The sequence below is a fragment of the Micromonospora sp. NPDC005172 genome (assembly GCF_040608555.1).
In the GTDB taxonomy this organism is placed as follows: Bacteria; Actinomycetota; Actinomycetes; order Mycobacteriales; family Micromonosporaceae; genus Micromonospora.
The window spans coordinates 104399-162069 of sequence record NZ_JBEXIL010000006.1; the positions used below are offsets into that span (position 1 = coordinate 104399).

The 57671-nt window shown below is 70.3% G+C and carries 53 protein-coding genes (2 of these 53 running past the window's edge); 37 read left to right on the plus strand and 16 right to left on the minus strand.

Annotation, left to right across the window (positions count from 1 at the left end):
* From ABZV06_RS06160 to ABZV06_RS06180, 5 genes are all read right to left on the minus strand, one after another.
* On the minus strand, positions 1–719 hold the 5' portion of the coding sequence (locus ABZV06_RS06160; protein ID WP_355240505.1) for a histidine kinase dimerization/phospho-acceptor domain-containing protein. It extends 748 nt beyond the left edge of the window; 719 of the gene's 1467 nt are visible here — the first part of the coding sequence; its start codon is at positions 717–719; its stop codon lies beyond the left edge, outside the window.
* Positions 712–1404, minus strand: a complete 693-nt coding sequence (locus tag ABZV06_RS06165; RefSeq protein WP_355619076.1) for a response regulator transcription factor — start codon at positions 1402–1404, stop codon at positions 712–714. The genes ABZV06_RS06160 and ABZV06_RS06165 overlap by 8 nt, the downstream gene beginning before the upstream one ends.
* Positions 1405–1478: 74 nt before the next feature.
* The gene (locus ABZV06_RS06170; RefSeq protein WP_355240499.1) at positions 1479–1991 is read right to left on the minus strand and encodes a hypothetical protein; all 513 of its coding nucleotides are present in this window, start codon (positions 1989–1991) and stop codon (positions 1479–1481) included.
* 112 nt (positions 1992–2103) lie between these two features.
* On the minus strand, positions 2104–3117 hold the full coding sequence (locus ABZV06_RS06175; protein ID WP_355619078.1) for an aminoglycoside phosphotransferase family protein: 1014 nt from the start codon (positions 3115–3117) through the stop codon (positions 2104–2106).
* 63 nt (positions 3118–3180) lie between these two features.
* Positions 3181–4353 carry an acetyl-CoA C-acyltransferase gene (locus ABZV06_RS06180; RefSeq protein ID WP_355619081.1) on the minus strand — a complete coding sequence of 391 codons (1173 nt, stop codon included), beginning with the start codon at positions 4351–4353 and terminating at the stop codon, positions 3181–3183.
* 80 nt (positions 4354–4433) lie between these two features.
* Between ABZV06_RS06180 and ABZV06_RS06185 the strand changes: the two genes are divergently transcribed.
* The gene (locus tag ABZV06_RS06185; protein WP_355240490.1) at positions 4434–4862 is read left to right on the plus strand and encodes a PH domain-containing protein; all 429 of its coding nucleotides are present in this window, start codon (positions 4434–4436) and stop codon (positions 4860–4862) included.
* Here ABZV06_RS06185 and ABZV06_RS06190 read toward each other — a convergent pair.
* Together ABZV06_RS06190 and ABZV06_RS06195 are read right to left on the minus strand one after the other, a co-directional pair.
* Positions 4855–5763: a rhomboid family intramembrane serine protease gene (locus tag ABZV06_RS06190; RefSeq protein WP_355619084.1), complete on the minus strand. Its 909-nt coding sequence runs from the start codon at positions 5761–5763 to the stop codon at positions 4855–4857. The genes ABZV06_RS06185 and ABZV06_RS06190 overlap by 8 nt on opposite strands.
* Positions 5764–5863: 100 nt before the next feature.
* The gene (locus ABZV06_RS06195; protein WP_355240484.1) at positions 5864–6394 is read right to left on the minus strand and encodes a peptidylprolyl isomerase; all 531 of its coding nucleotides are present in this window, start codon (positions 6392–6394) and stop codon (positions 5864–5866) included.
* Between the two features lie 84 nt (positions 6395–6478).
* Here ABZV06_RS06195 and ABZV06_RS06200 point away from each other — a divergent pair, with 84 nt between their 5' ends.
* Entirely contained in the window at positions 6479–7255 is a 777-nt protein-coding gene (locus tag ABZV06_RS06200) for a hypothetical protein (RefSeq protein WP_355240478.1), read from the plus strand.
* A gap of 133 nt (positions 7256–7388) precedes the next feature.
* Here the strand turns inward: ABZV06_RS06200 and corA are convergent, their stop codons facing one another.
* The 4 genes from corA to ABZV06_RS06220 form a co-directional block, all read right to left on the minus strand.
* Positions 7389–8537: a magnesium/cobalt transporter CorA gene (gene corA, locus ABZV06_RS06205; RefSeq protein WP_355240475.1), complete on the minus strand. Its 1149-nt coding sequence runs from the start codon at positions 8535–8537 to the stop codon at positions 7389–7391.
* 308 nt (positions 8538–8845) lie between these two features.
* Positions 8846–9940: a PLP-dependent aminotransferase family protein gene (locus ABZV06_RS06210; protein WP_355619087.1), complete on the minus strand. Its 1095-nt coding sequence runs from the start codon at positions 9938–9940 to the stop codon at positions 8846–8848.
* Between the two features lie 106 nt (positions 9941–10046).
* Entirely contained in the window at positions 10047–10505 is a 459-nt protein-coding gene (locus ABZV06_RS06215) for an ester cyclase (protein ID WP_355619090.1), read from the minus strand.
* Between the two features lie 83 nt (positions 10506–10588).
* The gene (locus ABZV06_RS06220; protein WP_355240708.1) at positions 10589–10981 is read right to left on the minus strand and encodes a CBS domain-containing protein; all 393 of its coding nucleotides are present in this window, start codon (positions 10979–10981) and stop codon (positions 10589–10591) included.
* Positions 10982–11145: 164 nt separating this feature from the next.
* Between ABZV06_RS06220 and ABZV06_RS06225 the strand changes: the two genes are divergently transcribed.
* The 5 genes from ABZV06_RS06225 to ABZV06_RS06245 all read left to right on the plus strand — a co-directional run bounded on the left by ABZV06_RS06225 (position 11146) and on the right by ABZV06_RS06245 (position 15128).
* Positions 11146–11913: a hypothetical protein gene (locus tag ABZV06_RS06225; protein WP_355240466.1), complete on the plus strand. Its 768-nt coding sequence runs from the start codon at positions 11146–11148 to the stop codon at positions 11911–11913.
* A gap of 77 nt (positions 11914–11990) precedes the next feature.
* Positions 11991–12722, plus strand: a complete 732-nt coding sequence (locus ABZV06_RS06230; RefSeq protein ID WP_355240463.1) for a phosphocholine cytidylyltransferase family protein — start codon at positions 11991–11993, stop codon at positions 12720–12722.
* Positions 12710–13777 (plus strand): iron-containing alcohol dehydrogenase family protein, encoded by a 1068-nt coding sequence (locus ABZV06_RS06235; protein ID WP_355240460.1) that lies wholly within the window; start codon positions 12710–12712, stop codon positions 13775–13777. The genes ABZV06_RS06230 and ABZV06_RS06235 overlap by 13 nt, the downstream gene beginning before the upstream one ends.
* Positions 13752–14471 carry a CDP-alcohol phosphatidyltransferase family protein gene (locus ABZV06_RS06240; RefSeq protein WP_355240457.1) on the plus strand — a complete coding sequence of 240 codons (720 nt, stop codon included), beginning with the start codon at positions 13752–13754 and terminating at the stop codon, positions 14469–14471. The genes ABZV06_RS06235 and ABZV06_RS06240 overlap by 26 nt, the downstream gene beginning before the upstream one ends.
* Before the next feature lie 222 nt (positions 14472–14693).
* On the plus strand, positions 14694–15128 hold the full coding sequence (locus ABZV06_RS06245) for a peptidase inhibitor family I36 protein (RefSeq protein ID WP_355240454.1): 435 nt from the start codon (positions 14694–14696) through the stop codon (positions 15126–15128).
* 163 nt (positions 15129–15291) lie between these two features.
* Here ABZV06_RS06245 and ABZV06_RS06250 read toward each other — a convergent pair whose 3' ends face one another.
* Positions 15292–16551 (minus strand): glycosyltransferase, encoded by a 1260-nt coding sequence (locus ABZV06_RS06250; protein WP_355240451.1) that lies wholly within the window; start codon positions 16549–16551, stop codon positions 15292–15294.
* 24 nt (positions 16552–16575) lie between these two features.
* On the opposite strand from ABZV06_RS06250, the gene ABZV06_RS06255 reads away from it, so the two are divergent.
* From ABZV06_RS06255 to ABZV06_RS06310, 12 genes are all read left to right on the plus strand, one after another.
* The gene (locus tag ABZV06_RS06255; protein WP_355619093.1) at positions 16576–17436 is read left to right on the plus strand and encodes a DNA-formamidopyrimidine glycosylase family protein; all 861 of its coding nucleotides are present in this window, start codon (positions 16576–16578) and stop codon (positions 17434–17436) included.
* Positions 17437–17700: 264 nt separating this feature from the next.
* Entirely contained in the window at positions 17701–19272 is a 1572-nt protein-coding gene (locus ABZV06_RS06260) for a sugar transferase (RefSeq protein ID WP_355240705.1), read from the plus strand.
* Positions 19273–19304: 32 nt separating this feature from the next.
* The gene (locus tag ABZV06_RS06265; protein WP_355240445.1) at positions 19305–20531 is read left to right on the plus strand and encodes a histidine kinase; all 1227 of its coding nucleotides are present in this window, start codon (positions 19305–19307) and stop codon (positions 20529–20531) included.
* Positions 20528–21286, plus strand: coding sequence for a LytTR family DNA-binding domain-containing protein (locus tag ABZV06_RS06270; protein WP_053651534.1), 759 nt, complete (start codon positions 20528–20530; stop codon positions 21284–21286). Before ABZV06_RS06265 ends, ABZV06_RS06270 begins: the two co-directional genes overlap by 4 nt.
* Positions 21287–21353: 67 nt before the next feature.
* A complete protein-coding gene (locus tag ABZV06_RS06275; RefSeq protein ID WP_355619096.1) occupies positions 21354–22016 on the plus strand; it encodes a DUF5701 family protein in 663 nt (220 codons plus the stop codon).
* A 128-nt stretch (positions 22017–22144) separates the two neighbouring features.
* On the plus strand, positions 22145–22822 hold the full coding sequence (locus ABZV06_RS06280) for a response regulator transcription factor (RefSeq protein ID WP_355240438.1): 678 nt from the start codon (positions 22145–22147) through the stop codon (positions 22820–22822).
* A 68-nt stretch (positions 22823–22890) separates the two neighbouring features.
* A complete protein-coding gene (locus ABZV06_RS06285; RefSeq protein WP_355619164.1) occupies positions 22891–23892 on the plus strand; it encodes an ATP-binding protein in 1002 nt (333 codons plus the stop codon).
* Positions 23889–25613, plus strand: a complete 1725-nt coding sequence (locus tag ABZV06_RS06290; RefSeq protein ID WP_355619099.1) for a DUF4173 domain-containing protein — start codon at positions 23889–23891, stop codon at positions 25611–25613. The genes ABZV06_RS06285 and ABZV06_RS06290 overlap by 4 nt, the downstream gene beginning before the upstream one ends.
* A 44-nt stretch (positions 25614–25657) precedes the next feature.
* Positions 25658–26071, plus strand: coding sequence for a hypothetical protein (locus ABZV06_RS06295; protein WP_355240433.1), 414 nt, complete (start codon positions 25658–25660; stop codon positions 26069–26071).
* A 1-nt stretch (position 26072) separates the two neighbouring features.
* A complete protein-coding gene (locus ABZV06_RS06300; protein WP_355619101.1) occupies positions 26073–27713 on the plus strand; it encodes a cation acetate symporter in 1641 nt (546 codons plus the stop codon).
* 323 nt (positions 27714–28036) lie between these two features.
* Positions 28037–28801, plus strand: a complete 765-nt coding sequence (locus ABZV06_RS06305; RefSeq protein ID WP_355240427.1) for an ABC transporter ATP-binding protein — start codon at positions 28037–28039, stop codon at positions 28799–28801.
* The gene (locus ABZV06_RS06310) at positions 28786–30498 is read left to right on the plus strand and encodes an ABC transporter permease (protein WP_355619104.1); all 1713 of its coding nucleotides are present in this window, start codon (positions 28786–28788) and stop codon (positions 30496–30498) included. Before ABZV06_RS06305 ends, ABZV06_RS06310 begins: the two co-directional genes overlap by 16 nt.
* Here the strand turns inward: ABZV06_RS06310 and ABZV06_RS06315 are convergent.
* Both ABZV06_RS06315 and ABZV06_RS06320 read right to left on the minus strand, forming a co-directional pair.
* Positions 30495–30695: a DUF397 domain-containing protein gene (locus ABZV06_RS06315; RefSeq protein WP_355619107.1), complete on the minus strand. Its 201-nt coding sequence runs from the start codon at positions 30693–30695 to the stop codon at positions 30495–30497. The two genes, ABZV06_RS06310 and ABZV06_RS06315, sit on opposite strands and share 4 nt — an antisense overlap.
* Positions 30692–31264, minus strand: a complete 573-nt coding sequence (locus ABZV06_RS06320; protein WP_355619110.1) for a Scr1 family TA system antitoxin-like transcriptional regulator — start codon at positions 31262–31264, stop codon at positions 30692–30694. The genes ABZV06_RS06315 and ABZV06_RS06320 overlap by 4 nt, the downstream gene beginning before the upstream one ends.
* 86 nt (positions 31265–31350) lie before the next feature.
* On the opposite strand from ABZV06_RS06320, the gene ABZV06_RS06325 reads away from it, so the two are divergent.
* The 6 genes from ABZV06_RS06325 (at position 31351) to ABZV06_RS06350 (ending at position 38113) form a co-directional block, all read left to right on the plus strand.
* Positions 31351–32103, plus strand: a complete 753-nt coding sequence (locus tag ABZV06_RS06325) for a flavin reductase family protein (protein WP_355619167.1) — start codon at positions 31351–31353, stop codon at positions 32101–32103.
* A gap of 175 nt (positions 32104–32278) precedes the next feature.
* On the plus strand, positions 32279–32644 hold the full coding sequence (locus ABZV06_RS06330; RefSeq protein ID WP_355240415.1) for a DUF485 domain-containing protein: 366 nt from the start codon (positions 32279–32281) through the stop codon (positions 32642–32644).
* Entirely contained in the window at positions 32625–34313 is a 1689-nt protein-coding gene (locus ABZV06_RS06335; RefSeq protein ID WP_355240696.1) for a cation acetate symporter, read from the plus strand. Before ABZV06_RS06330 ends, ABZV06_RS06335 begins: the two co-directional genes overlap by 20 nt.
* 80 nt (positions 34314–34393) lie before the next feature.
* Positions 34394–35371 (plus strand): NAD-dependent epimerase/dehydratase family protein, encoded by a 978-nt coding sequence (locus ABZV06_RS06340; protein WP_355619112.1) that lies wholly within the window; start codon positions 34394–34396, stop codon positions 35369–35371.
* 76 nt (positions 35372–35447) lie between these two features.
* On the plus strand, positions 35448–36671 hold the full coding sequence (locus tag ABZV06_RS06345) for an LCP family protein (RefSeq protein WP_355619115.1): 1224 nt from the start codon (positions 35448–35450) through the stop codon (positions 36669–36671).
* A 182-nt stretch (positions 36672–36853) separates the two neighbouring features.
* Positions 36854–38113 (plus strand): LCP family protein, encoded by a 1260-nt coding sequence (locus tag ABZV06_RS06350; RefSeq protein ID WP_355240406.1) that lies wholly within the window; start codon positions 36854–36856, stop codon positions 38111–38113.
* 104 nt (positions 38114–38217) lie between these two features.
* Here ABZV06_RS06350 and ABZV06_RS06355 read toward each other — a convergent pair whose 3' ends face one another.
* Positions 38218–46314: a toxin glutamine deamidase domain-containing protein gene (locus tag ABZV06_RS06355; protein WP_355619118.1), complete on the minus strand. Its 8097-nt coding sequence runs from the start codon at positions 46312–46314 to the stop codon at positions 38218–38220.
* 438 nt (positions 46315–46752) lie between these two features.
* Here ABZV06_RS06355 and ABZV06_RS06360 point away from each other — a divergent pair, with 438 nt between their 5' ends.
* The 7 genes from ABZV06_RS06360 to ABZV06_RS06390 all read left to right on the plus strand — a co-directional run bounded on the left by ABZV06_RS06360 (position 46753) and on the right by ABZV06_RS06390 (position 53518).
* On the plus strand, positions 46753–47715 hold the full coding sequence (locus ABZV06_RS06360; RefSeq protein ID WP_355240693.1) for an LCP family protein: 963 nt from the start codon (positions 46753–46755) through the stop codon (positions 47713–47715).
* Positions 47716–47773: 58 nt separating this feature from the next.
* Entirely contained in the window at positions 47774–48109 is a 336-nt protein-coding gene (locus ABZV06_RS06365; protein WP_355240400.1) for a rhodanese-like domain-containing protein, read from the plus strand.
* 10 nt (positions 48110–48119) lie between these two features.
* Positions 48120–48908, plus strand: a complete 789-nt coding sequence (locus ABZV06_RS06370) for a glycerophosphodiester phosphodiesterase family protein (RefSeq protein ID WP_355619121.1) — start codon at positions 48120–48122, stop codon at positions 48906–48908.
* Between the two features lie 116 nt (positions 48909–49024).
* Entirely contained in the window at positions 49025–50479 is a 1455-nt protein-coding gene (locus ABZV06_RS06375; protein WP_355240394.1) for an ATP-binding protein, read from the plus strand.
* Positions 50480–50543: 64 nt separating this feature from the next.
* The gene (locus tag ABZV06_RS06380) at positions 50544–50960 is read left to right on the plus strand and encodes an ATP-binding protein (RefSeq protein WP_355619170.1); all 417 of its coding nucleotides are present in this window, start codon (positions 50544–50546) and stop codon (positions 50958–50960) included.
* Between the two features lie 382 nt (positions 50961–51342).
* Positions 51343–52533, plus strand: coding sequence for an MFS transporter (locus ABZV06_RS06385; RefSeq protein WP_355240391.1), 1191 nt, complete (start codon positions 51343–51345; stop codon positions 52531–52533).
* A 97-nt stretch (positions 52534–52630) separates the two neighbouring features.
* Complete coding sequence (locus ABZV06_RS06390) at positions 52631–53518, plus strand: DUF5926 family protein (RefSeq protein WP_355240388.1); 888 nt, start codon at positions 52631–52633, stop codon at positions 53516–53518.
* On the opposite strand, the gene ABZV06_RS06395 is transcribed toward ABZV06_RS06390, so the two are convergent.
* Positions 53505–54734, minus strand: a complete 1230-nt coding sequence (locus tag ABZV06_RS06395) for an arginine deiminase (RefSeq protein WP_355619124.1) — start codon at positions 54732–54734, stop codon at positions 53505–53507. The genes ABZV06_RS06390 and ABZV06_RS06395 overlap by 14 nt on opposite strands.
* Positions 54735–54898: 164 nt before the next feature.
* Here ABZV06_RS06395 and ABZV06_RS06400 point away from each other — a divergent pair, with 164 nt between their 5' ends.
* From ABZV06_RS06400 to pheA, 5 genes are all read left to right on the plus strand, one after another.
* Positions 54899–55639 carry a hypothetical protein gene (locus ABZV06_RS06400; RefSeq protein WP_355240382.1) on the plus strand — a complete coding sequence of 247 codons (741 nt, stop codon included), beginning with the start codon at positions 54899–54901 and terminating at the stop codon, positions 55637–55639.
* Between the two features lie 166 nt (positions 55640–55805).
* Positions 55806–56264, plus strand: a complete 459-nt coding sequence (locus ABZV06_RS06405) for a hypothetical protein (protein ID WP_355619127.1) — start codon at positions 55806–55808, stop codon at positions 56262–56264.
* Between the two features lie 75 nt (positions 56265–56339).
* Positions 56340–56729, plus strand: a complete 390-nt coding sequence (locus tag ABZV06_RS06410) for an ACT domain-containing protein (RefSeq protein ID WP_355240376.1) — start codon at positions 56340–56342, stop codon at positions 56727–56729.
* Positions 56730–56877: 148 nt separating this feature from the next.
* Positions 56878–57384: a hypothetical protein gene (locus ABZV06_RS06415; RefSeq protein WP_355619173.1), complete on the plus strand. Its 507-nt coding sequence runs from the start codon at positions 56878–56880 to the stop codon at positions 57382–57384.
* Positions 57385–57394: 10 nt separating this feature from the next.
* Positions 57395–57671, plus strand: the 5' portion of a protein-coding gene (gene pheA, locus ABZV06_RS06420) for a prephenate dehydratase (protein WP_355240373.1). Its footprint extends 677 nt past the window's final position; 277 of the gene's 954 nt are visible here — the first part of the coding sequence; it begins with the start codon at positions 57395–57397; the stop codon falls past the right edge of the window.

Consider the following 57671-nt stretch of genomic DNA (forward strand, 5'->3'; position numbering starts at 1 on the left):
AGTGCCTCGGCCAGATCGGCGACCTCGTCCGGCGGCTCGACCGGCACCCGTACGGCACGGTCCCCGGCGCGCAGCCGGGCGGCGGCGGTGGCCGCGACGCGGATGGGTCGGGCCAGTCGGCGGGCCAGCAGGAGGCCGGCCACCACCCCGGCGGCCAGCCCGGCCAGCAGCGGCAGCCACAGGCTGAGCAGCACCTGCGCCCACAGACCGTTCGACGTGGCGCGGGACAACACCACCCCGTTGCCGCCGGGCAGCGCGCGGCCCTCCACCAGGGCCCGGTGGCCGTTGACCGCCCGGCGGGCCGACACGTTGCGCCCCTGCCCGATCCGCTGCACCACGCGCGGCGGCAGACCCTGCCGGTCGACGGCCCCGCGGCGGATCAGGTACGCGTCGATGTCCTGGTCACGGAGTTGCTGGATGAGCCGCTCCTCGTCGGCGGTGCGCCCCCGGTCCAGCCTGGTGCGCAGCACCTCGGCGGCGAGTCGCGCCTGGGCGGCGAGGGCCTCCTGATCACGTCGCTCCGCGCCACGGATCGCCAACGGCACGGCGACGATCGCCGTGACGAGCACCGACACCAGTGCCACCGCGCACGTGACCAGCACCGCACGGGCGGTCAGTGTCCGGCCGAACCGGCGGCGTCGGGGTGTGGCCGGAGGTCGGGCGCCGATCACCGGCAGTGCCATCGTCGGCGACTCGACGCGTACCGGCTGCTCAGGCATCGACCGCGTACCCGACGCCACGGTGGGTGCGGATGACACTGGCCGGGCCGAGCTTCGCGCGGACCTGTGCGACGTGCACGTCGACGGTCCGGGTGCCAGCGTGCGCGGCGTACCCCCAGACTCCCGCCAGCAGCTCCTCCCGGGTGAAGACCCGCCCCGGCCGGGCCATGAGATGCGCCAGCAGGTCGAACTCGGTCGAGGTGAGCTGCACCGGTACGCCCCCGGCGGTGACCGTCCGGCGGCCCGGGTCGAGGGTCACCAGGCCGACGACGCGCGGGCGTTCCGCGCCCTCCGGGCCACCGGCGGAGCGGCGCAGGACGGCGCGTACCCGGGCGACCAACTCACGCGGGCTGAACGGCTTCGTCACGTAGTCGTCAGCGCCCAACTCCAGCCCGACGATCCGGTCGACCTCGTCGTCACGGGCGGTGAGGAAGATGACAGGCGTCCAGTCGCCGGCCTCGCGCAGCCGTCGGCAGATCTCCGTGCCGGGCAGGCCGGGCAGGGCGATGTCCAGGACGCAGGCCACCGGGCGCAGTCGGCGGGCGGCGCTCAGGCCGGCCTCACCGTCGCGTTCGAGGTGGACGCCGAACCCGTCGCGGCCCAGGTAGAGCCGTACCAGGTCGGCGATGGCCGGCTCGTCCTCGACAACGAGGACGAGCCCACGGTGCGGCGGTTCCACGGTCACCGGCCCATGATTGCCGACCCGCTGGCTCGGCGCGATCGGTGCGTGTTCGAGTTCGGTAAAGGCCGGTTCCGGCGTCAGCGTGCGACGGCTGGGCGGAACACGTTGGGCCGTACGGCGGCGGGCGCGTCGCCGATGGTGGCCAGGACCCGTTCGCGGGGCGCCCGCAGGCGGGTCCGGAAGGCGTGGTTGAGCAGCGCGTCGAGTTGCCACACCTGCTTCGGGTGGGTGGTGTGGATGAGGAACCGCTCGCGGATGCCGTCGATCGCGGTCGCGGCCAGTTCGACCGAGTGCAGCCGGGGGTCGGGACTCCAGGTGACGTTGCTCAGCTCGCGCAGCTCGGTGTTGAGGTGCAGGCGAAGCCGGTGCAGCAGCCGGGTCTGCTGGGTCACCACCAGCCGGCGGTGGGTGAGCAGCAGCAGGTAGTCGCCGGTGACCGGACGGTCGGGACGGCTGCAACGGGTGACCAGGATGGTGGCGTCGCCGGAGCCGACGCAGCGGCGGAACACCGGCATGTGCCGGCTGACGGTCTGCACGGCCAGGCCGGCCTCGGTGGCGGCCGGGAGGAACGTTCGGGAGAAGACGTCCATGACCTGCCCAACGACGTCCCCGGCGGGGTGACGTGGGTCACGGAGGATTTTTGGAAGTTCCACGCCATCCCGTCGCACTGCCTGTCCGATTTCCGACCGGGACGGATGCCGGTCAGCTTTCGGGCTGAAGCGGGGTGGCGGCGAACAGCTCGGCCAGCCACCCGGGCACCGCCTCGGCGTACTCCGCGCGGGCCGGATCGGTCGTATCCAGGGCGCGCCGCCAGGAGAGCGACCGACTCACCGCGCCCAGGTTCATCGCCAGGTCGGCGGCCTCGACGAGGGTTCGACGGTCGTAGCGGTCGGTCCACGCCTCCAGGTAGGCGTCCCGCAGCCGGACCAGGCTGGCGTCGTCGGCCGACAGCGCGGTGGCGTACCGGATGGAGCGCAGGGTCACCAGCAGCGTGCCGAACGGGTGCGCCACCGAGGCGTCTCCCCAGTCGAAGTAGCGGTAACCGGCGTCGCTGGCGAAGACGTTGCCGTCGTGCAGGTCGTCGTGCTGCACGGTGGCCCCGATACCGAAGTCCGCGAGCCGGCGACACCGCCGCGCGTACGCCGGAACCTCCGCCCGCAGCCGCTCGTACGTCTCGACGGCGAGCCCGCCCTCCGCCCCGACGCGCAGCGACCCGGAATCGTCGAGCAGGTCGGCGAGCAGCCCGGCCAGCACCTCCGGACGGTGGTCCGGCACGCCGAGGGCGACCAGCTCGTCGACGTGCGGCGCGGTGGCGAGTTGCAGCGCCGCGTACCCGGGCAGGGCCCGCTCCCAGTGCCGCAGGTCGGGGTCGCGGCCCAGCACGTCACGCAGCGAGTCCCCGCCGTCGGGAAGCAACGACCAACCCCGCTGCCGGTCCACCCCGATCGGGGTCAGCACCCGCTCGGGCGTGAGCGAGGCCAGCGTCGCGATCAGGACCGCCTCGTGCGTGGTGCCGGAGTTGTTGGCCTTGAACCAGACCGGCCCGTCGTCGGTCGGCACCCGCCAGACCAGCGACCACGGTCGGACCCGCGGCTCGACCGGCCCACCGGCCCGTCGGCCGGCGCTGGCGAGTTGCTCGTCGACCCAGGACCGGGCCTGCTCCTGCCACTCGTCGGTGGACCAGTCGGGGGCGCGCTCGTCGGCGGTCGTCGTCACGATGGCACCCTAGGCGGCGGGCCCGACGCGGGGCGAGACCATTTTCGGCCCGCGTCGGATCGGTCAGACCAGCTCGACGATTGTGGCGTTGGCCATGCCGCCGCCCTCGCACATGGTCTGCAGGCCGTAGCGGAGCCCGTTGTCCCGCATGTGCGCGAGCATCGTCGTCATGATCCGGGCGCCGGAGCCGCCGAGCGGGTGCCCGAGGGCGATAGCCCCACCACGCGGGTTCAGCCGCTCCGGGTCCGCCTCGGTCTCCGCCAGCCAGGCCAGCGGTACGGGTGCGAACGCCTCGTTCACCTCGTACACCCCGATTTCCTCGATGCCCAGCCCCGCGCGGCGCAGCGCCTTCGCGGTGGCCGGGATGGGCGCGGTGAGCATGGTGACCGGGTCGTCGGCGGCGACCACGGCGGTGTGGATGCGGGCCAACGGGCGCAGGCCGTGCCGGCTCGCCCAGTCGGACGTGGTCACCGCGAGCGCGGCGGCGCCGTCGGAGATCTGCGACGCGGACCCGGCGGTGACCACACCGTCGGTACGGAACGGGGTGGGCAGCTCGGCGAGCCGGTCCAGCGAGGTGTCCCGGCGGATGCCCTCGTCGGCCGCGAACGTGCCACCGCCGTCGAGGGGCACCGCCGTCAGCTCCGCTTCGAACGCCCCGGCGTCCTGCGCGGCGGCGGCCTTCTCGTGGCTGGCGAGGGCGAACTCGTCGAGCTGCGTACGCGACAAGCGCCAGCGCCGCGCGATCAGCTCGGCCCCGACGCCCTGGTTGAACGGCAGCGGCGCGTCGCCCGCGAAGCCCTCCACCCCCCGGTAGCGGGCCCGGAGCTGGTCGCTGAACGGCATGCCCTCCGCCACGCTGGAACCCATCGGCACCCGGGTCATCGACTCCACCCCGCCGGCGACCACCAGATCGGCCTGGCCGGAGAGCACGGTCGCGGCGGCGAAGTGCAGGGCCTGCTGGCTGGAACCGCACTGCCGGTCCACCGTGGTGCCGGGAACCGTCTCCGGCCAGCCTGCGGCGAGCACGGCGTTGCGGGCGATGTTCCACGACTGCTCGCCGACCTGCGACACACAGCCCCACAAGACGTCGTCGACCTGCGCCGGGTCCAGGCCGGTGCGCTCGGCGAGGGCGCGCAGCACGTGCGCCGAGAGGTCGACCGGGTGGACGTCGGCGAGACCACCCTTGCGCCGCCCGACCGGGGTGCGTACCGCGCCGACGATGACCGCGTCACTCATGTTTACTCCCCGGTAACTTGGGCTGCCCCGATCCTACGTCGTCGGTGGACCGGCCGTCCGCCCCCGGGCATGCTGGGCGGATGGATGAGATCACCCCCAACCGGACGTGGCGGGTGCCGGCGAGCCTGCCGGCGGCGAAGCTGGCCGGCGCGGTCCTGCTGGTAGCCCTCGGCCTGCTCTTCGCCGACGGCGATCCGGTGCGGCTGGTCGTGGCCGGCGTCGCCGCCGCCGCACTGGCCGCCTGGGCGGTACGGGACCTGGTGGCACCGGTCCGGTTGGCGGTGGACCCGGTGGGACTCACCGTCATCCACGGCTTCGCCGGCCGGCGGCTGCTGCCCTGGTCGACGGTCGAGGCGATCAACGTGGACCGCCGGCAACGGCTGGGGTTGACCGGCGAGGTCCTGGAAATCGACGCGGGCGAGTCGCTGCACCTGTTCGGCAGGTACGACCTGACGGCCACCCCGGAAGAGGTGGCCGGGGCGCTGCGGGCCGCGCGCCCGGTCAGTTGAGCAGTTGCGCGGTGCGGAAGACGACCAGGGCGAGCAGGATCAGCAGGATGATCACGCCACCGGCGACCTGCACCGGCGTGCGCCGCTCCCGTGGCGCGTACGCCAGCACCGCCGCCATCGCCCCGCCGGCCACCAGGCCGCCGAGGTGCCCGGGGATCGAGATGCCCGGCACGGTCAGCGTGAACACCAGGTTGATCACCAGGATGGGGATGACCTGGGAGATGTCCCGACCGAGCCTGCGATGGATGATGATCAGCGCGGCGAACAGGCCGAAGATGGCCGTGGACGCACCTGCCGTGGCCTGGTCCGGTCGGCTGAACAAATAGGCCGCCACGTTTCCACCCAGACCACCGATCAGGTAGAGCGCGCCGAAGCGCAGCGGCCCGAGGTTGGCCTCCAGCCCCCGGCCGAGGATCCACAGCGCCCACATGTTGAGCAGCAGGTGGATCACGCCGTAGTGCAGGAACATCGCGGTGAACAGCCGGTAGTAGTCACCGTCGGCAATGCCGTCCGGGAGGTAACCGGGTGGCGTGAGCCCGTACACCGAACCCCAGGCGGTGAGCGGCGTGCCGTCACCCAGCAGCCCGCCGAGGCCCGACCCGCCCATTAGCGCCGTCCCGGACCGGGCGGAGGCGATCGAGAGCAGGAAGAGCAGCACGTTCAGGGTGATGAGGCCCTTGGTGACGTAGCCGTGCCGGCCGGCGGCACCGCCACCGAAGGCGGTACGCGCCGGCCGGACACTACGACGTCCCTCGTTGACGCACTCCGGGCACTGGTGCCCGACGGACGCCTCCCGCATGCACTCCGGACAGATCGGCCGGTCGCAGCGGGTGCACCGGATGTAGGTCTCCCGACCGGGGTGCCGGTAACAGACCGGGGTGGTCGGCGGGGACTCGCTCACCGGGTCGACCCTCCGTCCGCCACCGCGCCACGCACCGACGCCGGCCGGCGCAGTGCTCCGGAGCGCTCAATCATGCGAGCAAAGGTACCTCGCGCTGCCGTCAGGCAGCAGACCGCTCGATCTCGACCCGCTCGATGACGACGTCCTGCAGCGGACGGTCGCTCGGGCCGGTCGGGGTGTTCGCGATCGAGTCGACGACCTTCACCGACTCCTCGTCGGCGACCTGGCCGAAGATGGTGTGCCGGTTGTTGAGGTGCGGCGTCGGGGACACCGTGATGAAGAACTGCGAACCGTTGGTGCCCGGTCCGGCGTTCGCCATCGCCAGCAGGTACGGACGGTCGAACCGCAGGTCCGGGTGGAACTCGTCGGCGAACTTGTAGCCCGGCCCGCCCCGGCCGGTGCCGGTCGGGTCGCCCATCTGGACCATGAAACCGCTGATCACGCGGTGCGAGATGGTGCCGTCGTAGTACGGCCCACTGCCCGGCTGACCGGTGCGCGGGTCGGTGTACTCCTGGTTGCCCTCGGCCAGGTCGACGAAGTTGCGGACGGTCTTCGGCGCGTGGTTCGGGAAGAGCTCCAGCCGGATCGGGCCAGCGTTGGTGTGCAGGGTGGCGTAGACAGCCTCGGCCACGGGTACTCCTCACTTGTTGGTCAATTCCATGCGGATCCTCCCATGTGCCCGATCTGGCATCGCGGAGGCATCCGAAGGTGGAGGATGACGAAGGAACAACTCCCAGGAGGTAGGACCGTGTTTGGAATCGGGCGGCGTAAGTCCCAGGGCCAGCTCGCCAAGGCAGAGCTGAACCAGAGCATCAGCCACCTGATGCAGGCAGCCAACCACGCCGCCAAGGGCGCGGGCGCGACCGTCGGCCCGCGGGTCCAGGTGGCTCGGGGCTACGTCGGGCCGGCCGCGGTGAAGGTGCGCGACCGTGCGTCGACCGGTTGGGGGACGACACTCACCACGCTGGCACCGCTGGCCGCGGCGGCCCGTGACGGCGCCGCGCAGGCAGGGCCGCTGACCAGGAAGGCCAAGTCGAAGACCATGCGGATCACCGGTAAGAAGAAGCAGCCTCGCCGTCGCGGCTCGATGATGACCGGCCTGCTGGCCGCAGGCGCCATCGCCGGCCTGGCCGGGGCCGTCGCCCTGCGCCGCCGCCGCGAGCAGCAGGAGTGGGCCGAGTACGACCCGACCCGCACCCTGGAGCCGATGCGCAACGAGGTCGACTCGATCGAGGTGCGCACCCCGGCGGCGACCAAGGGATCGGACGGGTCCGCCATCTCCGGCATGACCGGCGCGGGCAGCTCGGCGGTGGCCGGCGGCGACAGCGCCAGCACCACCGGCCCGGCCACCGCGACCAAGCAGACCAGCGTTCGCCCGACCGACAAGATCCCGTCGGTCGCCGAAGGCGCCAAGGACGTTTCGGGACGCCCGGCCGACGACCTCACCAAGGCCCTGGGCAAGGACACCGCCCGCACCAACGGCCGCCGCTGACCCCGACAGCGACGCACCGAGCGCCGGCAGCGCGGGCCTTCCCCGCGCGCCGGCGCTCTTCGCGCTGCCCTGCGTGTGTCGCCAGCACTCTTTCCGTGCGCTGCCCGTGTCGGCACCCCGCCGTGCGGGCCGGTCAGAGCCAGCCGTTACGGCGGAACCAGCGGTAGAGGGCCAGCGAGACGCCGAGCATGAGGGCCAGTGCCACCGGATAGCCGTACATCATCTTCAGCTCGGGCATGTTCTCGAAGTTCATGCCCTCGACGCCGGCGATCGAGGTCCAGACGGCGGCGATGGCCGCCCACGCGGCGATCTTGCGCATGTCGTTGTTCTGGTCGACGGACACCTGGGCCAGCCGCGCCTGGAGGATCGAGTTCAGCAGGTCGTCGTAGGAGTTCACCTGCTCGACCGTGCGGCTCAGGTGGTCCTGCACGTCCCGGAAGTACTTGCGGATCTCCTTGGGTACGTCCCGGTTGACCTGCGAGGTCAGGTTCATCAGCGGCCGCTGCAAGGGGATCACCGCCCGCTTGAACTCCACCAGCTCACGCTTCATCTGGTAGATCCGCTGGATGCGCCCGTGACTGTTGCGGTCGAAGACCTCGGCCTCAAGCTGGTCCAGGTCGTCCTCGAGCTGTTCGGCCACCTCGAGGTAGAGGTCGACCACCCGGTCGGTCACCCCGTACGCCACCGCCCACGGGCCCTGGAGCAGCAGCTCCTGCTTGGTCTCCAGGTCCGCCCGGACCGGGGAGAGCCGGCAGGCGTCACCGTGCCGGACACTGATCAGGAAGTTCGGGCCGATGAAGAGCATCACCTGACCGGTCTCGACCACCTCGGAGGTCTCGGTCAGCTCGGTGTGCTCGCAGTAGCGGGCAGTGCGCAGCACCAGGAAACTGACGTCGCCGAAGCGCTCCAGCTTGGGCCGCTGCTCGGCCTTGACGGCATCCTCGACGGCCAGCTCGTGCAGGCCGTACGTCTCCGCGATGGCGGTCATCTCGGCCAGCTCGGGCTGGTGCAGCCCGATCCAGACGAAGCCGTGTTCCTCGCGGCGTGCGGCCTCCAGTGCCTCGGCGTACGTCCAGTCGCCGGGCTGCCGCTTGCCGTCGATGTAGAGCGCACAGTCGACCACCCCGCTGCGCCCGGTGCCGGTGGACGACGGGGTGGGTGGGGAACCGTCGGCGTTGAGCATCCGGGTCACCGCCCGGACCGGGGACGGCCACGCTCGGGGTCGCAGCACCCGAGATGTGTTCAACGGCGCCGTCCGGCCCCGCTCTGCCCGATCCGTCATCGCGACACCTCCCCGCGCTCGCCTGCGGCTTGCAGGCTACGCCGATGGTGGCCACCGGCAGGTGTGACGGCGGTCGCGGGTGCGGCGCCGGGCGGGCCGGGCCGCATCAGGGGGGTGAAGGGACGACACGGCCCACCCGGCGCCCGTGGGGGCGGGGGTTGTGCTGCACGCGTGACCCGGAGGTGGTCGGGGTGACCCCCGCTACACCTTGACGGATGACGCTCGCAGCATTGTGGGGCCGCCGGCCGCCCGCTGGGGAGCCCTGGGACGGCCGGCATCGCCTTTCTGTCGGAAACCCGACAGAAAGATCAGCTTCGGCTGGCCTCGACGGCCTCGGCGAGCCGGCGTACACCCTCGTCGATCCGGTCGGCCGTCACCGCCGAGAAGGCCAGCCGCAGGGCGTGCCGCCCGCCGTCGACGACGAAGTCGCTGCCCTTGACGACGGCTACGCCGCGCTCGGCCGCCGCCGGGGCGAGCCGATCCACCAGCACGTCCTCGGGGAACTCCACCCACAGGAAGTAGCCGCCGTCGGGCTCGACGAACCGGGCCTGCGGCAGGTGCCGGCGCAACGACTCGGCGAGCACCTGAGCCCGCTCGCCGAGCGCCGCCCGGACGGTCTCGATCGAGCGGTCGATGTCGCCGGAGACACAGAACTGGTGCACGATCGCCTGCGACACCATGCCGGGCGAGATGTAGAGGCTCGTGGCGTTCTTGGCGATATCGGCGATCAGATCCGCCGGACCGACCAGGTAACCGACACGTACACCCGGACAGACCGTCTTCGTGAAGCTCGACGCGTGCACGACGACGTTGCGGGTGTCCATCGAGAGCATCGACGGCAGCGCGTCGCCCCGGAAGCGGATGTCCGCGTACGGGTCGTCCTCGAAGATCGTGAAGTTGTACTCGGCGGCCAGGTCGAGCAGCTCGCGGCGCTTGTCCAGCGACAGCGTCACGCCGGCCGGGTTCTGGTAGTTCGGGATGACGTGGGCGAGCCGTGGGCGCACGCCCGACTCCAGCAGCTTGCGCAGCTCGGCGGTGTCCAGGCCGTCCGGCTGGACGGTGACACCGTGCAGTTCGCTGCCCATCCGCTGGAGGTTGAGCAGCGTGCGGTCGTACGTCGGACGCTCGACGACCACCGCGTCGCCGGGGCGGATCAGGTGGTCGAAGAGGAAGGCGTCGGCCTGGAGCGACCCGTTCGTGACCAGCACCTGGTCGGCCGCGACCCCGTGCTTCTCGGCGATCCACTTGCGCAGCGGAACGTAGCCGACGGAGGTGCCATACGCCGTGACCCCCGCGGGATCGGCGTCGAAGGCACGTACGGCGGCGGCCTTGAGCCCTTCGACATCGACGATGTCCAGCGAGGGGGCCCCACGGGCAAAGGAGATCAACTGCTCGGCGGTCATGGATATTGAGCGTACGGGCGGCGGCGGGGGACGCGCCGACGGCACGGCGATGTCCGCATCCTGAGCCACCGGGACGGGTGACGTTCCCCCTCCGGTCGTCGGCAGATCAGACCGGAAGTGCGAGCGAGTCGTGCTGCGCCGCCCGGGACAAACCGTCAAACTGCACGCCGAGCGAGTCGAGGAGCGCACTCCAGTCGAAGTAGGAGCGCCAGGCGACGATCCTGCCCCGGCGCGCCCGGACCACGTCGGCCACCTCCCAGCTCACCGACCGGCCGGTCGGAGAGACGGTGCCGTACGGCGAGTGCAACGTGCCGGTGTGGGTGCCGCTGAGGCGCAGCTCCACGGCCGCGCCACCGGACGTACGCACCACGCCCAGCGGGTCGATGCGCAGATCCGGAAAGGCCCCCGTCCAGGTCCGCAGCAGCGCGGGCAGCTCGATCGGTCGGACGGTGACACCCGGCATGGAGTAGAACGCCTCCGGGGCGTACAGGTCCGGCAGTCGGGCCACGTCCCGCCGCAGGAGCATCGCGTACTGCTGCTCGATCAGGCGCTCCGCGTCACGCATCGGGCCCTCCCTCACGGGCCACGGCACCTCCGCGCCCGTGAGGGATCCTTACCCTTCGATCCGGCCCGGCACACCTGCGCGGGTCAGGTCGCGGCGGCCACCTGGCTCTCCGCCCAGACGCGCATGATGTCCCGCACCGAGATCACTCCGGCCACCTCGCCGCCGTCGAGCACCACCAGGTGCCGGAAACCACCCCGGGCCATCGCGGCGGCCGCCTCGGCGACCGTCCACTCCGGCGCCGCGTACACGACGTCCCAGGTGAGGTGGGCGCCGGTGCGTTCGGTGTCGCAGTCGAGACCCGCGCCGATGGCCTTCAACACGTCGCGTTCGGTCATGATGCCGACCCCCTCGGACTCGGGATCGATCACGACCGCCGACCCGACACCGCGGGCCGACATCATCCGGGCCGCCTGACGGAGCGTGTGCTCCGGACCGACGACGAGGACCTGGCTGGACATTGCTTCCCGTACCTGCATCACGCATCACCCCTTTGGGACCGTGGCATTCGGTACGGACATGGTCGTCCGTGGATGTTTCCAGGACAAGACCGGACATCGTCGGGATGCGGCGGCGCTCGCTACTGTCGAGGCGTGATCACCGAGCCCCTGCGCTGCGCCGGCGCGTTGCGGTCGATCGGTCGGTGAACACCGTCGAGCTTGCGCCGCACCGGATCGCCGGGCTGCTCGCCCCGGCCGTGGACCGGGTCTTCCGGGCCGGCATGCTCGCCGGCCACGACTGGGGTGGCGCCGAGCTGAGCCAGCGGTACGGCGGACCGGCCGCCACGGGTCTCCTGGTCGAGCTGCGGACCCGCCTGGCAGCGCCGGGCGGTGCCGTCGACGAGCCCGGATTCGCCGCCATCACGCGCTACCGCGACCCCGTCGTCACTCGTCGCACGGTGGACAAGCAGGTCGCGTATGGCACGATCCACCGCCGCCCGGACGGACGACTGTCCGCCACCGAGCGCGGCACCACCTTCCTCGGCGAGCTGTACCAGGTGCACGCCGAGGTCACCGAGGAGCTGTGGGCGGGGCACGACGAACGGGTCGCGCGGCTCGTCGCGGCCCTCGGCCGGCTGCTGACGTACGCCCTGGTGCTCGTCGACGCCGACGACGACCGGGACTGGCCGGCGTTCACCGCGATGGCGCCCCCGCACGAGCCCGACGGCATCCCGCCCGGTGTGTTGCTGCTCAACCGGCTCGGCACGCTGCGCTACCACCGTGCCGACGCGCACGCCGCCGCCTGGACGGCCGCCGGACACACCGGGTCGAGCGTCACCGCCCTGCCCGCCGGCCCCGAGCGGCTCGCCATCGAGCTGGAGACCGACCGTCGGGCCGCCGGCCCGTACGCCGTGCTCTCCGCCGAGGAGCGGTTGACCATGCTGGCCGACCTGGCGGCCCTACCGGGCTGACCGGTTGGCCGGAGTCGCCGGCCCGCCCGGGGCTATCCTCCACCGGTGACAGGAGCAGGACGAGGGAGGATCTCGCGATGATCGGAATGGTGCTCGCGGCCGGAGCAGGACGCCGGCTGCGCCCGTACACCGACACCCTGCCCAAGGCGTTGGTGCCGGTGGACGGCGAGACCACGATCCTGGACATCGCGCTGGGCAACCTCGCCGAGGTCGGGCTCACCGACATCGTGATCGTGGTCGGCTACGCGGCGGACGCGGTCGTCTCCCGCCAGGCCGACCTGGAGAAGAAGTACGGGGTCACGCTCACCCTGGTGCACAACGACAAGGCCGAGGAGTGGAACAACGCCTACTCGCTCTGGCTGGCCCGGGAGTACTTCGCCCGGGGGGTGCTGCTGGTCAACGGCGACACCGTGCACCCGGTGAGCATCGAGAAGACCCTGCTCGCCGAGCGCGGCCCGGGCATCCTGCTCGCGGTTGACACCCTCAAGGCGCTGGCCGAGGAGGAGATGAAGACCACCTTCGACGCCGCCGGCCAGCTCACCCGCATCACCAAGATCATGGACCCGGGCGAGGCGTACGGGGAGTACATCGGCGCGACGCTCATCGAGCCGCAGGTCGCCGGCGCCCTCGCCGACGCGCTGGAGGCGACCTGGCGGCGGGACCCGAACCTCTACTACGAGGACGGTTACCAGGAGTTCGCCGACCGGGGCGGGGAGGTGCGGGCCGCGCCGATCGGCGACGTCCCGTGGGTCGAGGTCGACAACCACGCCGACCTGGCCCGCGCGCGGGAGATCGCGTGCCGCTACTAGCGCGGAGCGTCCTCACCCCACTGCACATCGACGTGCGACGCGGGGCGGTCGCCGACCTGGCCGCGATCCTGGCCGACGGGCGGATCTCCGCCGGGGGCGACGTGGCGGTGGTGGTCGGCCCCGGTCAGGGTGCCCAGATCGCGGACCTGATCCGGCCCTCCCTGCGGTCCGCCGACGTGTTCACCGTCGCCGGGGCGACCCTGGACGCCGCCGACGATCTCGGCGGCAAGCTCCGGGCCCGCTCGTACGATGCCGTCGTCGGCATCGGCGGCGGCAAGACCATCGACGTCGCGAAGTACGCGGCCACCCGACGAGGGCTGCCGATGGTGTCGGTGGCGACAAGCCTCGCCAACGACGGGATCGGCTCCCCGGTCGCCAGCCTCATCACCGACGGGATCAAGGGCTCCTACGGGGTGCACATCCCGATCGCGGTGATCGTCGACCTCGACTTCGTCGAGAGCGGTCCGGATCGCCACAACCGGGCCGGCATCGGCGACGTGATCAGCAACATCAGCGCGCTCGCCGACTGGGAGCTGTCTCGGCAGGTACGCGGCGAGCCGGTCGACGGGCTGGCCGCCTCGCTCTCCCGAGCGGGCGCCGAGGCGGTGCTCCACCACCCCGGCGACATGAGCGACGACGCGTTCGTCACCGTCCTCGCCGAGGCGTTGATCTCCAGCGGCCTGGCGATGGCCGTCGACGGCACCAGCCGGCCGTGCAGCGGCGGCTGCCACGAGATCATGCACGCGGTCGACTCGCTCTTCCCGGGCACCGCCTCGCACGGCGAACTGGCCGGGTTGGGTGCGCTGTTCTGTACCTGGCTGCGCGGTGACCTGCGCCGCTTCGCCGAGATGTCCGCCTGTCTGGCCCGGCACGGCCTGCCTCGGCTTCCCGCCGAGGTGGCGCTCACCGACGACCAGTTCGTCGAGGCGGTGCAGTTCGCGCCGCGTACCCGCCCGGACCGCTACACGATCCTCGAGCACCTCGCCCTGTCGCCTACCGAGACGCGGGAGCGGCTGGCAGACTACGCCGGTGCAATCCGCGACCAGCTTGGCTGACCCCCGTCCCACCATCGCCGACTTCCACCGCGTCAACCGGGGCGGCGGCCTGTTCAGCGAGTCGATCAGCCAGTGGCTCGGCGCGGTCTTCGCGCTGGTCGCGCAACGCCTCGGGCTGCGCCCGACCGCGCTGACCCTCACCAACCTGGTGCTCGGGCTGGCCACATCGATCTCCGTGGTCGCGCTCGCCGGGCCGGTCGCCGCCGGGGACGTACCGGCCTGGGTGGTCGGCCTGATCGCGCTCGTCGGTTGGCAGGTCGCGTACTCCCTGGACTGCGCCGACGGGCAGCTCGCCCGGGTCACCGGCCAGGGCAGCCCGGCCGGCGCGCGGATCGACATCCTCTGCGACGTGGCCGCGCAGATCGCCCTGGTGGCGGCGCTCGCCGCCACCGCCGTAGCGCAGGAGCCGTCCACCCCGACCTGGCTGGTGGCCACCTTCGCGGGTACCTGGATGGTCAACCTGGTCACCTCGGTCATGCAGGCCGGTCCGAACGCCGCCAGCATGGTCACCTCGACCTCGCTGCCCGTACGCCTCGTGAAGCTGGTCCGCGACTACGGCGCGGTCGTCTTCGTGGCCGCCCTGGTGCTGGCCGTGGCCCCCGCGCTCGTCCTCTGGGTGCTTGTCGCGTTCACCATTGTCAACGGCGGTTTCCTGCTCGCCAGCATCGCCTTCTCCGCCCGCGCCTCCCTGTGAGAACCCTGTGGCGCGACGGTGGACACGGTGTCCACCAGGATCGAACACCCGCTTGCCGGTGACAGGAGACGTCCGGCCGGCGGTACGTCGGGCCGACCGCGGCCACGACGCGACTCTGTCCTAAGTGGATCAAGAAATGCTACAGAATCTATCTACCGGGATGCTTCATCTTTGAGTGGCAGCTGCACGTGTGTGAGCTGTCGAGAATCACAGGAGGATTTGATGAAGCGGAACCGAGTCCTGGGGAGCCTTGTCGCGGCGGTGGTGGCTACTGCCGGCACATTGGTGGCCGCTGCGCCCGCTCAGGCGGCGTACCAGTGCCAACGTGGCGAGGTCTGCTTCTACGAGCACAACGGCGGAACAGGCAGTGTGGCGGTCCTCGCCACGCTCAGCCCGCGCCGTGGGGGCGGTTATCCCAATGCGGTCTTGGACTTCAGGAAGTTGCTGTACACCAACGGTAAGAATCTGAATGACTCTGCCTCGTCCGTGGTGAACGATACCGACTTCTACCTGTCCGTGTACGAGAACGTCGGCGGTGCTTCCCCGGGGAAGTACGTCTACCTCCGGCCGCATTCGGGGGGGACCTTTGTGGACATGAATGACATGGCCTCCGCCGCTGCTCTCTCGTGCGACCCGAAGCAGTCCACCTGCGAGTGACACGGCCCTGTGCGGTCGTACCCTGATTCCGGCCCAGGACCGTTGGCAATTGAGCCAATGCCCTGGGCCGGAGCTGTCGGGTTTGTCGGACCAGGCACTGCCCGGTGTCGATCGCCGCCCGAAACGTCATCTTCGCCGCCGCTGATCCCCGCGAAGCGCAAGATCAGGCAACGGGGGAAAGCCCGGCATAGACGCCGAGGAGGCGCTTCGTGACCACGTCGGGGTGGAAAGTCTGCTCGTACCGCAGGCGGGCCCGCGCGGAGAGCGCGGCGGCACCGGCCCGCGCGACCGGGAGCGCAGCGGCCAGCGCCGCCGGCTCCGGCGGCACCACCCAGCCAGCGGTGCCGGTGACCACGCCGGTTGGCAGCGGTATCGGCCCCTGCCCGGCGACGGCGGAAGCGGTCTCGGCCGGGCCGGTGCCGGCGGGCTCGTGCGGGGCGTCCGCACCCACGAGGTACGGGATGCCGCCCAACGCGGTGCCGAGCACCGGCCGACCGCTGGCCAACGCCTCGATGATCACGGTGGGCAGCACGTCGTGCCACATCGAGGCCGCGATCACCACCGCGCTCGCCTCGACCGCGGCGCGTACCCCGGCACGGTCGAGCTGACCGAGGTAGAGCACGTCGGGTCGCTCGGCGGCGGCGGCCTCGACCAGCGGGCGCAGCTCACCGTCTCCGGCCACGCGCAGCGTGCCCAGGGTGCCCACCGGATGGCGACGCCAGGCATCCAGCAGCAGGTCGACACCCTTCTCGGGCGAGAGCCGGGCCATGTAGAGGAAGCCGTCACCGAGCGGCGCGGGCCGACCCGGATCGGGTACGGAGTTCGGCTTTACCACGATGCGTTCGTCCGGAATGCCGTAGTCGTGGAGGTGGTCGGCGATCGCCGAGGTGAGCGCGACGTACCGGTCCACCGACCGCCAGGTGCCCCGGTGCACGGCCAGGGTGGTCGCCATCAGCGCGCTCTGCGCCGCCGAGTCGCGGTAGCACCGGTGCCTGATCGCTGGCACGCCCAGCGCCCGACCCTTGCAGTCCTGGCAGATCACGCCGTCCCGGAAGTAGATCCCCGAGGAGCAGACCTGCCGGTAGTTGTGCACCGTCTGCACCACCGGCACACCGTGCCGGTGCGCGGTCCGCACCACCCAGGGCGAGATCAGGGGGTACGGGTTGTGCAGGTGCAGAACGTCCGGCCGGTGCTCGGTGAGCAGCCGGCCCAGGTCCTGCTGGGCACGAGGCGCCCAGATCGGTGAGATCGGCAGCAGCGCCTTGGCGGCCTTCGACATCGACGGGATCTCGTCCGAGCTGCGGATGAAGGGCAGCACCTCGACCCCAGCGGCCGTGAGCTGGGCGATCTCCGAGTCGACGATCGTGTTCTCGCCGGAGGGCTGGGCTTCCCGGTACCGGTTGTGCGCCACCACGATTCTCACGGGAAAGAAGGCTACCGTTGGCTGGTGCCCGAACTACCGGAGGTTGAAGCGCTCGCGGGTTACCTGCGGCAGCGCGCGGTGAGGCGGCGTGTCGACCGGCTGGAGATCGCCGCGATCAGCGCCCTGAAGACGTACGACCCGGCACCCTCCGCAGTCGCCGGGCGGACGGTGGTCGACGCCCGTCGGCACGGCAAGTTCCTCGATGTCGTCATCGAGGGTGACCTGCATCTCGTGGTGCACCTGGCGCGCGCGGGCTGGCTGCACTACCGGGAGGCGTTCCCGTCCTCAACGCCGCTGCGCCCGGGCAAGGGTCCGATCGCCGTCCGGGTCCGGCTCGACGACGGCTCCGGCTTCGACCTCACCGAGGCCGGTACGCAGAAGAAGCTGGCCGCATATCTGGTCACCGATCCGGCGACAGTGCCCGGGGTGGCCAAGCTGGGCCCGGACGCGCTCGCCGCCGACCTGCCCACCTTCGTCGAGCGGCTGCGCAGCCGGCGCGGGCAGGTCAAGGGGGTGTTGACCGACCAGTCGGTGCTGTCCGGGGTGGGCAACGCGTACTCCGACGAGATCCTGCACACCGCGAAGCTCTCTCCGTTCGCGATCACCGACCGGCTCACGGACGCCCAGTTCGCCACCCTGCACGCGGCGACCCGCCAGGTGCTCGGCGACGCGGTTCAGCGGTCCCTCGGTCAGCGCGCGGCGGAACTGAAGGGGGAGAAGCGGTCCGGGCTGAAGGTGCACGCCCGCACCGGGCTGCCCTGCCCGGTCTGTGGGGACACCGTCCGAGAGGTCTCGTTCGCCGATTCGAGCCTGCAGTACTGCGCGACGTGTCAGACGGGCGGCAAGCCGCTTGCTGACCGACGGTTGTCCCGTCTCGTACGGTGAGTAACCCCACATGGCGACTACGGAGCGGAATCGACCCGAGTGAGTCGAACCTCCCGTCCACCGTTCTCGCCACACGCACATCCATCGGTATAGTGGCCCGGTCCCCGGCTTCTGAAATGGTGCGGAGCCGGCCAGATCCCGCCGACACCAGCGGTCGCCAATCTCCTGCGGGGCGGCGACCGGTTGGGACCCGCGTGGGAGACTGGGACGGTGGGCGACCCGGGCCCTCACTGCGAGTGAGCGGCACGTGTCATGCGGGAGGACATGGGTGAGGTGACGGCAAGCCTCCAGCGCCCGGTATCCAACGAAGGCCGGAGCAGACTCGTGCGGCACGTCGACAGCTTCGAGATCCAGCCGCCGACGCCGCCGTCACACAACGGCGTCCCTCGGTCGGCGTGGGCCAGGGCGCGACGCCGCGTCTCCCGGTGGCACCGCCCCTACACCGCGATCCTGCTGCTCCTCGACTTCGGCGCGGCGGCGTTCGCCAGTTGGATCGCGATCCAACTCTTCGACCAGGCCGCCTCCGGTTTCTCCGGCACCAACCAGGACCCGACCTGGTTCCACACCATCTCCTACCTGCTGCTCCCCCTCGGCTGGATGGTCATCCTCTGGAGCAACCGGGCGTACGACCGGCGCTATCTGGGGCTCGGCCCGGACGAGTTCAAGCGGGTGATCCGGGCCGCCGTCACGGTCGCGGCCAGCGTCTCCTTCCTCGCCTTCGCCACCAAGACCGCGCTGTCGCGGTGGACGGTCGGCACGGCGTTGCTCGGAGCGCTGCTCCTGATCCTGTGGGGCCGATTCGTGGCCCGCTGGGCGCTGCACTACATCCGTCGGCGCGCCGGTCAGGCCGCGCACCGGATGGTGCTGGTCGGCACCCTGCCGGAGTGCCTGGAGGTCTACGCGGCGGTCACCCGTAGTCCCGCCGCCGGGCTGATGCCGGTCGCCATCCACATCACCGACGGTTACGCGGCGGCCCGCGGGGTGCCCACGCCGGTGCCGGTGCATGCCGGCCGCGACGTCCTGGCCCTGGTCCGTGAGGTCGGTGGGGACACCATCGCGGTCTGTGGGTCGGCCAGCGCGGAGCCCGGTGAGCTGCGCCGACTGGCCTGGCAGCTCGAAGGCTCCGGGGTTGATCTGGTGGTCGCCCCGCAGCTGACCGACATCGCCGGCCCGCGCGTGCACATCCGGCCGATCGAGGGTCTGCCGCTGCTGCACGTCGAGGAGCCGACGCTCTCCGGGCCGGCGCTGCTGGCCAAGAACCTGATGGACCGGGTCGCCGCCGGCCTCGGCCTGCTGCTGCTGGTCCCGCTCTTCATCTCGATCGCGGTGGCGATCCGGATCTCCGACCCCGGGCCGGTCTTCTTCCGCCAGCCTCGGGTGGGGCACGAGGGGCGCACGTTCCGGGTGTGGAAGTTCCGGACGATGTACGTCGACGCCGAGGACCGGCTGGCCAGCCTCACCGACCAGAACGAGACCGACGGCATGCTGTTCAAGATGAAGCAGGATCCCCGGGTCTTTCCGGTGGGTCGCTTCCTGCGGGCCTCGTCGCTGGACGAGCTGCCGCAGTTGATCAACGTGCTCTGGGGTGAGATGTCGCTGGTCGGGCCACGCCCGCTGCCGGCCGACGACGGCGACTTCCTGGGCGACGTACGACGCCGCCTGCTGGTGCGCCCGGGCATGACCGGGCTGTGGCAGGTCTCCGGCCGCTCCGACCTGTCGTGGGACGAGGCGGTCCGGCTGGACCTCTACTACGTCGACAACTGGTCGCTGGCGTACGACCTGAGCATCCTGTGGCGCACCGTCGGTGTGGTGCTCGCCCGCAAGGGCGCGTACTAGCGCGGAACGCGGCGAGCCGTCAGGATCGCTGCGTGGGTGGCAACCTCTCCGCCGTCATCGGCGTCGTCTCGCTGGTCACCGCGCTGACCGCGGCCCTGCTGGCGGTGCTGCGACTACGCGCCCGGCGCGGCATCGCCACCGCCACCCAGCGGGCCACCTACGAGGTGCTGCACACCGCCGGCCTGGCCGCCGAGCCGCTTCGGGCGGGACTGAGCGCGGCGGGGGCGGCGAAGGCCGTACGCCATCTGCGGGCCCTGGTGGGTGCGGTCGGGCTGGCGCTCACGGACGCCGACGAGGTGCTCGCCCTCGACGGACGCGGCACGCACCACGGCGAGCAACTGCTGGCGGCGGCCCAGCGATCCATCACCTCTGGGCGTTCGACTGTGCTCGGGGAGTCCGACCTGCGCTGCGATCGGGTGGACTGCCCCGTCCGGGGTGCGGTGGTCGCGCCCCTGCACGGCGCTGACGCCCGGGTGGTCGGGGCGCTGGTGGCGATCGCCGACAACGCGCCGGAGCCGGGGCTGGTGCAGGCGACCCTGGAGACCGCGCACTGGGCCGGCAACCAGCTCGCCCTGGCTGAGCTGGACTCCTCCCGGGAGCGGCTGGCTCGGGCTGAGATCCGGGCGTTGCGGGCACAGATCAGCCCGCACTTCATCTACAACGCGTTGACCGCGATCGGCTCGTTCGTCCGCACCGATCCGGAGCGCGCCCGGGAGTTGATCCTGGAGTTCGCGGAGTTCACGAGGTACTCGTTCCGGGCGCACGGGGAGTTCACCACCCTCGCCGAGGAGCTGCGGTCGATCGACCGGTATCTGACGATCGAGCGGGCCCGCTTCGGCGACCGGTTGCAGGTGCGGTTGCAGATCGCGCCGGAGGTACTGCCGGTGACACTGCCGTTCCTGTGTCTCCAGCCGTTGGTGGAGAACGCCGTCCGGCACGGGTTGTCCCGCAAGCCGGGCACGGGCATGGTGAGCATCGAGGCCCGGGACGCGGGCGCCGAATGCCACATCACGGTGGAGGACGACGGGGTGGGTATGGATCCGACCGCGCTGACCGCCGGCATCGCCGAGCTGGCCCGCAGCACCGGCGACCCGGGTGACGACACGGGCCAGCACGTCGGCCTCTCGAACGTCGACGAGCGGCTGCGCTCGGTCTTCGGTGACCGGTTCGGTCTGGTCGTGGAGACCGGGCTGGGGTCCGGCACGCGGGTGAGCGTGCGGGTGCCGAAGTTCCACCCGGGCGTACGGGCCGGTTCGTGACTACCGGGTTCCTCCGGGTGCTGGCGGTGGACGACGAGCCGCCCGCGCTCGACGAGTTGGCGTACCACCTGCGGGCCGACCCCCGGGTGGCCCGCCTGCACACCGCCGGGGACGCCACCGAGGCGCTGCGACTGCTCCGCGACGGTGACGTGGACGTGGTCTTCCTGGACATCCGGATGCCCGGCCTGGACGGCATGGAGCTGGCACGGGTGCTGCGACGGTTCGCTCGGCCGCCGGCGATCGTCTTCGTCACCGCGTACGACGATGGCGCGGTGGACGCCTTCGACCTGGGCGCCACGGACTACGTGCGCAAACCGGTACGCGCCGAGCGGCTGGCCGAGTCGCTGCGGCGGGTGATCGGGTCGCGGGTGGTGCCGTCGCATCCGGCGGCACTGGCCCGGGCCGAGGAGGACCCGACCATTCCGATCGAGCTGGCCGGTACGACCCGGATGCTGCCCCGCTCGGCGGTGCGGTGGGTGGAGGCGCAGGGTGACTACGCCCGGCTGCACACCGCCGAGGGGTCGCACCTGGTGCGGGTCTCACTGGCCACGCTCGCCGAGCGGTGGGCGGATGCCGGCTTCGTGCGGGTGCACCGGTCGTACCTGGTGCAGTTGAAGTTGATCGCAGAGCTGCGCCTGGTCAACTCCGGCTACGTGGTGGTGGTCGACTCCACCGAGCTGCCGGTGAGTCGGCGGCACACCCGGGAGCTGAAGGACAAGCTGGTCAGGGCGGCGAAGCAGGACTGGAGTCGCTGAGGCGGCAATACTCCCACCCTTCCCGTACGTTGTACGATAGGCGATACGACATCCGGGAGGCCGCTCCGTGACCGCAACTCCGTTCGACGCCGAGACCGAGTTCGACCGCCAACTCGACCGCCTGGTGCAACTGGGCTACCCGGCCCTGGCCGGCGTGCCCGAGAGCGCCTTGCGCGACCTGGCCGCCCCGCTGCGATCCCGAGCGGTCGACGGCGCCTCCGGCCTGCCTGCGCCCACCGACGCCCGGGTGCCCTTCCTGCTGGTCGTCACTCGGGACCTGATCGGCGTGGAGCCCCGACTCGAACTCACCACCCTGGCCGGCAAGCGCAAGCCCGGCTTCCTCGACCGCCACTACGCCGAGGGCGACCTGCCGCGCTTCGACCCCATCAAGGAGTTGGAGGTGCCCGCCGGGCCGGCGTACCTCCTCTTCGACGTCGACCGTGGCGAGGAGTTCCGCAACCTCGCCCCGGCCGCGGCGATGGAGGGCATGACCGCCCAGGGTCGACTTCCGCTCACCATCGACGAGGGGCTCGCCTTCATCACGCTGTACCCGGATGCACTGGCCAGCAACAGGTGCTTCTCCCTGGTCGGCTCGCGGTGCGGTGACAAGCGGGTGCCGGCACTGTGGATCAGCCAGGGCGCGCCGAAGCTGGGCTGGTGCTGGTACGGCAACCCGCACACCTGGCTCGGCTCCGCCTCGGCCCGCCCGGAACGCGTCGGACTGGACTGACCCGGGGACCGGCCGAAAGAGGCCTACCGGCAGCACCACCAAGTTATCCACAGGGCTGATCGGTTCTCCACAGGTTATTCACAATGCCACCCACTGATCTCCACGGTGGCTCCCTACAGTCAGACCCCATGAAAGAACGCCGCGTCCTGGTCGTCGAGGACGAACGCACCATCGCGGAGTCGGTCGCCGCCCGACTCCGCGCCGAGGGCTTCCTCGTGGAGATCGCCGCGGACGGCCCCAGCGCCGTCGAACGGTTCCGGGCCGGACAGCCGGATCTCGTCGTCCTCGACGTGATGCTGCCCGGCTTCGACGGCCTGGAGGTGTGCCGGCGTATCCAGGCGGTCCGGCCAGTTCCGGTGCTGATGCTCACGGCCCGCGACGACGAGACGGATCTGCTGGTCGGGCTCGCGGTCGGCGCGGACGACTACCTCACCAAGCCGTTCTCGATGCGCGAGCTGGCTGCCCGCGTACACGTGCTGCTGCGCCGCATGGAACGGGCCGCGACCCCCGCGCCACCCGCCATCCGCCTCGGCGACATCGAGATCAACGAAGCCGAGCGGCGGGTTCGCCGCGCCGGTGCTGACGTGCACCTCACGCCCACGGAGTTCGACCTCCTGCTGCACCTTGCCGGGCGACCCCGCACGGTCCTCCCCCGGGAGCGGCTGCTCGCCGACGTGTGGGGTTGGGCCGAGGGCACCGGCACCCGCACCGTGGACAGCCACGTCAAGGCGCTGCGCCGAAAGCTCGGCGCCGACCTGATCCGGACCGTCCACGGCGTCGGGTACGCCCTGGAGGTGCCCGCGTGACCGGCCGGCTCGTGGACTGGCTGGAGCGGGTGCTTCCCCGTCCTCTCGATCCGGTCCGCTCGATAAAGATGAAGCTCGGCGTGCTGCTGGTCGCCTCCTGGGCCGTGGCCATCGGCTACTTCTGGTACGGCATCGGCTGGCTCCCACCGGGCACGGCGATCACCGCCATCTGCATCGCGCTGGTCACCTCGCAGGTGCTCGCCCACGGGATGACCTCGCCGCTGCGCGAGATGACGGCCGCCGCCGGGGTGATGGCCCGCGGCGACTACACCCGTCGGGTACGTGCCACCTCCCGCGACGAGGTGGGCGAGCTGGCCCAGGCGTTCAACAAGATGGCCGAGGACCTGCACGCGGCGGACCAGCGACGGCGTGAGCTGATCGCCAACGTCTCCCACGAGCTGCGCACGCCGATCACTGCCTTGCAGGGCGTCCTGGAGAACATGGTGGACGGGGTGGCCGAGCCGGAACCGGCGGCCCTGCGCGCGGCGCTGTCCCAGACCGAGCGGCTCGGACATCTCGTCGCCGACCTGCTCGACCTGTCCCGCCTCGACGCCGGGGTGGTGCCGCTGCGCCGGGTCCAGATCGACGTGGGGGACTTCCTCGACGAGGCGGTGGAGCACGCCACCGCGAGCGCGGCCGGCGCCGGGCTGGACGTCGACTTCCGGCTCCGCGAGTTGGCGACGCCGTTGACCGTGCACGCGGACCCGTGGCGGCTGCACCAGGTGTTCACGAACCTGCTCGACAACGCGGCGCGGCACAGCCCAGCCGGCGGCACCGTCCGGGTGAGCGCCGAGGAGCACGTCGGCGAACTCCACTTCGAGGTGAGCGACGAGGGACAGGGCATCCCGACGGCCGAGCGGTCCCGGGTGTTCGAGCGGTTCACCCGTGGCGACCGCGCAGCCGACGGTGGAACCGGCCTCGGCCTGGCCATCGCCCGCTGGGTCGTCGAACTGCACGGCGGTCGGATCGCGGTCCTCGACCCGGTGGGCGCCGTCAAGGGCCCCCGGCCGGGCTGCCGCATCCAGGTCACCATCCCGAACGACAGACCACACCGAGGAGAGGTCGCATGACCACCCCTGGCAGCAATCCGCCTGCGACCACCGGCCCGGCGACGCCGCCGGCCGCCGGCCCGGCGACATCGACCATCGGCCCCGCGACGCCGCCGGCCGCCGGGCCAGCGGGACGACCGGCGCCCGTGTGGCCCCAGCCGATGGCTGCCCTACCGGTCGTGCCCCGGCCACCGTCACTGATCGCGCGGCGCTGGCCCGGCCCGTCCGGGGCCGCGCGTCCGCTGGTCCTGGCGGCCCTGACGGTGGCGGCCGTCGTCGGTGCCTCGACGCTCACGGTGGTTCGCCCCGGACTCGGTTGGCTGGTGGCCGCGCTGGCCGCCACCGCCGCACTCGGCACAGCCACCGTCGTGCGACCCCGGCCGCAGACCGCGCCGCCCACCCCGGCAACTCCACCCACCGCGACCACTCCGGCGGCCACCGTCCGTCCCGATGCCACGGGGGCATCGGGGCGGGCGGCCCAGGTCGTCTGGGCTGCCGCGACGGTCGCCCTGGTGGGCGTGGGCACGGTCCGCGCGGCCGGCTGGCTCTTCGTCCTCTGCCTACTCGGCGCCGCGGTCACCGGCACACTCGCGGTGACCGGCGGGCGGAGCCCGCTCGGAATGCTGCTGGCGGCGACGCTGCCGCCGGCCGCGACGGTACGGGCACTCCCCTGGGCGGTACGCGGGCTGCGCGACACCCGACCGGCCGGCTCGGGCATCGGCGTCGGACGGGTCCTGACCAGCCTGACCGTCTCCGTCGGCCTGCTCCTGCTGTTCGGACTGCTCTTCTCGTCGGCCGACGCGGTCTTCGCCGACCTGGTCACCGGTCTGCTGCCCGACATCTCGGTGCCCGGTGTCACCGGTTGGATGTTCCGTCTGCTGCTGATCGGCGGTGGTCTGCTCGGCGCGGCGTACCTGGTCAGTCGGCCGCCCGACCTGGAAGGGCTGCGGCCGGGACCGTCCCGTCCGGCTCACCGGCTGGAGTGGACCCTTCCGCTGGTGCTGCTCGACGCCCTGTTCGCCGCTTTCGTACTGGTCCAGTTGACAGTGCTGTTCGGCGGCGCGGGACACGTGCTGCGCACGTCGGGGCTCACCTACGCGCAGTACGCGCGGAGCGGGTTCTGGCAACTGCTCGCCGTCACCGGGCTCACCCTGCTGGTGATCGCCGTCGCCGCCCGTCGCGCACCGAAGGCCACGCGTACCGACCGACTGCTGGTCCGCGCACTGCTCGGGGCGCTCACCGCGCTCAGCCTGGTGATCGTGGCCTCGGCGCTGTACCGGATGCAGGTCTACGCCGACGCGTACGGCGCCACCCGACTGCGGCTCGTCGTGGCGACCGTCGAGCTGTGGCTCGGTCTGCTGTTCGTGCTGGTCGGCGTGGCGGTGGTACGGCTACGGGCCACCTGGCTGCCCCGCCTGGTGATCGGCACGGCGGTGCTGGCGCTGCTCGGGTTGGCCCTGGTCAACCCGGACCGACTCATCGCCGACCGGAACGTCGACCGGTACCTGGAGACCGGCCGGTTGGACGTCGGCTACGTGGCCGACCTGTCGGCGGACGCCGTACCGGCCCTGGCCCGGCTGCCCGAACCGGTACGGATCTGCGCGCTGAACCGGCTCGCGACCGACCTGCCCCGGGACGGCCTGTGGGCGACGAACGTCGGACGGGAGCGCGCCCGCCGTGAGCTGGACAGAATCCCGGTGACCGGCCCCGCGTCGCACTGCTTCGGCCTGCGCTACCAGTGAGCGGCGACGCTTGACAATCGCGCGAGGCGGGCAAGACTGCCGGGGTGGCCAAGCAACTCCCTGACGTGGGGTCGGGCGGTGCGGTCCCGCCGCCCCGGCGGGCGCGGATCGTGTTGGCCGACATCACGCGGCAGGACACCCGCGCCGAGCGGACCCGCGCCGAGCTGGCCCAGCAGACCCAGGTCGGCGAGGCGCTGGTCCGTGGCCTGGTCCGGGCCCAGCTCGCGCTGGCGTTGCGGCTGTCGTTGGTGGTCGTCATCGGGCTGGGCGGGTTGCCCTGGCTGTTCGCCATCGCACCATCGCTCGGCCGGACCACGGTGGCCGGCGTCAACCTGCCGTGGCTGCTGCTCGGGGTGGCCGCGTTCCCGTTCCTGATCGCGGTGGGCTGGGCGTACGTGCGGCTGGCCGAACGCAACGAGCAGGACTTCACCGACCTGGTGCAGCGGCCGGAGCACTGACGTGGGCAACGACTACGTGGTTCCGGCCATCGTCGCGGTCACCCTGGTCACCGTCGGCATCGGCTTCTACGGGCTGCGGCTGGCCCGGACGACGTCCGACTTCCTGGTCGCCTCGCGGGCGATCAGTCCGACCTGGAACGCCGCCGCCATCGGTGGGGAGTACCTGTCGGCCGCGAGCTTCCTCGGCATCGCGGGCCTGGTCCTCAAGTACGGCGTGGACGTGCTCTGGTATCCGGTCGGCTTCGCCGCCGGCTATCTGGCTCTGCTGCTGTTCGTGGCCGCGCCGCTGCGCCGCTCCGGCGCGTTCACACTGCCCGACTTCTGCGAGTTGCGGTTGGGGTCCCGCCGCCTGCGCATCCTCGCCACCACCTTCGTGATCTTCATCGGCTGGCTCTACCTGGTGCCGCAGTTGCAGGGTGCCGGCCTCACTCTCGCCACGGTCGCCGGCTCCCCGTACCCCGTGGGTGCCCTTCTGGTCGCGGCCGTGGTCACCGCCAACGTGGCGTTGGGCGGGATGCGGGCCATCACCTTCGTCCAGGCGTTCCAGTACTGGCTCAAGTTGACCGCTCTCGCCGTACCCGTGATCTTCCTGGCGCTGCAGTGGCAGGCCGATGCCCGCCCGGCGGTGACGCCGCCGGACGGGCCGACGTTCCGGACCGCGACCACCGCCGTGGTCGAGCACCGCGCGACCCTCACCCTTGCCGATGGCGACATCCGTGAGGTACGCCCCGGCGACGAACTGTCCTTCGCGGCCGGCGACCCGGTGCCGGAGGTGTCCGGGGTGGCCACCGACGCGGCGGACTGGCTGCTGCCCAGCGCCGCCGGCTCGGACGACCGGGGCCTGTTCGGAACGTACTCGCTGATCCTGGCCACGTTCCTGGGCACGATGGGCCTGCCGCACGTGCTGGTCCGCTTCTACACCAACCCCGACGGCGCGGCGGCGCGCCGGACGACGCTCGTGGTCCTGGCACTGGTCGGCGCGTTCTACCTGCTGCCCACCCTGTACGGGGTGCTGGGCCGGATCTACACACCGCAACTGCTCGTCAGCGGGCAGACCGACGCGGTGGTGGTCCTGCTACCCGGCGCGGTCCTCGGCGACGGGCTGGCCGGGCGGCTGCTCGCCGCACTGGTCGCGGCGGGAGCGTTCGCGGCCTTCCTCTCCACCTCGTCGGGCCTGCTGACCAGCGTCGCAGGGGTGATCTCGACGGACGTCCTCGGCCGTGGCTCGGTGCGCGGCTTCCGGTTGGCGACCGTCATCGCCGGAGGCGTACCGGCGGTGCTGGCCCTGCACGTCTCCGGCCTGGACGTCTCACAGGTGGTCGGGTTGGCCTTCGCCGTCGCCGCGTCGAGCTTCTGCCCGCTGCTGGTGCTCGGCATCTGGTGGCGAGGGCTGACCGACCTGGGCGCGGCAGCCGGGGTGCTGGTCGGCGGCGGGGCGGCGATCGGCGCGGTGCTGGTGACCGTCCTCGGCCCGCCGCTGTCGGGTTGGCCCGCCACCCTCACCGCACAACCGGCCGCCTGGACGGTGCCACTGGCGTTCACCGTGATGGTCGTCGTGTCGATGGCGACCCGCCGTCGCGCACCAGCAGACGTAGCCGCCACCATGCTCCGCCTACACACCCCAGAGTCCCTACGCCTCTAACCCCCTACCTCCCCGCACCCCGCACCCCCACCCCCGCACCCGCACCCGCACCCGCACCCGCACCCGCACCCGCACCCGCGATCTTGCAGTTTCTGCGGCGACAAAGGCGACTTTCCTCGCGAACAGACAACCCAAACTGCAAGATCGGCGCGGGGAGTGCGCTCGATCCACTCGGGATTCCTGGAGTAGGGGTGTCTCGGCGCATGAGTTACCGCAATATTTCGCAACACGAGTGGATCAAGACCGGCGAGCGTCGGAGGATCATCGCGAGTCCGCCCTCTGCGGGACGGTGAAATTGGCGATCGGCGGATAACGTCGGGCCCATGACTGGTGAGCATCCCGCGCTCGTGCTGCGTGGTCTGGCAAAACGTTTCGACGGCACGGTCGCGGTTGCCGGCGTCGATCTGGACGTACCGGCCGGCTCCTTCTACGGGCTGCTCGGCCCGAACGGCGCCGGTAAGACCACCACCCTGTCGATGGCGGTCGGGCTGCTGCGCCCGGACGCCGGGTCGGCGTGGGTGCTCGGCCAGGACGTGTGGCGCGATCCGGTCGCGGCCAAGCAGTTGCTCGGCGTGATGCCCGACGGTGTACGGCTGTTCGACCGGCTCAGCGGTGCCGAACTGCTGGCGTACAACGGGCTGCTGCGGGGGATGGACCCGGCGGTGGTCGACCAGCGGGCCGCCGAACTGCTGGACGTCCTGGCGCTCGGCGACGCCGGCCGGACGCTGGTGGTGGACTACTCGGCAGGCATGAAGAAGAAGATCGGGCTGGCCTGCGCGTTGCTGCACGGCCCGCGGGTGCTGGTGCTGGACGAGCCGTTCGAAGCGGTCGACCCGGTGTCGGCCGCGCTGATCCGCGACATTCTCACCCGGTACGCGGCCGGCGGCGGCACGGTGGTCTTTTCCAGCCACGTGATGGAGGTCGTCGAGCGGTTGTGCTCGCACGTGGCGATCCTGGCCCAGGGCACCATCAAGCGGGTCGGCACGATCGCCGACGTTCGCGGGGGCCGTTCCCTGGAGCAGGTCTTCGTCGAGGTGGTCGGCGGGCGCACCGCGACCGGTGACGAGTTGTCGTGGCTGTCCAGGTGAGCGCGGCCACCGCGCCTGCCGCGCCCGCCGCTCCGGCGCGAACGGTCTCCGCGCGACACTTCGTACGGCTCAAGCTGCGGGTGATGGGCAACAACTTCCGGGGCCAGGGCTGGCGGATCGCCATGTTCGTCGGCGGGGCGCTGGTCGGCCTCTGGTTCGCGGCCAGTGGGTTCTTCCTGTTCGCCGCGCCCGGCATGACGGGCAACGGGCGGTACGCGGTGCTGGTCGCCGCTGCGGGCGGTGGCCTGCTGGTGCTCGGCTGGCTGCTGCTGCCACTCGTCTTCTTCGGGGTGGACGAGACACTGGACCCGGCCCGGTTCGCGCTGCTACCGCTGCCGCGCCGCACCCTGGTCGTCGGGTTGTTCGCCGCCGCGCTGGTCAGCGTGCCGGTGCTGGCGGCGTCGATCGCCTCGCTGGGGCTGGTGCTGACCGCGTGGGCGCTGGGCGGTTGGTCCGCCGGCCTGGTGGCCGTGCTTGGCGTACTCGCCGGGTTGTTGCTCTGTGTGGCCGCCAGCCGGGCGGTGACCAGCGCCTTCGCGAGCATGCTGCGGTCCCGCCGGGTGCGGGACCTGGCGGCCGTGCTGCTGGCGGTGACCGCCGCGCTGCTCGGCCCGTTGCAGGTGTTCGGCCTGGCGGCGCTGCGTCAGACGGACTGGAACCGACTGACCGGGCCGGCCTCGGTGCTCGGGTGGACGCCGTTCGGGGCTCCGTGGACCGCCGGTATCGACGTGGCACAGGGACGGGTGTGGGCGGCCCCGCTCAAACTGCTGATCACGGTGGCGACGATCGCTGCCCTGCTGGCCTGGTGGTCGCGGTCGTTGGAGTCGGCGATGGTCGGCTCGGCGACCGCTGGCAGGGCGCCGGCCCGACGCGAAGTCGGCGGGGGCGCGGTCGCCCAACTGTTCCCCCGGGCCACCGCCTGGGTACGGCGGGACCGGTTCGGCGCGCTTGTCGCCCGGGACGCCCGTTACTGGTGGCGGGACGCCCGCCGCCGAGCCAACCTGATCACGATCGCGGTGGTCGGCATCTTCGTGCCCGTCCTGGTCAACGTCATGGGTGGAGACTTCGCGTCCCCCGAGAACGGGGGGTTCACGGCGGCTGCCGGCGACAGCTCACCGGTCGTGGTCACCCTCTCCCTGCTCATCGTCGGCATAGTCGCCTCGGCCACCCTGGCCAACCAGTTCGGCTTCGACGGCAGCGCGTACGCCGCGAACGTCGTGGCCGGCGTCCCCGGCCGGATCGAGCTGCGCGCGCGGATGACCGCGTTCTCGCTGTACGTCCTACCGATGCTGGTGCTCGTCGCGGTGGTGCTGTCGGTGCTGCTCAGTCGACCCGCGTGGATCGGGCTCATGGTGGGCAGTCTGGTCGCCACCTACGGCGCCGGGTTGGCGGTGAACAGCTTCGTCTCGGTGCTCGGGGCATACTCGCTGCCGGAAACGAGCAACCCGTTCGGAATGAACAGCGGCGCGGGCATGGCAAAGGGTCTGCTCACCCTGTTGGCCATGGTCACCACGGCGGTCGTCGGTGTGCCGATGGTGGTGGCCGCCGCACTGCTCGGCGACGCCTGGCTCTGGCTGGCCCTCCCGTTCGGCACGGCGTACGGGCTGGGCACGGCGCTGCTCGGCGCGTACCTGGCCGGTGACGTCCTGGACCGGCGTCAGCCGGAACTACTGGCCACCGTCACGCCACGGCGCTAGTCGACCGGGCCGCGAGAGGGTCGGGCAGCGAGGAATCCGGTCCAGGCCGACGGGCTGAACGTGAGCACCGGGCCGGACCGATCCTTGCTGTCCCGCACCAGTACGACACCCGGCAGATTGTCCGCCACCTCGACGCAGTTGCCGCCGGAGTCGGTCGACCGGGTGGAGGTGCGCCAGCGCGGCTCGATCATCGTCACGGTGTCACCTTCAGCTTCCGGATCAGGTCCAATGACGCGCCTGTGGACAATGCTTCGCCGAGCAGACTATCCCATTTGCGATCAATCAACCGGAGCGTCTCGGGGTCGTCCACGACGTGTCCGCGAGCGGCATTTTCCAGGTAGAGCACCCTGTCTCCGTCGGGCAGATCGGCGAACACGAAGCCGCCACCGAATCCGACATGCTCGCCCCCGCTCAATCTGGCAAGTACGTGACCACGGTGCGTAGTAAGCCCTGGAATCCTCCCGTGTCCACGCCGCGCCGTCCAGGGTGGAGAGCGCGCGGCCCGGCCGGTGGAGGCGACGACCCGGCGGCCGGTCCTGCGTCGGGCCACCCCGGTCAGTCCCACGAGCGGGGCGGCCCTCGCATCCACTGGGAGGAGGCAGCCGTGCTCGGGTTCAATCCTGGTCGGGGCGGGGCGCGGTGGTCGTACTCGATGAGGAACGTGGCGGCGACGGCCGTGCCGGGCGCGATCGAGCCGGCACGCGGCGGCGCGTCGTGGCGTGCCCGGGAACCTCACACCCCAACGAGCGTGATGCCTGTGGGTCATCAAGATGACTCTCAGGCATCACGCTCAGAGAGGTGTTGTCTCCTGCCGGCCGCCGGAGGTGTGGGGTGAGTCGGCCGCATCTGCCGATGCGGCCGCTGTGGCGGTGCCGGGGCTGCGGCGCGCCGTGGCCCTGCCAACCGGCGCGGCTCGCGTTGCTGGCCGAGTACCGGGACGACCGCACGGCGCTGCTGTTCTACCTGGGCACGTTGATGGCGGAGGCAGGCGACCAGCTCGCCCGGCTGAACGGGCGACCGGCCGACCTGCACGCGCGCTTCCTGGGTTGGGTGCGAGGCCGGGGCGGCACAATGTTTCACGTGAATCATGAGCCGGGTGCCGAGATCCACCACACCGATCCGTTCGCGGTGCCGACCGGACAGCGGTCACCGACCCGCCGGCTGCGGGGTCGGCTCGCCGCGCCGGTCACGCTCTGGACGGCACCCGGTCCGGCGGGGCTGACGGTCTCGTCGACACTCGTCGCGGAGGGAGAGCCGGACCGGCTGCTCGGGCTGATCGATCCGGAGTCCGACCTCTGGGCCGCCGTCGAGGAGGCGGGTCGCTTCGCCGTCGCGCCGCTCGGGCCGCCACATCGGCAGCTCGCCGATCGCTTCGCCGGCCTCTTTCCCGCGCCGGGAGGGCTCTTCGCCACCGGTTCGTGGACCGACACGCCCTACGGTCCGGTGCCGTCCGACGCCGGCGGCTGGGCGGGGTGCCGGCTCGACACCGCCCGGGAGTACGGCTGGGGGCTGCTGGTGGAGGCCACCATCGAGGCCGTCGACCTGAGCGCGGACACCATGCCGCTGCTGCACTACCGGGGGCGGTATCACGAGCTGCCGGCCTGACCAGGGGCTCTCGACGCGCGACCGGTCACCGGGGTGACGTGGGTCACTCGGCGCACCCAGCCAACCGCTCGGCGCACTCGACGACCGGCGTCGATCTCGACCTTCCTTGTCGGGGAGCGTGCTCTCTACGGTGCGCGGAACTACCCCCGACGCCTGTGAAGGTGGTGATCCATAGATGTCCACGGACACACCCGCCCCGACCGCTTCCCAGCCGGACAAGTACCTGGCCGTGCAGCAGTCGGACGAGTTCGCCGGACTGCGCCGCGCGCTACGCGGCTTCGTCTTCCCGATGACCGTCGCGTTCTTCCTGTGGTACGCGCTCTACGTCATTCTCTGCGCCTATGCCCGGGACTTCATGGGCACGAAGCTGTTCGGCAGCAACATCAACGTTGCGCTGGTCTTCGGCCTGCTCCAGTTCGTCTCCACGTTCGTGATCGCCTGGCTCTACTCCCGGTACGCGGACCGGAAGATCGACCCGGTCGCCGACCGGATCCGTGCCGAGATCGGGGAGGTGACCCATGATGACGGTCCACGCGGCTGACCTGCTCCTCGCGGCCGAGGCTGGTAACCACACGGCCCGCAACCTGACCATCACGCTGTTCCTGGTGTTCGTGGCGGTGACCCTGGGCATCACCATCTGGGCCAGCCGGCAGACGAAGACGGCCACCGACTTCTACGCGGGCGGCCGGTCCTTCTCCGGATTCCAGAACGGTATGGCGATCGGTGGCGACTACATGTCGGCCGCCTCGTTCCTCGGCATCGCCGGCATCATCGCGCTCTACGGCTACGACGGCTTCCTCTACTCGATCGGCTTCCTGGTCGCCTGGCTGGTGGCCCTCCTGCTGGTCGCGGAGCTGCTGCGCAACTCGGGCCGGTACACGATGGCCGACGTGCTGGCGTTCCGGATGCGGCAGCGTCCGGTGCGTACGGCGGCGGCGGTCTCCACCATCACGGTGTCGATCTTCTATCTGCTCGCCCAGATGGTGGGCGCCGGCGCGCTGGTGGCGCTGCTGCTCGGCATCAAGCCGGGCACGACCTTCCTCGGCATGGACGCGGCCACCGCCAAGGTGGCGACCATCATCATGGTCGGCGCCCTGATGATCATCTACGTGACCGTGGGTGGCATGAAGGGCACCACGTACGTGCAGATCGTCAAGGCGTTCCTGCTGATGAGCGGCGCGCTGCTGATGACGGTGCTGGTCCTCGCCAAGTTCCACTTCAATCTGTCCGAGCTGCTCGGCGCCGCCGCGGCGGCCTCCGGCAAGGGCGACAAACTTCTGGGACCGGGCCTGCGGTACGGGGTGGAGGTCGCCGGGAACTCCACGCAGACGTTCTACAACAAGATGGACCTGCTGTCGCTCGGCATCGCGCTGGTGCTCGGCACGGCCGGCCTGCCGCACATCCTGATCCGCTTCTACACCGTGCCGACCGCCAAGGCGGCCCGCAAGAGCGTGCTCTGGGCGATCGGCATCATCGGCACCTTCTACCTGCTCACCCTGGCCCTCGGCTTCGGCGCGGCGGCGATGGTGGGTGGTCCGGCGATCATCGCGCAGGACAAGGCCGGCAACACGGCCGCGCCGCAGCTGGCCGAGGCGCTCGGCCTGGAGTTCTTCGGTGGTGAACTGGGTGGCGCGGCCCTGCTGGCGATCATCGCGGCGGTCGCCTTCGCCACCATCCTGGCCGTGGTCGCCGGGTTGACCCTGGCCTCCTCGTCCAGCCTGGCGCACGACTTCTACGCGAACGTGCTGAAGAAGGGCGAGACGTCGGAGCGCCAGGAGGTACGGGTCGCCCGGATCTCCGCCCTGGTGATCGGCGCGATCTCCATCCTGCTGTCGATCTTCGCGCAGAACCTCAACGTGGCGTTCCTCGTGGCGCTGGCCTTCGCGGTCGCCGCCTCGGGCAACCTGCCGGCGATCCTCTACAGCCTGTTCTGGCGGCGGTTCAACACCTCCGGAGCGGTGTGGGCGATCTACGGCGGTCTGGTCTCGGCCGTGGTGCTGGTGTTCTTCTCACCGGTGGTCTCGGGCGCGGCGACGTCGATGTTCCCGGACCACGACTGGCAGTGGTTCCCGCTGTCCAACCCGGGCATCCTGTCCATCCCGTTCGGGTTCCTCTGCGGGTTCGTCGGCACGCTCATCTCCAAGGAGCACGACGAGGACAAGTACGCGGAGCTGGAGGTCCGCGCCCTCACCGGCGCCGGCGCCCACTGATCGACGTACCGGCCCCCTGTTGACGCCACGCGTCAACAGGGGGCCTCTCGCTGTTCAGGAGGGTCGGTAGGCTGACCGGCATGAAGGTTGCTGAGCGCTTCGGTTCCGGTCACCGCGTTCTCGTCACCGGCGGCGCCGGTTTCGTCCCGTCGCACCTGGTCGACTCCCTGATCGCCCGGGGCTGCACGGTGGTGGCCCTGGACAACTTCGTCACCGGGTCCAAGGAGAACGTCGCCCACCTGCTGGACCGGCCAACCTTCACCCTGGTCGAAGCCGACCTCTCCGACGGCCTGCCGACGCACCACCCGGCGCTGGCCGGGCGCTTCGACGCGATCCTGCACATGGCCTCGCCGGCCAGCCCCACCGACTTCGCCCAACTGCCGGTGGAGATCCTCCGGGTCGGTTCGGTGGGCACCCTGCACCTGCTGGAGCGGGCGGTCGCCGACGGTGCCCGGTTCCTGATGGCCTCCACCTCCGAGGCGTACGGGGACCCGAAGGAGCACCCGCAGCGCGAGACCTACTGGGGCAACGTCAACCCCATCGGCGTCCGTAGCGTCTACGACGAGGCCAAGCGCTTCTCCGAGGCGGCCACGATGGCGTACCACCGGTACCGGGGGCTGGACGCCGCGATCGTGCGGATCTTCAACACGTACGGCCCGCGGATGCGCCCGGACGACGGTCGCGCCATCCCCACCTTCATCTCCCAGGCGCTGCGCGGCGAGCCGATCACCGTGCACGGCACCGGCAATCAGACCCGGTCGATCTGCTTCGTCGAGGACCTGGTGCGGGGCATCCTGCTGCTGCTCGACTCGACCGAGACCGGCCCGGTCAACTGCGGCACCGAACACGAGATGTCCATGCGTCAACTCGCCGAGTTGATCGTGTCGCTCTCCGACAGCAGCTCGCAGGTGACGTACATCACGCGCAGTTCGGACGACCCGGAGATGCGCCGTCCCGATCTGACTCTCGCCCGTGAACTGCTCGGATACGAGCCGACGGTGACGCCCGAAGACGGCCTGCGACGCACGATCGAGTACTTCCGGGCGCGGCTAGGGTAACCAGCTCCCGGCAGGCCGCCGATCGCTGAGTGTCACCTGAGGGCGGTAGTGGCTCCCGCTACGTACCCTGAGTTGCATGTCAGCGACCCCTGCCGGCGTTCCTCACCCGCATCTGCACCGCAGCGCCGGGCGCGCCTCGGTGCCCGGCCCCGACCGGGGCGCCTCCGGACGTGCGCGTCCGACAGAGGCGCGCTGGTATCCGTCGTACGACGAGCAGCAGCCCGGCCCGGGCGGGCCGTCGGGGCCCACGGGACCTGGCGGGCCCGGTGGCGCCGGCGGGCCGGGACGGCGTGGCCCCCGGCCGCGGTGGGGCCGGATCGGGCTGGTGGCCGGTGTCGCGGTGCTGGTGCTGGCGCTGCTCGGCGGTCTGGGCGCGTGGCTGTACGCGCGCAACCTCAACAACGATCTTGCCCGCACCGACCCGTTCGCGCAGATCACCGGCGGTCGGCCGGCGAAGCCCGTCGACGGCGCGTTGAACATCCTGCTGGTCGGCAGCGACTCCCGGGACCCGGACGCGCCGGTCGACTCCAAGAGCCAGTGGCGGGCCGACACGATCATCGTGATGCACATTCCGGCCGACCACCAGCAGGCGTACCTGGTCTCCATCCCGCGCGACCTGTACGTGCCGATCCCGGAGAGCGCCGGCGCGGACTGCGGCTCCGGCCAGCGCGCGAAGATCAACGCGGCGTTCGCCTTCGGTGGTCTGCCGTTGGCGGTCCGCACCGTGGAGTGCTTCACCGACGTCCGGATCGACCACGTGATGGCGATCGACTTCGGCGGCTTCAAGGAGGTCACCGACGCCCTCGGCGGCGTGGACCTGAAGGTGGAGCGGACGATCACCTCGATCCACAAGCCGTACCGGACGTTCACCAAGGGCACCAACCACATGGACGGCTCGGAGGCGCTGGACTGGATCCGGCAGCGTAAGCAGTTCCCCGAGGGTGACTTCGCCCGGATGCGGCACCAGCAGGAGTTCCTGCGGGCGCTGATGGACAAGGCGGCGAGCACCGGCACGCTGGCGAACCCGAAGAAGCTCAACGACTTCCTCAAATCGGTGACCGCGGCGGTGACCGTCGACCAGGACTTCTCGTTGACCGATATGGCGGTGCAGTTCCGCAACCTGCGGGGTGAGAACCTCACGTTCCTGACCAGCCCGAACTCGGGCAGCGACACGATCAACGGCGAGTCGGTGGTGGTCTCGAACCGGGAGAAGGCACTGGCGATGTACCAGGCGATGTCGGCCGACACCATGGCGGACTGGGTGAAGGCCAACCCGCCGAAGAGCACCGACGGCGGCTGAGCACCGGGGCGGCACGGGCGGTCGGCCGGACGCGAGACGGACTCACCGTTTCGGCCATCGAGTGGAGCCGATCGCCCGGTTGACTGAGCCTGTCGTCCTGATTGAGTGCAGATGAACTCGCAAAGTCGAATTGATGTCCGTACAGTGGTGCCGCCCCCTCCTGATCACGAGCTGGAGCACGAATGCCGGTTCAGGCCAGCCGTCGCCCTCCGTCCACCAGGTCCGCCGCGCCGAGCGGCCGGATCGCCGCGTCCATACCGGTGCAGCCAGGCCCGTCCGGCGGTGGTCCGGGCGGTCGTCCGCCGGGTGGTGGCGACAAGCGGACAGGCGGCAAGGGGCCGTCGAAGAAGCGTCCCCGGCGCAAGGACCCGCTCTGGGCCCGCCTGACCGTGATCTTCGGTGCGGTGCTGATGCTCAGCAGCGGGGTGGCCATCGTCGGCACGAAGGTGCTGATCGGTCAGGCCACCGGCGACATCGCCCAGCGCAACCTGCTCGGCGACGCCAGCAAGTCCGACGCCGAGGGTGGCGCGAGCCTGGACGGCCCGATCGACATGCTGCTGCTGGGCGTGGACGCCCGGGAGCGGTGGGCCGCCGACGACGTCCGGTCGGACAGCATCATCATCCTGCACATCCCGGCCTCGCACGACCAGGCGTACCTGATCTCGATCCCCCGGGACACCGAGGCGCAGATCCCGCCCTTCAAGAAGAGCGGCTTCGCCGGCGGCACCGACAAGATCAACGCCGCGTTCCAGGCCGGCGCCCGCAACGGTGGCGGCTGGGAGGGTGGCGCCCAGCTGATGGCCCAGACGATCAAGCGCCTCACCGGCGTCAGCTTCGACGGCGCGGCGATCATCAACTTCGGTGGCTTCAAGAACGTCATCGACACGCTGGGCACGGTCAAGATCTGCGTCAGCCACGAGGTCAAGTCGAAGCACATGTCGTTCGTCGACGGCAAGCCGATGTGGAACGCCGACGCCAAGAAGACCGGCAAGTCGATGACCCCGGTGGTGCACAAGAAGGGCTGCCAGGAGATGGAGGGCTGGGCCGCCCTCGACTACGCCCGGCAGCGCTACGGCCTCCCCGGCGGCGACTACGACCGGCAGCAGAACCAGCAGCAGCTGATCAAGGCGATGGCCCGCAAGGCCACCGACGGCGGCATGCTGACCAACCCGGCCAAGATGAACTCGTTGATCAAGGCGGCCGGCAAGGCCTTCGTCCTGGACACCGGCGGCGTGCCGATCGAGGACTTCATCTTCACCATGCGTGGGGTCACCGCGAACGAGCTGACGATGCTGAAGACCAACAACGGCAGCTTCAACGGCAACAGCAACAACCGTGAGGCGTTGAACGCGGAGACCATGCAGATGTTCGAGGCGGTCAAGCAGGACAAGCTCGCCGAGTTCGTCTTCAACCACCCCGAGGTGATCTCCGGCCGCAAGTGACGGTGGCGCGGCTCTCACGCAACACACCCAGCAGGGGGTCCTCGATACGGAACGAGGACCCCCTCTGCGCGAGTTCGACCCGGAGGCTCGGGTTCAGGGCTTGGTCAGCAGTTGAGCACGCCTTGGGCGAGTTGCAGGAGGTGATCGGCTGTTGGCTGTTCGGGCATGTTCTGCATGGTGGGGAACTCACGCAGGTTGGTGATCGCGTCGACCCAGTGTTGTTTCTGTTCGATGGTGAGTCGGTCGCGGTTGCGTTCGATGAAGGTGTTGGCGTCGGTGAACCGTCCTGCCTTGATGTCGCCGATGACGGTGAGCACGGATGCGCTGATGTCGGTGGTGCCGACCGCGGTGACCATGGCGGCCAAGCGTCCGGTGCTGAGGCCGCCGTCGAGGTCGGCGTCGAGCAGTCCGACGGTGTCGAGGTTGCCCACGGCGGTGAGCAGTGTTGTGGGCTGGTCCGCCGGGTCGGCCAGGGCGTAGTCGAAGACGATGTCGGCGTGGCCTGTCGCGCCGAATTCGAGGACCGGCGCGTAGCGGCTCAGGTCCGGCTGGTCGGGTACCCGTTCGATCATCTGCTCGACGCGGGCGAGGTTGTCGCGCATCTGCTCAGGTGACCAGCGTTGCCGAGCGGTGTCGAAGACACGGCGGGCGGTGGCGAGGTCAGCGGCCCAGATCAGCTCACCGAGGGTGTCCTCGACCCGCGCGACCGCCGAGGTGGGACGGGAGAGTGTGACAGCGCTGCGCAGGACATCCGCGGTGATCCCCGGCCAGAGATGCACGGAGGCGGCCGTACGCTCGTCTCTCCGGGAGGCGGTTGCCTTCCAGTACATGTCGAGACCGATACCCGCATTGTCGGGCCGTTGCGTGGTCGGGTGCAGGATCGTGGCACCGTACTGCTGCACCACGGTCAGCAACTCGCTGGTGATCATGGCGCGGGCGACCACCACCGGTAGTCGGTCGCGTTGAGCGAGCTGCTCGAGCATGTAGTTCAACCCGGCGACGTCGGACGCGAGCGCGGGCTTGCCGGGATGCGGGGCGCCGAGCACGACCACGGGGTGATCGACATTGGCCACCTGCGCCAAGTCCATGATCATCTTGCGCAGCGCAGGCGCGGCAGACTCGCCGATCACGTACACGTTAGGGTGCTGCTCGGTGACCCCATCGGACAACCGCACCGACCAACTCGGCGGTAGGGTGACCGCGGCAATCCCGTCAAACGGATAGACGGCGCGTTCGCTCAAATGGGCCACTCCGTCATCGTCGACGAAACCGTCGATCTCGTCGTTCACGACGTCCCAACCGTCGTCATAGTCGGGAGTGAACAGCACCCAACTCTCGCCCCCAACGGTGAACAGCTGCCTCTGGCCGCCGGGCGGCTCAACGAACAGATCCCTGGTCGGCGCGACAACGTCTCGTCCGAGGGCCGTGGCGAGCTGGCGGGCGAACCCGTCCGGCAGCTCACCGGCCCTGCAGGAGAGCAACGCCACCGGCGCGCCCGGTGGGAGCCGCCGATCCAGCAATGGTGCCAACTGCTCGGCGGTCAGACGCACCTCCCGCACCGAGCCGCCATCCATTGGCGTCGAGGCAGCAGCATCCTGCCCCACACCATCCAGATCGCGCACCGGCACCCGGACCGTCCCGTTCACTGCCGGGTGAACCACCACCGGCACACTGGCACCCTCGCCGAGAAGCTCAATGTCGCCGACCTGCGCCAATTCATGATCAGGCAACAGAGCCCAGCCACCACGAGCGCCTGGCAAGGGCTGCCACATGACCGGCTGCGCGTCATCACCCAGCCATGAGCCATCCCCGACCGAGTCCACACGGGGCACCCCCGCCAGATCCCCCTGCGACAGTTGCGGTTGCTCCGAACCGAGGAGGAGACCGAGGCGCCGGCCGGTAGTCGTACCGGCGACCGGAGCCGAAGGCACAGGACCGATGGTCCGTAGTTCGCCTAACACCGACTCCAATTCCTGCGGGCCGAATACCCTACCGAGAGGCCGGGCAATCGGGAAACCGTCGGCATTGCGGGTGAGCAACTCCCATCCGCTCGCCGACAGCCATCCTCCTCCCCCGGATATCGCCTGGACCGACCACTGATTGCCCCTCGGCTGGACCACCGACACACCAAGAGTCCTGGGCAACATCCCGAGATGGTCGACCGGTGTCCTTGCGAGTGCGATCACGACCCCGTGGGCAATGGCCGGCGTCCCAGCACCGGCTGGCTTCCATTGTTCCAGCAAGCTTGAAAGCGCAACGGGGTTCGCAGGTCGGAATTCCCCGATCATTGGCTGGTAGACGAAGGTGGGTTGACGCATATTGCGCTCGGCGATCGGCGAAAGCATTTGCCACTCGCGTTGGTCAGGTATCTGCCTCGGAAAGAAGAGACCGTCGCGGTAACTCTGGCGCACCGTGATCGGCATCTGCCAGGCGGTACGCCGCCATAACTCTCTCACGCGCAGGCGGGCTGCCGTCGCTTCGGCCGGCAGCAACTCCAGTATTCGCTCCAGGGCAGCTGCGTCTTCTGAATTATCCAGGTCCCAGCGTAGGAAGTGTTCACCCAGTGCCGAATACTGAGGAACACGATTGGAAGGCCCGGTGGCTCTGTCCGCCAAGGCACGGCTGAGTTCGGTGCGCAGCTGCACTCCACCGAGACTCAGATCGCCGTCGAAGATTCTGACCTCAATGTGGTCGTCCTTGCCGGGCCGATTCGCCGCGTGGGCATCGGAAAGCGGCGTAGCGTTGAGAGCGATGTCGCGGTTGTTGACCCCGCCGTCGCGGCGAAGGTCAAAGTAGGGCCACACGGGTTGCTCGTTGAACCGCGCGGGTGGGGCGAGCGGCGCGGCGTAAAGTGTGCCGCGGTGCAGGCGCTGGCCTGGCATGGTGGCCAGCCGGTACAGGATATCCTGGTGCCCCCGAAATGCGTCGATCAGCCGTTGCATGACAGCCACGTCGCGTTGGTAATCTCCAACGCCGAGGTGCACGTGGCCCCCGACCTTGGCGCTCGACCTCCCGCCGTGGCGGCGGATCACGGCGAGCGCCAATGCGACATCGCGCCAGAGTCGCGAGCGCTCTTCATCGGAAGCTTGCTGGTACGGAAGGATCGGCGACACCAATTCACCAGAAACAGAGCCGTCCAATTCGAGATTCCAGCCGGACCGTCGCGAATTGTAGCCCTCGTCTCGCGCAGAGTGTGCGTCCCTGACAAGCGATTGCTTAGTCAATCCCAAGGTACGCAGGTCATTGACCATCCGGCCTCGACGTACGGCAACCTCCTGCTCAGGCATCCCAGGCGCTAAGGCGAATTCCAACTCCAGCCCGAATGACCTGATCGACTCACCGGCCGGTCGCTCCAGCGAGGCAGGCAACGTCGAATCGCGAACCATCCACCAGACAAGCTCATCCTCGGTGGGCAGGAATCGCGGGTCGTCCATGTCCCGACCCAGAAGTCCCCAGGGGTCCGTTGTGTAGTGGCGGGGTTCAGTCGGCCGTTGCGCGCCGACCGACACCCATTGCCCGGGCTTCCTCTGGCTGTTCACAGCCGCCAGATCGCCCTGAAACAGCGCCACTCTGTTGCCGGGCGCCGGCACGAACGCCTCCCGGCCGGTATCGCGGAACGCGCGGCGAAGCTGGTCTAGCACCGCCTCACCAGCCTCGCCGTGAGGTGTGTTGATGATGATCCGCACCGGCCTGCGAGGCTTGTTACGTCCTCCGGGGAGGAAACCCAGCCGCCGCTCGTTACGCGTCATCTCGTCGATTGGCCCTACGTCCACCCCACTGTCCGTGAATCGAAGGAAGAGCGTCCGCACGTCGGGCCGTGCGTCCGCCACCGCCTGGAGAGAGACCGAACCATCAGCCGCCGCCAGCCCGAGCACGTGTCCACGCATCGGATTCGGGCGCGCCCGTTGATCTGCGAGCGACTGCGGTGCTGTCGAACTACTGCCCGTCAGCTGCGCCTGTTGTGGCCCCAGGGTCGGCTGCCTGGCACCGAACAGTTGGTGGTCGTACTGTCGATCCACGCCTCGCCGTGATCCGCCGAGCATCCGATCGGACAGACCGCCGGAGAGGATGCGTTCAGCCACGGCGCTGACGATCCCGCCGACATCGGTCTGTCGTATCGGATGCGCGTCGCGGGCGTCGAGAATCACCGCGGCCGAGGCATTGCGGTTGTACCGGACCAGCAGCTCATTGACGCTGACAACCAGGTGCTGGTCCGCACTGGACGGGTCCGCCGCAGGCATCCGTCGCGCGGGTAGCAACCGGACCGTGACTGCGTGCTGGTCCACGCCAGCACCCGAGGTCGCGTCCGTCGTCGCCGAAGGCGTCTGCGGTCCACGGCGGACAACGTCGACGGTGACCGTGTCTCGGTGTAGACCGAGCTCCGCGAGGCCCCGCCGGATGAGGGGCATCAAATGATCAAGTACCGCTTGAACACGAAGAGCCGGGGACGGCGCGGCGGCGTTGCCGGCATCTGGCGTAGTCCTGCTCCAGCCACCGTCGACCTGAACGTCGATTGGACCGCTCCGACGCGCGGCGGCGACGGTTCGGGCGGAAAGGGTGGCCAATAGGTCTCGGGTAGCGGCGTCCAGGTAGGCACCGTCTCCTGAGGGGTCCGACTGCACCGACACGATCACCGGAGGGACGTCCACGGCCTGCGACGTGAGCGTCGACGGCGCGATGTCGTGCGACAGCGGAATGAGCGCCAGACCGGTCGTGTCCAGGGGCAGCCGCCCCAGACGACCCGTTTGGGGGTCGACGACGGCGACTCCGCGCCCATCGCGGATGCCGACGAACACGTGGCTGACCTGACTCTCAGGTCGGCGCACGGCGATCAGCGCCCGCGACTCGGGGGCAGCCGCCCGCAGTGCCTCCACGGCCGCCTCAATGGTCGGAATTTCGTACACCCGGTGCTGATCATCGGCCAGATCCAGCACCTGCTGCTGATAGTTGAGCAGGTCGCCGCCGTCCAACGGCTCGGTGGTGGCCGTCTCATAGACCCGCCCCTCGCGCAACGAGAGGTCCAGGGAGAGCGCGGCCATGATGCAGTTGGTCGCGTACTCGCCGCCGGCGGCACGACCCGGGTTGATCTGTCCAAGCCAGGGGTACGCCGTGCGCAGTGACTCGTTGGTGTAGTCCGACGGCACTTCCCGTGTCTCGACGTCGGCGCCCGCAGAGCCGAAACGTGTGGTTCGCATGTCCCACGCCCGCGTCTGAGTGGTTTGTTGCTCCGCCGGAGGCTCCAGCCACAACACCACGGTGCGCTGGTTGGCGGCGGCCGCAGCGCGTTGCGCGGGGTGCGGGCTTCCGCTGACACCATCGCCTCTGCCCTGGTGCTGGACGGTGATCAATGAGCGCGCCAGGCCTACGCCGTCCAGGTGCTCTCGCGCGGACGCCGCGAGAGCTTCGGCCACGGCTTTCGCCCGTTGCGCTCCGGCGTCGCTTCCGCTTTTGTTCCCGCCGCCCTCCACGAGGACATTCGCTGAAGCGCCGCTGGCGACAATTCGCTGCACGATCCGCCGCGCGATCTCTTCCACCTGGGAACGATGATCACCGATCAGCTCACTGCTGCGTCGCTTGAACGGGAACGAGCCGGTGATGTGTTGATCATTATCGGCTGCAGTCTGGGCGGCTGCCGTGGAACGGGCAACGTGACGGATATGCGTTTCCAAGCGGCTGAGATACTGCTCGATATCAGCCACACCGCTATATCCGCTGCGCCCGTAGGCGCGGAGTTCCATCAAAATGAGGCGATCACCGGCGCGGGCCAAGTCCGCCGCGCTGACATGGGTGCGAATGCCGAGAACCTTGTCCTGAGTGAGCTCGGGATTACGCGGCGACGGCGGAAGTAGCACGTTGTCGATAAGACTACCCAGACTATAGGTGTCATCCGCTCCCAGCACGGTTCGGCTGAAGAGGCGGCCACCTTCGGTCTGGCTCAGATACAGTCGAATTTGGGGAAACGCTGACAAGGCGTGCGCGGTGAGCTGGTTCCTCACACGGCTCGCATTTGCCTGCACCCAGTCCTGCGCCCGTTCGGAAAGTAGACCCCGGATGGCCGTCAGGGAAGTTCGGGAGGCCGCCAGCAAATAATTTTTGACCAACTGCCGCCGAGATTCCGCATACTGTTCGGAGAGGTCCAGTATGGGAGCGAGAACGTGCGTGTACGCCAGGGCCGACAGACCGCGAAGCTCCATTATGTCACGCGCCAACGAAGAATCGCTGACCTGCGTCCAGTTACCGGTCGCGTTGGGGGCGCTCATAGCCGCTCGGTAGAGCGCCGACACCTGATCGGCGAAGCCAAGCGCCGCCCCGACTAGCGCCTTGCGGCTTATATCCCAGGTGTGCTGCTCACCAAATTTCAGCAACTGATACACGCCCGCCAGCGGAACACCTACTGTGTACTGCATATACATGTTGCTTAGTGGATCATCCGAACCGTCGATAAAACTTTGAGTGCCTCTTAAATTGTAGACGTCGAGAACGTCGCTATCTACGGCCTGGAATCCGTTGCTCTCACTGAACAACGTCTTCAGCCTGGGGTACCCCTTAACGTCAGCCATCCGCTGCAACGTCCGCGTAAAATCGCGCCACACCTCGTCGCGTCGCCGGTGGCGAGTCTCTCCGTCGAGAACGTTGTACGGCTTTGACACCAACTCGATGATGGTGTTGGAGCCAGAGGACTCAAGGTGGATGTCGAAATTGGGCGAGGTCGCAATCTCCTGAACGCCTTCGTCTTTGACTAGCCTGACCGGAGCAGAGGTCCGGTACGCTGTTTCCGCTTCAAATCCGATGGCGCCGGCGCGGCGGTCGGGTGACAACACGGTGAGCGGATGTTCGTTCGGGACTTCGATGTTGTCGGTGAGGGGCAGGAAGGCGACATCGGTGATCACCTGCGGGGGCCGGGCGGGGCCGCCGCGCTGACCGTCGAGGAATCTGACGCCGTACGGACCGTGCACCACGTTGAAGGCGTGTGGCGCGCGGGCGTCCTCGCCGTAGATCAGCACGAGGCCACGGGCACCCCGCGGGGCGGCGGCCATCAGGTCGTGGACGGCTTCGAGGCTCCCGGACGAGTAGGCCCGGCTTTCCCCGTCGGGCAAGCCAAGCCTCTGCGCCTGATAGTTCGCCAGGTAGGTCTCCGGCAGTCCCCGATCTTTCGGTCCGGTCGCGGTGTCCACGCCGCTGGCCTGGTGACCATGGCCGTCGATCAGCGACAGATCGACGGCGATCGTGGTGATCACGCAGTTCAGCGTGAAGGCGTCAGCAGTCGGAGCCGCCTCCCGCTCAGGATTGACGCTTCTCAGCCAGGGATACGCCAGCGCGGAACCGTCGACCAGGGCGGTCGCCTTCTCCGACACGTCCGCGTGGGCAATGCTCAGCGCGGCCGGACGCCGAGGCAGAGTCGCGGCCCGCACGCCCGACGAGGTGTCGTGCAGGAGCCCGACGCCGCCGGGAAACCGCAGTGCCAGCACGGTCGTGGCGGTATCCGCGCCAGGCGCATCGACGGTGACCAGCCTGGCCTCGCCGAGCTCCAGGGCCGCCAGTGCCCGCCACAGCCCGATCACCCCGCCCTGCACGAGCGACGCATCCTCGGTCGAGGCGGCCAGTTCCTCGACACCAGCGATCCCGCCGACCTGGTCGGTGAGGGTGTCGAGCATCAACGGTGGTATACCCAACTCGACCTTGTCGGCATCGATAAATCGGACCTGGCTGGGCATCGGTGGGCCGATCAGCAGCTGCGACAGGCTGGCGTCGAGCTCACGGCGAGTCGCCGAATGTTGGGTGAGTAGGTGCGACTCCGGCAACACCAGTACGTAATCCGCAACGGCCGGGGTCTGCGCGGAGCTCCCTTGAGCGTCGATCGCCAATATCCGCTCGTCTTCCTCCCCGGCGAGCGTGTTGTCAGGAACAAGAACGGGCAGGCCCAGTGCATTTGCACGAGCGAACGCACCGGCCTTGTCGAGTCCCACGGCGACCGACAGCGCCGACCCGTCCACCATCCGTGCCAGCACGCCCGGCGGTTGCGCCAACAGCATGTCCCGGACCGCTGCGGAGTTGACCGATTCCTGTGCCACGTGCAGCAGGTGCGCGCCGGGCACTGACTGGGCGTCGAACACCTCGGGCGGCACCGAGCCCTGTTCCAGGCTCACGTACATGCCCTGCGGTAGCCACGTGGCCACGAATTCGCGACACTCGAGCGCCATCGTTACTCCTGCTTGCCCATATGTGAAGGAACGGCCGGCCGATCCTCGACGGCCACCAAACCCTGCGCCACCCAGAGGCAGTTGACAGATTCGTAGCCACCGTTACTGAGAGTAAGCCGAAGGTCCAGACGAACAGTTGATTCATCAATATGATCGGTTACGCTCTGTGATCGGCGTACTGCCGCAGGACCAAAGTGTTCTGCCGTGCTGCCTTAGATCTGCGCGTATTCGCCATCGACTACGGCAGGGAAAGTAACCGAGAGTTTTCACCCAGCCGCGTTCGCGTAAAGCCCGACGATCGCCCCCTCACGTTCCGTAGCCTGAGGTGAACAGACCTCATGTATCGGCTGCGGGGAGACGGTCACGTCCAGGTGGGGGCGGAACGCGGCCGGCCGGGCACACCCGGCCGGGCCACACCGCGCCCGCTGGCCACGCTTCCTGCTCGGCATCGGCCTCGCCCTCGTCCTGCTGGCCGGGCTCGCCGTGGTCGGCCTCAGGACACTGACCCACCGGTACGACCGCACGGTGACCAAGGAGCAGTTGCTCGACGCCGACGCCCGCACCGACCGGACCGACCTGGACGGGGCGCTCAACTACCTGCTGATCGGCACCGACCGACGCGCCGGCAGCAGCGAACCGGACCAACGCTCCGACACCATCCTCATCGTGCACGTGCCGGCCGGGCGGCGCGAGGCGTACCTGGTCTCCATCCCGCGTGACCTGCTGGTCGCCATCCCGCCCGCGAACGGCTTCGGCGGCGGCCCCGACAAGATCAACGCCGCGTACGAGCACGGCGGCGGCGGGCCGGCCGGCACCCGACTGCTCTCGACCACCCTGAGCCGGCTCACCGGCATCCGGTTCGACGGCGCCGCGCTCATCGACTTCTCCGGCTTCCGGAAGGTGATCGACCTCCTTGGTGGGGTGCAGATGTGCGTCGACACCGAGGTCCGCTCGATCCACACCAACCGGGTCTTCTCGACCGGCTGCCAGCGGATGGACGGGGCACAGGCGCTGGACTACGTACGACAGCGCTACGGCCTGCCCGGGGGCGACTACGACCGGCAGCGCCACCAGCAGCAGCTCCTGCGGGCGATGCTGGACAGCGCCGGCGACGCCGACCTGCGCAACAACCCGGTCAAGCTGGACCAGGTGCTCCGCGCGGTGGGTGGCTCGTTGACCGTCGACACCAACGGCGTACCCCTCGAGGATCTGCTCCTCGCGCTCCGCGCGCTGCCGCCCGACGGGATGCGCGGCGTCCAAGTGCCCTCGTCGCCGCAGACCATCGACCAGGTCTCGTACGTGGTGCTCGACAACGGCGGGAACGGGCTTTTCGAGGCGGTCCGGGGCGCCCGCGTACCGGCCTGGGCACAGGCCAACTTGCGCTGGGTGACGCGGTTGTGACAGTGGCGACGGCCGGGTCGGTGCCGATCCGGCCCGCGAGGATCTAGTGTTGCTTCCTGTGTTCGGACCCCAGGTTCCCACCGTGCCCGTGACCGAGATCACCGACGACACCTACCTGCTCGACGTGCGGGAGGCCGACGAATGGGCGGCCGGCCATGCCCCCACCGCCCACCACCTGCCGATGATGGAGCTGCCCGCGCGACTGGCCGAGGTGCCCACCGACCGGGACATCGCCGTCATCTGCCGCTCCGGCGGACGTTCCGCCCAGGTCGTCGCCTACCTGGTCAACAACGGCTGGGGGCAGGTGCGCAACGCCGACGGCGGGATGCGCCAGTGGGCTGCGGTCGGCCGAGGAGTGGTCGACGCGAACGGGCAGCCCGGCCAGGTCATCTGAGGCGGGCGGGATGGGCGGACCACTGGTCTTCGCGCACCGCGGCGCCTCGTACGACCTCCCGGAGCACACCCTCGCCGCCTACCTGCGCGCCCTCGACGAGGGCGCCGACGGGCTGGAATGCGACGTCCGGCTGACCCGGGACGGGCATCTGGTCTGCGTACACGACCGCCGGCTGGACCGTACGAGCAACGGCCGCGGCCTGGTCAGCGCGCGCACCCTCGCCGAGTTGGAGGCACTGGACTTCGGCTCGTGGCATCCGGGCAGCGCCCCGAGCGGTGACCTGCCGCCGGACGAGTCACACACCCGGCTGTTGACCCTGACCCGTCTGCTCGACGCGGTGCTCGCCGCCGGGCGGCCGGTGCGGCTGCTGGTGGAGACGAAGCACCCGTCCCGCTACGGCTCGCAGGTGGAGCGGCGGCTGGTCGACCTGCTGCGTCAGTACGGACTGGCCGATCCGGCACCGGACGACCCGGTCCAGGTGACCGTCATGTCGTTCTCACCGCTGGCGGTGCGGCGGGTCCGGGAGCTGGCCCCGACGCTGCCCACGGTGCTGCTGCTGGAGGTGCTTCCGCCCTGGCTCCGGCTGGGCCGGCTGCCGTTCGGCGCCCGCATCGCGGGGCCGGGCATCGGCCTGCTCCGGGCCCGCCCCCGCCTGCTGCCCGCGCTGCGCGCCGCCGGCAACCAGGTGTACGTCTGGACGGTCAACGACCCGGCCGACATGGAGATGGTGTTGGCCGAGGAGGTGGACGGCATCATCACGGACCGTCCGGCGCACGTCCTGGCTCGGCGGGACCGCTGATCGGGCCGCGACGCCGAGCTGGCCGTCCGGCGTGCCGACCGCCGGCAGCACCTACGCCTACGCCTGAGCGACGACCGGGGGTGCCGAAAGCCGGGCCGGCGGGGCACACTCGGCACATGCCGGAGCGTATCGATTTTCCCGCTCTTCTCGCCGGCCACACCGTCGTGATCGAGATGATCAACGCTGGGGAAGCGGGCCTACCGGTCCTCATCCAGCTACTCCGGTTGACCCAACCGGCGCTGGGCGCGAGCGGAATGGCGTTCGTCGAGTTCGGTCCCACCGGCGGGCGGGTGATCGCGGCGACCGGCGCGGCGGAGTGGGCGGTCGGCCGCCCGCTCGCGGTGGACGACCCGGACACCGTCCGTCTGCTCTCCGGCCCCCGGGTGAGCCAGGTCCGGGTTACCGACCTGAGCGGCAAGCTCGCCGCCGAGCTGGCCGGCAGCGGACTGCGCCGGATGGTGGTCGGCCGGGCCGAGATCGGCGGTCACACCGCCGGCAGCCTGCACGCCTTCTATCCGGGCGACGACGAGCCGGGCGCCGAGCAGCAGGGAGTGATCGCGTACCTCGCCTCGTGCGTCGCGCACATGTACGGCGACCAGAGCGGGCTGCCGGTGCACGGCGACGGGCCGGTGGTGGCGGCACTCGCCGACGGGCTGGCGGTGGTCGACCGGGACGGCCACGTCCGGCTGTGGAACCCGGCCGCCGTGCAGGTCACCAGTCGGACGGCAGAGCAGGCGTTGAACGGGCCGTTGCCGTTTCCGCTGCCACCTTCGGGCCAGGTCCGCGACCACCGGCTGCCGGACGGGCGCTGGCTGCGCATCACCTCCGGTGACCTGCCCGGCCCGGGCGCGCTGCGGGTGGTCACCTTCCGGGACATCACCGACCAGCAGCGCCGCGATCACGACCGGGAGCTGTTCGTCGCCGTGACCAGCCACGAGCTGCGCACGCCGGTCACCGTCATCAAGGGGTACGCCGACACCCTCACCGACCACTGGGAGTCGCTGACCGACGCCGACCGGCGGCAGGCCGCCCGGGTGATCGGGCAACGGGCCAACGAGCTGGCCCGGCTGGTCGACCGTCTGCTCTCCTCGGCGGCCGAGACGGGACCGGGGGACGAACCGCCCACCCCGTTCGACCTGGGTGAGGCGCTGCGCGCCGCCATCGTGGACCTGCCGGCGGAGCTGCGGCACCGGCTGACGCTGCGCCTGCCGGCCGACCTGCCCAAGGCGCTCGGCCACCGTCCCAGCCTGGCGACCGTACTGACCGAGTTGGTGACGAACGCCGGCAAGTACTCGCCGCCGGGCTCGCCCATCGAGGTCACCGCCGGGGTCGACGGCCAGTTGGTCGCGTTCCGGGTGAGTGACCGCGGCATCAGCATCCGGCCGCAGCACGTGGAACGGGCGTTCGACCGGTTCTGGCAGGGCGAGTCCGGTGACCGACGCGGCTATCCCGGAGCGGGGCTCGGCCTGTATCTCGTCCGCCGGATCGTTGAACAACAGAATGGATGGGTATCCCTACGTCCGAGGACCGACGGCGGTACGGTCGCAGAGGTGCGCCTACCGCGCGGTTGACCAGCGGTGGCACGACGTGGAGGCGACGGTGGCAGCGGCAGCGGCGAGGGACCGGGCGTGGTGCGTGGTGGTTCCCCATCACCCCGTCGGCGCACGGCTGGCCCGGCATCGGCTCGCCGACGATCTGGCCGACGTCGTACCCCCGGTGCTCCTCGCGGATCTCATCGCGGTGCTCGCCGAGCTGGTGGGCAACTCGGTCCGGCACGCGCGTCCACTGCCCGGCGGCGTGGTCCGGGTGGCGTGGCGGCTGCGGCCGTCGGGCGAGGGCCCACGGATCCAGCTGCGGGTGACCGACGGCGGCGCGGGCACCGGCCCCCGTATCCGCATCGCCGGCCAGGACGCGGCGGACGGGCGCGGCCTGCACATCGTGGCCGGCCTGGCGACCCGCTGGGGCGTCGAGCGTGACGGCATGGGCCAGCGCGTCTGGGCGGAGTTCGACCCGACCTCGACGACCCAACCCGATCTGGTCGCCACAGCTTGACCTGAGGCAGTAAGCCCGGTGGCGAACCACGTGTGAGTGGCCCGCCACCGGCGAGTCCCGAACGACCCGGCTACCGGTTCGCCTTCGCGTCAGACTCAACTACCTCGCAGGTGGGACCTTTCACCAATCAGGGTGCTTCGTCATGGTTCACCTCCTCAGGACCACACCGCGCGCCGACATCACCGCATCTAGTGATCCACGGATGAGGCGCGGGTATGTCAATTTTGATCTTATCAGCATCAGCATCAGCAAGGCATGTGCGCGGGAGGGGCGAACCCGAGCCCCGGAGGTGGCGCATCCGAGTTGGAATGAAGTGACAGTTCACTCCACTATGCAAGCCTGATGCCACCAACCGCCCCTCGGATACCTAGGCGAATATCGCATGTTGCGCTTGTTCAGGAATCGCGAGTTCGTCGCGCTCGTCGGCACCGAAGTACTCTCCGTTGTTGGCGATCAGTTGTCCAGGGTGGCGCTGGCGTTGCTGATATTCGAGCGGACCGGATCGGCGGGGCTGAGTGGCCTGACGTACGCGATGACATACCTGCCCACTGTCGCCGGTGGACTCCTGCTGTCGCCCCTTGCCGATCGACGGCCACGTAGAAGCGTCTCAGTAGCGATCGACGCCCTGCGGGCGGTGATTGTGCTGACCATGGCACTCTCGGGCCTCCCGCTCGCTGCGTTGTGCTGCCTGGTTGCCGCATCGTCGTTTTTGTCCGGCCCCTACACAGCGACCCGTCTGGCGCTTCTCCGCGATGTCCTGCCACGAGAGCAGTACGGGCCGGGCATGGCGCTTCGGCAGTCACTCTCACAGGGCGGGCAACTCGTCGGTTTCTGCTCCGGTGGCTTCATCGCCACAGCTTTCACACCAACGGTGTGTCTCCTCGTCGACAGCCTGACCTTCATCGCGGCAGCGTTGATCGTCCGCGCGTCGGTCACCTTCCGTCCCGCCGTTGCGACCGCCGGGGCAACGGGCACTGTCACCACGACTTTCGGCACGATCTGGCGCTCGCCGGCTCGACGAGCGATCTTTTTGTCCACCTTTATGGGACTTTTCCTCACGGCACCGAAGGCGCTTTCTGTGCCATGGGCGTCCGATCTGCACCTGAGCAACCGCTGGGTCGGCCTCTTCATGGCCGCAGAAGGGTTGTTCTCTGTGGTCACGCTCGCGATCTTCGCTAGGTTCGTGACCGCCGACCGGTACGCAAGACTGTTTCCGATCGCCTGCCTCGTCCCCGGCGTACCGCTGCTCGCCGCACTTACCATCCGCGATCCCTATCTGACCGTGCTCGCCTTTGGAGTAAGCGGGGCGGCGTGGTCCGTCCTCGTCGTCATAGCGGCGTCCTCGCTGGCCGAGTTGCTTCCCGACGACCAACGGGGTCGGGGCATGGGGATCGCCGCTTCAACGAACGCGACGGCACAGGGAGTGGGCGCGTTCATTGCCGGGCTCGCCGCGGACGAGATCGGTGTGGGCCTCTCCATCACACTCCTCGGTATCCTCAGCATCCTTTTCGCGTTCGCACCCGCGACCCTATGGAACCGTGCCGCGGTCCAGACGAAAGCGTTCGCCGGCTGAGGTCCGACCCGGCGACCATTTCGACCACATTGGCGTGCTAACGGGTAACCCCTGGTCGGCGTCGACTACTGCCGCTCTGGTACTAGGCTGTGACGCCGTGAGCAAGCGTCGAAAGAGCCAGCGAGTAGCCAGCGACACCACTCCCCGCCGGGACAAGGTGCGGGACATCTTCGTGCCGCGACCGTTCGAAGGGCTGGTCGACGAGTCCGAGTGGATCGCGCTGCGCGAGCTGGTGCCCGCCGCGTCCGCCCCGCTGCGACTGGCGCCCGCCCTGGTCGAGGAGTTCGGCGACCGGTCGGTCACCCTGGCCACGGTGCTGCCGATGGCCACGCCGGCCGTGAGCAAGCCGGACGGCCAGGTGCTCATCGGCCTGCAGCGGCACCAGCAGTCCGGCGACGTCTCCCGAGACCTGGCCGACGCGTTGCTCAGCGCCCTGCGGGCCGAGCCGGGCGGTCAGGTGTCCGTGCCGCCGCTGCCCGGCCCCGGACCGCGACTCCAGGACATCCTCGTGGATGGTCCGCTGGAGATCACCATGCACGACGGGTTCGAGTTCTGGCTCGATCCTGGCGCGGCCGACGATCCGGGCGTCCAGGCGTCCCTGGAGCGGGCCAACGCCGCCATCTACCCGACCGTGCGGATGACCTCCGCGAAGGCCGCGTACTGGTGCCGGGTGCCCGAGAAGTCACACGTGCGCTGGGTGCTGCCGGACGACGAGGATGCCGCCCTCGACGCGCTGGCCCGGCTCGGCGCCGCCGGCACGCTGACGCTCGGCGACCAGACCAAGTTCGCCGGGATGTTCCGCGCCCACGGCCGGCTCGTTCCCGTGTGGGACCTGCCGGAGGAGACGCCGGCCGCCGAGTGGGAGGACCCGGTCGCGCAGTTCGCCAAGCGGTACGCGGAGGCCCTTGCCAGCACCGAGGTGTTGGACGCCGCCGGCCGCCGCGCCCGCCAGGGGCTGCTCGGCCGTCAGCTCACCCTGCGCTGACCCCGCCGCGCAGCGGTTCGCGGTCCATCGGACAGGACATGCAGCGGGGGCCACCCCGGCCGGAGCCCAGCTCCGAACCGGCGATCGGGATGACCTCGATGCCGGCCCGCTCCAACTGGGCGTTGGTCTCGGTGTTGCGTTCGTAGCCGACGCACAGCCGGGGCGCCAGGGCGAGGGTGTTGTTGCCGTCGTCCCACTGCTCACGTTCGGCGGTGACCGGGTCCAGGCCGGTGTCGATGACCCGGAGCTGGTCCAGGTCCATCGCGTCGGCGGCGGCCCGCAGGAACGGCGCCGGGCCGTCCACCCGCGGGTCCTCGCCGTCCGCGCCGGCGATGACGGTGTACGCCGAGAGGGTGCTGGCGATGTTCGGATACATCAGTACGGCGTCGACGTCGACCATCGTGCAGACGGTGTCCAGGTGCATCGTGGCGCGTTTCTGGGCGATCGGCACGACCAGGATGGTGTGCGCCAGCCCGGCGGCGAAGACCTGCCGGCCGAGACGTTCCGCGCCCGCCGGGGTGGTCCGCTCGCCCACGCCGACCGCCAGCACGCCGGGTGCGAGCAGCAGCACGTCCCCGCCCTCCAGATGTTCGAGGTCGGGGCGGTAGACGAACTCGGTGCCGGCGAACCGTGGGTGGTGTCGGTAGATGGCGTCGGTCAGGCTGGTCTCCCGACGGCGGGCCGGCATGGCGAGGCTGGTGACACCGACGCGGTCGCCGATCCACAGCGACGAGTCCCGGGTGAAGAGCAGGTTGGGCAGCGGGTCGATGACGAAGTCGTGCCGGTCCATCAGGGTGTAGACGAGCCCGCCCGGCCGCTCCGAGCTGATCCGCAGCTCCTCGTGGGCCAGTCCGGCGGTGAGGACGTCGGCCAACGCGACCGGGTCCAGATAGGCCAGGTGGTCGGCGACCCTGGTGCGCAGCGTGTCGCCGAGCCGCCGCGAGCGGAGCACCTGCTCGGTCAGTTCTGCGCGGGCGTCCTCGACGGCCAGTGTCTCGGCCAGCAGGGTGGCGAGGTAGAGCACCTCGACCCCGCGCTCGCGCAGCGCGGCCGCGAAGGCGTCGTGCTCCTCCTGTGCGCGGCCGACCCAGGGGATCGCGTCGAACAGGAGCGAGTCGTTGTTGCGGGGGGTCAGCCGGGCCAGTTCCGGGCCGGGCCGGTGCAGCAGCACGGTGCCGAGCCGGCCGACTTCACTGTCGACGTAGTGGGTCACCACCGCAGCGTAGGGCAGGGTTTGGCGGCATCCGAGAAAAGAACTGTGGATGAATATGGCATTCATCCACAGTCACTCCGGCGCTCCGGCTTGCAGAACACCGGGAGTGGCAACGTAGGGTAGTGAGAAGATAACTTCGAGGGACCTTTTGCCGGAGGTCGACGACGATGACTGTCTTTCCCGCACGACGAGCCGTACCGACCGCCCGGGCACTGCCGCCCATCGCGGTGCCCCACCCCCGCGTCGAGGCGCCAGGGGCTCTCGAACCGGTCCGCCCCACACCACTCGAATGGGCCCGCCGGCGTCGCGCCGAGCGGGGTGCCCGTCGGTTGGAGGCGGCCGGTGCACGGGCGCTCGGCCAGCTCGACCACCTCGGGCCGTCCTGGCACGTCATCGAGTGGCCCCGCACCGACGTGGCGGACGTCCTGCTCGACCGCTCCCAGGAAGACCGCGCCGGGTTCCTCGCCATCGGGCCGAGCGGTCTGTTCGCGGTCACCATCGCCGACCACGGCCGGGCCCGGGTGCTCGTCGCCGGGGACGTCGTGCAGATCAACGGTAAGCGGCCCCCGTACGTCACGGAGGCCCGGCGCGACGCCAAGCGGGCCAGCAAGGCCCTCTCCGACGCGGTCGGGTTGACCATCCCGGTGACGCCCGTGCTGACCTTCGTGGGTTCCGGCGTGATCAGCGTCTACGGACTTCCGAAGGACTGCCTCATGGCCACCCACCGGGAACTGGACCGGCTCCTCGTGGCCGGCGGCAACCGGATCAGTCCGACCACCGCAGAAAAGCTGGCCCGGGTGGCACAGCACCCGAACACGTGGCTGAACGGCACTTACCGTCCATCGGCCGACTACCGGTGGTACGAGGAGGGCCGAACGGCCGCTGACAAGGCGGCCCACCGCCGGTAACGTCACCGGCGACGCCACGCGGCCCCGGTCCCCCACCTACCCACCGGCCCCCGCGCCGTCGCCGGCCGCCCGGGTTCTCCGCTGCGGCGCGGTGACCTGGCTCGCTCGGTGATTCCGTCGTCGACCGGCTAGCGTGGACATTCCGTCGTTGTACATAGGAGGCGCGGTGGCCCACGTCGAACTCTCGCTCTCGGAAGTGTTGGTGCCGTCGGCGCGAGCCTCGACAGAGCTGGAGTTGGACAATGTCGGCCAGTGGTCCTCGACGGTCGGCCGGGCCGACGAGCCCTGCCTGCTGATCGACGCCGACACCCGCGTGGTGGCCATCTCCACGGCCGGCTGCCAGCTGCTCTGCCTGGGCGAACCGGCCGGCCTGATCGGGCGCCCGCTGCTCGACGGCGGCCTGCGCCTCCTGGATTTCACCGCCAATCGGGGCGAGCTGACCGAGGCCGAGATCGACAAGATCCCGCCCCTGCTGGCGCTCTCCTCCGGCCGCCTCGCCCGTGGACTGCTGCGGGTGCAGGCCGCCTCCGTCGGCTGCCCTGACGCGACCGTCGACGCGATCTCCACTCCGCTGCTCACCGACGGTGCCGTCGCCGGATCGCTCACCTTCTTCTCCGAGGTTTGACCAGCGGCGGGATGTGTCGTTCGCCGCACGCGGCGAAGCCCGGATGGGCTGGGATCCACGCCGTAAGGTGCCCTCATGCTCGATATCGCCCTGCTGCCCGGGAAGTACGCCGTGTGCCGGCTGGGTGCCGGCACCGCCCTCCCGGACGTGTTGTCGAGCGGACTGGGCCGCGCTGACGTGGTCACGGTGAGCTGGACCGCCGACGGGATCTCGCTCATCTGCCCTGCCGACCGGGTGCCCGCCGACGCCGTGGTGGAGACCACCTGGCGTTGCCTACGCGTTGCCGGCCCGACGGGCGTGGCTGGCACGGGGACGCTCGCGGCGCTTGTCGACCCGCTCGCCGCGGCCCGGGTCAGCGTGGTCACCTTCTCCACCTTCGACACCGACTACGTGCTCGTGCCGGCCGTCCGGCTGACCGAGGGCACCGCCGCGTTGGAACGCGCCGGACACCGCATCCTCGGCTGACCTTCACCCGGCCGGCCGCTCCCCCTACGATGGGCTCGGCCACCCCGGCCGCGACGTACCCCGATGTCCCGAGGATCGGCCCGTGCCGTTCACCCCACCCCGTCACCCCGCTGCCCCCGGCGCCGCCGCACCCGCGGCGGCCGCGCTGCTGGCGCTCCTCGCGCTCGGAGCGCTGACCGGCTGCGGGGCACCTCCCGAGCTGCGCGACCCCGCCGGTGTGCCCACCGGGGCCGGCAGCCCGACGGCGTCCGGCCCGACCGGCGTCCCGACGGGCACCCCCTCGTTCGCGCCGACCGCGCCGCCCCCCACCACCGGCTTGGCCACTCCGGACCCCGGCCTGGTGGCCACGGCCTGCCGGAAGGGGCCGACCGGGCAGCGGGTGGTGCAGTTGCTGCGCGGTCGGGCGTCGGTGCTCCCGGACAACGTCGGGGTCCGGGTCCGCAGCGGGCCGCTGTGCGCCGGCGACTGGCAGTACACCGTGCTGGAGGTGACCGGGCACGAGGAGCTCCAGGTCGTCACCCAGGGTCGGCCGGAGGCCCTGGAGCTGATCACCGCCGGCACGGACGTGTGCACCATCGAGGTCCGGGCCACCGGGCCGGCCGGCATCCGTACGCTCGCCTGCGATGCTGCTTCGACGCTCGGGCCGGGTGCGTAGTCTGGGCGGCATGCCCGGAACACCGCCTACGCGCTTCGTCTACCTCGGCCCCGAGGGGACCTTCGCCGAGCAGGCCCTGCGCACCATCCCCGCCGCCGAACACGGCACCCGTACGCCGGCGCGCAGTGTCGGGGAGGCTCTGGACAGCATCCGGGCCGGGGAGGCCGACGCGGCGCTCGTACCGCTGGAGAACTCGATCGGCGGGGCGGTCGGCGTCACCCTCGACGAGATGGCCGAGGGCGAGCCGCTGGTGATCACCCGGGAGGTGATCCTGCCGGTCGAGTTCG

Bases quoted from the DNA above. Each gene is read 5' to 3' on its own strand.
- ABZV06_RS06170 (WP_355240499.1), bottom strand. From the start codon at position 1,991: ATGGACGTCTTCTCCCGAACGTTCCTCCCGGCCGCCACCGAGGCCGGC.
- ABZV06_RS06180 (WP_355619081.1), bottom strand. From the start codon at position 4,353: ATGAGTGACGCGGTCATCGTCGGCGCGGTACGCACCCCGGTCGGGCGG.
- ABZV06_RS06185 (WP_355240490.1), top strand. From the start codon at position 4,434: ATGGATGAGATCACCCCCAACCGGACGTGGCGGGTGCCGGCGAGCCTG.
- ABZV06_RS06200 (WP_355240478.1), top strand. From the start codon at position 6,479: ATGACGAAGGAACAACTCCCAGGAGGTAGGACCGTGTTTGGAATCGGG.
- corA (WP_355240475.1), bottom strand. From the start codon at position 8,537: ATGACGGATCGGGCAGAGCGGGGCCGGACGGCGCCGTTGAACACATCT.
- ABZV06_RS06210 (WP_355619087.1), bottom strand. From the start codon at position 9,940: ATGACCGCCGAGCAGTTGATCTCCTTTGCCCGTGGGGCCCCCTCGCTG.
- ABZV06_RS06215 (WP_355619090.1), bottom strand. From the start codon at position 10,505: ATGCGTGACGCGGAGCGCCTGATCGAGCAGCAGTACGCGATGCTCCTG.
- ABZV06_RS06220 (WP_355240708.1), bottom strand. From the start codon at position 10,981: ATGCAGGTACGGGAAGCAATGTCCAGCCAGGTCCTCGTCGTCGGTCCG.
- ABZV06_RS06230 (WP_355240463.1), top strand. From the start codon at position 11,991: ATGATCGGAATGGTGCTCGCGGCCGGAGCAGGACGCCGGCTGCGCCCG.
- ABZV06_RS06245 (WP_355240454.1), top strand. From the start codon at position 14,694: ATGAAGCGGAACCGAGTCCTGGGGAGCCTTGTCGCGGCGGTGGTGGCT.
- ABZV06_RS06260 (WP_355240705.1), top strand. From the start codon at position 17,701: ATGGGTGAGGTGACGGCAAGCCTCCAGCGCCCGGTATCCAACGAAGGC.
- ABZV06_RS06280 (WP_355240438.1), top strand. From the start codon at position 22,145: ATGAAAGAACGCCGCGTCCTGGTCGTCGAGGACGAACGCACCATCGCG.
- ABZV06_RS06285 (WP_355619164.1), top strand. From the start codon at position 22,891: ATGAAGCTCGGCGTGCTGCTGGTCGCCTCCTGGGCCGTGGCCATCGGC.
- ABZV06_RS06290 (WP_355619099.1), top strand. From the start codon at position 23,889: ATGACCACCCCTGGCAGCAATCCGCCTGCGACCACCGGCCCGGCGACG.
- ABZV06_RS06305 (WP_355240427.1), top strand. From the start codon at position 28,037: ATGACTGGTGAGCATCCCGCGCTCGTGCTGCGTGGTCTGGCAAAACGT.
- ABZV06_RS06320 (WP_355619110.1), bottom strand. From the start codon at position 31,264: ATGACCCACAGGCATCACGCTCGTTGGGGTGTGAGGTTCCCGGGCACG.
- ABZV06_RS06325 (WP_355619167.1), top strand. From the start codon at position 31,351: ATGCGGCCGCTGTGGCGGTGCCGGGGCTGCGGCGCGCCGTGGCCCTGC.
- ABZV06_RS06330 (WP_355240415.1), top strand. From the start codon at position 32,279: ATGTCCACGGACACACCCGCCCCGACCGCTTCCCAGCCGGACAAGTAC.
- ABZV06_RS06335 (WP_355240696.1), top strand. From the start codon at position 32,625: ATGACGGTCCACGCGGCTGACCTGCTCCTCGCGGCCGAGGCTGGTAAC.
- ABZV06_RS06340 (WP_355619112.1), top strand. From the start codon at position 34,394: ATGAAGGTTGCTGAGCGCTTCGGTTCCGGTCACCGCGTTCTCGTCACC.
- ABZV06_RS06345 (WP_355619115.1), top strand. From the start codon at position 35,448: ATGTCAGCGACCCCTGCCGGCGTTCCTCACCCGCATCTGCACCGCAGC.
- ABZV06_RS06350 (WP_355240406.1), top strand. From the start codon at position 36,854: ATGCCGGTTCAGGCCAGCCGTCGCCCTCCGTCCACCAGGTCCGCCGCG.
- ABZV06_RS06355 (WP_355619118.1), bottom strand. From the start codon at position 46,314: ATGGCGCTCGAGTGTCGCGAATTCGTGGCCACGTGGCTACCGCAGGGC.
- ABZV06_RS06370 (WP_355619121.1), top strand. From the start codon at position 48,120: ATGGGCGGACCACTGGTCTTCGCGCACCGCGGCGCCTCGTACGACCTC.
- ABZV06_RS06375 (WP_355240394.1), top strand. From the start codon at position 49,025: ATGCCGGAGCGTATCGATTTTCCCGCTCTTCTCGCCGGCCACACCGTC.
- ABZV06_RS06385 (WP_355240391.1), top strand. From the start codon at position 51,343: ATGTTGCGCTTGTTCAGGAATCGCGAGTTCGTCGCGCTCGTCGGCACC.
- ABZV06_RS06400 (WP_355240382.1), top strand. From the start codon at position 54,899: ATGACTGTCTTTCCCGCACGACGAGCCGTACCGACCGCCCGGGCACTG.
- ABZV06_RS06410 (WP_355240376.1), top strand. From the start codon at position 56,340: ATGCTCGATATCGCCCTGCTGCCCGGGAAGTACGCCGTGTGCCGGCTG.